Raw genomic sequence first — 55,065 nt, 5'->3', positions numbered from 1 at the left:
AGAACCCGACGCCGTACGATCTGTTCGAGTCCTACGCGTTGGCCGCGCAGACCCTCGACAATCTGCTGACGGAGCACCGCCGCCGCGAGGAATTGATCAACGAGTATCAGGCGCTGTGCCTGGACATGCAGGCCGAAGTCATCGCGCTGCTGAAGCAAATTGAGCTAGCGGCACCTCAATCCCGAACCTGAGATTTTGAAGGAGCCAGCCCGCCTCCAGAGGTGCATACTCAGCCCATCGCCGGACTGTAAAACAGCCTCTGGCGACTGGGAGATCATAATCGCTTTCGGCCCGAGTGGAGGAGATTGCGCTATGATTAGCCATCCGCAATCTGGGTACATGCTTCCTGACGGCTTCCGTGTTGTCTCTTCTGTATTTGTTGAGAAGATAGTGAACAGCCGACATATTTCTCGGCACAGTAAGGAAAGTGAGTGCCTGGCGCGATATGCGCTCAAGTTTTGCATGAACGGCACGGGGGATGCGTGGGAACTTGAACAGAAGCTCAAGAACGTTTGTGTGTTCGTCAATCGTCCGCCGCAACCTGCCCCTCGCGACGACGAGTTCTCGGCTTTTCTGCCTGAGCTACTGGCATGGGCGCGCAGCCTAACGACCTCACCGGTTGAGGCGGACGCTCTCGCCGAACAGACACTCGGTTACGCCATCGAGCATTTCGACGAGTTTCGCGAAAACCCCGATCTACGAGAGTGGCTCGTCGGGCTGATGATGGAGCGTCGCTTTGGCCGCGGGAGTAACCGGCGCCCACATTGACGTGAAGCAGAGCCGAAAGGCGCTCGCGCTATGGTGATTTGCATGCGACCGGAGGCAGTTGATATGTTGTATTCACGATGCGATAAGCTGGACCTGTAGGGTGAAGCGAAAGAGTTCTGGGCGCTTCACCCTTTTTTTGTCTCGTAGCCTTGTCAGCGAAAGACGCGGCAACGGCTTGAAACGCCCCCATGATCACGTCCGTGTGGCACTAAATTAACCCGCTCCCGCGCAATCTACGGTCGGTTGCCATTGTCCCTGCACGTTACAACTGGCACTCAGAACCGCAGCCACCGACCTCGGGGTTGCGGTTTTGCCGTTGGGCGCGGGGAAAAATCGGCAGGAGAGCTCGTCGCTTTAGCGAGGTCGCTCGCAATTGAAATTTCGATTTAACCCTTCCTTGGCTGCGCCATCTTAGATTGCCCTGAAATGGGGGAGAAAATGCAGAAACTCAGGGAACTAGGACGGCGCCGTTTATCGGTGAGACTACCGAAATTCCGACGGGCGCTCGAAGGTGATGTCTGTCCGGCGGAGCTGGATGACCTTTTCGAGGCGTATGCACTCGCAGCCGAACGGTTAGAAGAATTCCGAGAAGCAGAACAGCCAGATCAACGTCTTGTATTCGAGTACGAGGTGGCAAGCAGAGGGATACAAGAGGAGGTATCCCGCCTCCTGACTGCTATCCAGGGCAATGCCGCGAACACCACCATTCCTGTTGCATCGCTCCGAGACGCAAAAAGGCCCCAGAGTCCCACGAGGGTGATCCGGGGCCTTTCCGTCTGAGCGTTCGACTTCTACAGACACAACATTTTACGCCGCCAACCAGTTGGGACGCAATCGGTACGCCCGGTCAGTGTCAGGGGTTTGATCGCCCATAGACTGCAAGCTCAGGGTCAATCGTTAGATGCTCTTGCCGAGCGGCCTCAGGGGCCTGGTTCGTTCGGTATGCCTGAATGAGCAAATGCCGATCGTCGTTCAATTCAGGCGCCTGCTCTGTCGGACGCCAATAGAGCAAATCAAGAACGGCCTCGCCGAGATCTCGCATATGAATAGACATTTGATTCCTCACCGCTTGGTCGGGGGATAACGCGCGAGCACGAATGGGGTTTCACGACATTCCGGTTGCCCGACGAGGCATCGCGAACCCGCTAGCGGCGATGGCGCTCATCGGATTTACCTCTTTGTCAGGAAAACGCGCCACCATCCACGCACGGCATGATGCCGGCTGGGGGAACATGATAGGCTATGATTGGGATGGCGCTCGCGGGCGCCGCATGAAGATCGCGCGAATTGGAACGGCCGTCGCGCTAGCGGCCCTGCTGGTGTCCGTCGCGACCGAGGTGGTGACCCGATCGCTGTAACCGTTATGCGGGTTGGCCCACGCCGCCCGGCGCTATGAGAGCCTCGAGGGCTTCAATCCGAGCGACGAGATCCGTCGTCTGCGTAGCAAGAGTTTCGATCTGCGCTCAGCAACTCTATCGGATGCCACGCTGCTGTCATGGCCGAGGAGCAGGTCAAGACCATCGCGACTGGACCCGACTGGGCAAGCAGGCGCTGGACTTTCCCTTGTCCTGTTTTGTCGCAGTGCCGTCGTTTGGCACGGTTGTAATTAATGCCCGCTCTTCACATTTACCGCTTGCCCAAGCCGCACGGCGGTAAGTCGGCTGCGGACTCTTCGCCTTGATGAGAATCGAGCGAACTTTTGTGCCCACCGTTATTAAGCGAGTACGGTAATAAACAAAACTTCCGTTTCGTTTATTAAGAGACGGTGCGATTTAACTTCAGCGCAACAATCGACTCAGGAAGGCCATGGACAGCAACGATTCCAACACCAACGGGCGAGTGGACCGCTTTGTGGAAATCGCTGTCGGTGGTGAGCGAGTCGCGGCCGAGATAAACACCGTGCTTTTTCAAAGCTGCGCCCGTTGAGGCTGCAACTGCCAGATCCCCGGTTACGGCCGATTCACTAAACGAAGCCGGCCGACGCTGCATTTTGGTTGCATCAGAATGGTGTGCCCGTTCAGGAAAACGGATGTTGGAGACAGAGGGAAGAATTGGCAGTTGAACTCGCGTTCATCAGGCGTTTCAATGGTCGCGACTTCACCCCTTGATGCCTTTAGCACATCGGTGCCCACGGGTTCTGGCGATTACCATCCCAACGGCGCCACGCTGACTGTTTAAGAAGGGTACTCTTCGTGGTATTTTGCAATTCGAGCCTGCACCAGGGACCCGTGTGACCGGAAGAGATCGATGAGCGGTGACAATTCGCCAATCGTCTCCGAAGAGGAGATCGCTCTCTACGATGCCATCGAACGAGCGATCGCGAATGTTCGCGCGGCTCTTGTTGAAATCGATCGCGCTTGGGTTCGCATCACTGCGGAACGGCCCAATCCGACTGCCGCTGCTTTCGGCGCTCTGGATAGAGCAGACGAGATGCTGACCGTCGCCCGAGCAGATCTCGCCCGCGCCCGCGCTTCGCTGATGGCCTATCCACGGACGAGACCTCTGCAGTAATCGCTAAGAAATGCGGCGGTTTCGCCCGCCGCATGTCACGACCGTGAAGTCGATGTCAGCTCGCCTTCACCTCGATCTTCCTAACACGCGACAACGCTTCCTCCGTTTTTGGAAGCGTCACGGTCAGGACGCCGTTTTTGAACTGGGCGGCGACTTTGTCCTCGTCGACGCCCGACGGTAACGGGATCGAGCGGTAGAACGACCCGTAGGAGCGTTCCAACAAGTGATACCCCTTCTTGCTCTCTTCCTGCTCACTCTTCTTTTCTCCCTTGATCGTGAGCGCGCTGTTCGTCAGGGAGACATCGACGTCCTTCTGGTCGATTCCAGGAAGCTCCACCGAAACCTCAATCGCACTCTCGGTTTCGGTGACGTCCATTCGCGGCCCGCCGGTATCCCAGCGCCCGAAGGCTCCGAAGGGTTGATCGAGCCGCTTCCAGAAATCTTCGAAAATACGGTTCACGTCGCGCTGCAAGGAAAAGACGGGGTTTCCCTCGTCTGACTTCGCAATTTCGCTTCCCTTGTTACTGGCCCAGGGAATCAGATCTCTAATCTGCATGGTCAACCTCCTTTCTCCGCACGAATTACGCCATCTTCAGCTTGATCTTTCTCGCCTTTGCCGGCGCGACCTTCGGCAGGACCAACCGCAGGACGCCGTTCTTCTGCGATGCCTCGATACTGTCCCGATCGATATCTTCGGAGAGGGTGAAGACGCGCTCATAATTGCCCGCGCCGTATTCGGCATAGATTTGGCGATAGTTGTCGTGCTGTTCGTCCGTCGCGTAGCCCCGAATCGCCAGCGTCCGCTTCTCGAGCGTGATGTCGACACCCTCTGAAGCGACGCCCGGCATGTCCACGAGAACAACGACATTGTCCTCTGTCTCATAGATATCGGTGCGCGGGACAAACACCGGGCGCGAACGGGTCGGTTCGCCACCGTCAAGCTTGCTTGGAGCCCGGCGTTCAGTCGTTTTCAGTTCCTGAGCCATTTTGGCCTCCTATCCTTTGATCTGGATCTTCTTCGGTCGATCCGTCTCGGGCCGGTGTAGTTCGACTTCAAGAAGCCCGTTTGCGAAACGCGCCTCGACCTGTTCCGGATCGACGCGGAAAGGCAATTGCACCGTTCGAGAGAAGTTTCCGTACACTCGTTCGCGCCGGTGCCAGACGGATCTCTCGTCCTCCGTTGGGGATCCGCGTTCGCCCCTCAATGTCAACGTGTTCTCGCGAACCGTCAGATCGACCTCTTCAGCCGCGATCCCAGGCAATTCAGCAGTCACCGCTACGCTGCCCTCACCCATCCAGAGGTTGACGGGTGGAAACTCGTGGGCGGCTTTGGCAGTCATGTCGGACAAACGCTGATTCATTTCCTGCTGCATTCGCCGCATTTCCAGAAATGGGTCGAATCCCATGCGGCCAAAATCCGATATCAGCATGTGCATCCTCCTTCGTTTCATAATCAGCCGTTGTTGTTGCTTAAAACGCGCCAAGTACGTGCATGCCGGAGGCCGCAGGATCGGAGACGGACGGAACTGACGATCAGAAGACCGAGACGGTCGATCGCACAACAGCTACGCAAGGGGGTCGGGCAGACGCCGGACCATATCCTCCTTGCGAAGAGATATGAACCGAACCAGTCCAACGCATAAATGGACCATCGTTCCCGTGCCAGGATCCGAGAGGGCATCCGGCAAAAATGAGGTAGGTGAGAAAAGCGCGCGTTTCAAGGGCCGACGTTTGCTTGAGAGTAGGACACACTGGAGATGGTTGCGAACCACTAAGGCCGTTCCTTGCCGCAGGACGACGCGGCGCTTGCTGCCAGCATCTTGAACCAAGGGTGGAGGCGGCAAGTCTCCGCGATTTTTCCCGACAACTTGATAGGTGTAGCACCTAGTGCTATATGAAGCGATGCAGACGGACTTTCAGAACAGCATGATTTTTCAAGGCAGCGAAGAAAGCGCGGATCTCAGACAAGGCCCTCCGCAAGGCGATTGAGCAGGCCGCGTGAGGGTTGTTCGCCTATCTGTTCGCGAAGAAGGACCGCGCAAACATCGATGACGACAAGCTCCTGGCTTTTCGGAAGCTCGCCGAACTCTAGCGGCGCAAGACGCAGGCGGAGCTTGATGCCGAAATGGGACCGGCGCCTATTGGAGATTTGCAATGACGACTAAGCGCAAGTTCAAGAGCGATGCCTTTGAGGCGATCCATAGCGCCGTCGAAGACATGTATGCGGCAGGCACCATCGACAAGGAAACCATGAAGACCTTTGATGAGACTTGCTTGTCCATCCCGCAGCAGCTGTCGCCGGGTGAGATCAAGGCGCTGCGCGAGAACAACCATGTCAGCCAGCCAGTCTTCGCGCGCTATCTCAACACCAGCGGGTCCACCGTACAAAAGTGGGAAACCGGCGCCAAGCGGCCGAGCGGCCCCGCATTGAAGCTGCTCTCGATCGTCCGGAAACACGGTCTCGAAATGCTGTCTTAGGAGACGGCGCTGCGGACTGGTCGTGCGGCCTTCATGCAGCGCCTACGTCTCACCTGCCCGGCCGCGCCAGGGATCGGGCGGACCCTGCGTGCCCTCCTGAGAACCTTGTCAAAGTTCATCGTCCTTTCCCGGGCCTTGCGACTGGAACGTTACCCAGCTTTGTTGGGGGCCATCAGCCACAGCCTTTACGATGAGTGACGTTAATACGGACGTGGCGATTTGCTGGGATATCGCCCCGGCTTGTGCCTCGGAGGCAAGGGCCTCCGCTGCGCCCAGAAGACCGACGCACACGGGGCGCAAGCGCTCACCTTCTAGGCCGGAGAACGGCCGAAGCGCGTCACACATCAGCTCGACGTATACGTTGAGCATGAGCCGTTGCTGTGCGGCCATCTCCTCTGTCCCTTTTAGTGCGGCGGAGATTGCAGGATCGCGTCCTGCCGCGCCCACCACATCCTGATCGCCAAACGCCTGGTGTCGGAGGTCTTGAAAACCAATCTCAGCATTCCCAGATGATTTTCCATCTTCTTTCATCCGGTTAGATAGGAAGGAGGGAAACATGTATCTTCCGGAGATGCCATGGTCTGTACCGTTGCAGGTAACGTTCCAGAACGGCAGCAATCGCACCTTCTCATCGGTCTTCGACGCGCTCGTTTTTCTGGAGAACGAGTGGCCGCGACGTCGCGGACGACGCTACGAGCAAGCCGTCGAAGTCTGTCGGCGCACCCTTAACCGAAAGATGCCGGTTGCGATCGCGCGTGAAGCTTTCGTCGCTGCTTGTCTGGAGGCCGGTCTCCCAGCGAACCCGCTAGCCCACCTCACCAGCCCGAGACGGGATGACAGGCGCTCCGCCGCATAGGTGAGGATGGGAATGCTTCGATGTTTGACCCCGTGGAAGGTGCCTGGATAAGCCCGACCGAGTTGAACTTCCTGCAAAGGATCTTCGACCGGGTTTGCATGTGGTGCCAGATTGATCGGCCCAGCAAGCGTGCCGACCACCTCGCGACTTACCTGTTGCATGAATATCGGGCTGGCATCCGCGACGAGACAGCTCTTTTCGAAGCAGCAATGTGGCGGGAGGCGCGCCGTTCAAAGTCCAGCCCCATGCATGAGCATGACAAAGGGCTCGACGACACAATAATCAACTAGACATTTGGCGCGCCGTGCTCATGGCGCGCCAATCGTCTGAACCATTCGCCGTCGATGATGCTCCAGTTGGCGAGGGGCGCGATCGCCGACGATAGACTGCCGCGACAATCATTTCCGATCCCCGCGCTAGCTTACGGCCGACATTTACGCGGCTCGTTTTACTCCGAGATTTTCCAAGCTCACCCTGCATGGTGAGGTGCTCAAGCTTGGCGGAGATGGGAGAGCTGTCAACGATACGGCTGAAAGCGATAACCGAAACCAGCGCGCCAAGCCTCCAAGCGTCAATCCCGGACGTTCTGCAGACCTGAAACCGCGCGTCAGGGGCTGACCGTGACTTCGTTGATTTCCGGGAGCCGTGCGGCATCGTCCGGCGGTCGGATGCTGACGACCCCGATACCATCTGCGCCGTAAAGAAGGAGCAGCAAGGTCTTCTTCAACAACTTGTGCCGACCGTGCCTGTTCTTCGCGTAACCATCCTTCCGGGCCAAGGTGCTGGAAGAACGGGTGCAGGCCGACCTTCCATTCGTGTTCATGTTGCGTGAAAGGGAAGCAGCAGGCGATATTGTCTTTATTCCACGACCCACGTGCGGCGGATTCATCCGCGCTTCTCAGTGCCATTCAGCTATGCCTTCCCTGAGCGAAGGCGTTAGTGACGCACAGCACCCGATCTCGGTGGCGGTTCGAGAGTCTCGTGACCTCCGAAGATTTAAGATGGCGTTCAGCTATATTAGCTAAGAGACACGAATGTGAATCGGGGGCGACACATGAGCGAATTTCAAAACAAAGCCGTTCGTTTGACGGCAGCTTGCGATGGCAGGGCTGCCGCCGGCGATATCGTGGAACGTCGGAAAAGATTCTTGGGAGCCGCACTCGAGCTTACTCAGGCATTAGAAGCCCCGGCTCTTGGTGGCAAGAACCTGCCCGTTGGCGGAAACACCACTCGATCTCCAGACCTTATTATTGGCGACTTGATGAAAGAACTGGCCGTCATTGGCCACCTCTTGGATATCGACGTTATGCAAGCCGGTCATAATACCCTTGACCGTCGGATGAGAGAAATTAGGAAGGCTTTCAAGGCGGCGTCGGTGAGAACAAAACAATCCGCCTGAAGGCTACCGGGCAATGAACTTCGAAACGTGGTCGCCCGAAAGCGAAACGCCTTACAGCCGCTCGATACGCACACGCTCCCGACGTCTTTGCGTCGGTGTTGTCCGGGGGAATATCCAGTGGCGGGCGGAGAGAGCGGAATGGGTAGAGACTGCGCGTGCAGTAGCGCGCGCCTTCGAGGAGGCTTGCAACCTGAACCGATGCCAGAGGCAATTCGTCGCGCCCACGTTGTGCTGCTAACCAGAAATTAAGCATGGCCGAATATTCTCATACTCAATCGCTTCGAGCACAAAGCGGAGTTTACGATGACTATTCAGGCAAGAAATTCTGACCTGCAAGACCGCCTCGATTTTGTGGGTCTTGATGAACGCCAACGCCGCAGCTTGGCAAACGTGCAGCCCGTCATAGGCACGGCTATCGGTCATGCGCTCGACGCGTTTTACACGAAAGTGTCGAAACATCCGAAAACGGCAAGATTCTTCTCGGACGATGCTCATATTGCTCACGCCAAAGATCGCCAAGTCAAGCATTGGGAGATTATCGCCTCCGGCACATACCAGTCTGATTACGTCGAGGGGGTGACAACAGTCGGACGCGCTCACGCCCGTATCGGGCTCGAACCCCGCTGGTACATCGGCGGATACGCCATGATCCTGGACGGCATCATTCGCGCCGTTGTTAATCAAGAGCTTAAAGGTATCCTGCATGGCCGCAAAGCTCAAAAGGTCGGAGATGATCTAATGGCAGTAGTGAAAGCGGCCCTGGTCGACATGGACTATGCCATTTCGGTCTATCTCGATGCACTTGCCGATGAACGCGCCCGTCTGGAGGAGCAACGAGCGAGAGAAAAAGAGGAGCAGGATCAAGCGCTTTCCGCACTGGAAACCGTTCTGACAAGACTGGCGGGTGGCGATCTGACATCCGAGCTCAATGAGGCGCTTGCGCCGAGCTTCAGGGGACTAAAAGACAATTTCAACTCATCGGTCGCCGCGCTCGATCGCGCTATGCAGGAGATCGCTTCGTCAGTTGACCAGGTTCGCTGTGAAGCTGCCGGAATCGCTTCTGCCGCAAATGAGATTGCCAAGCGGACCGAGCACCAGGCCTCAGCGCTCGAGGAGAGCGCGGCGGCGCTCGAACAAATCACGACCATTGCCGGACAGTCAACTCAGAGAGCCCAGGAAGTCCAGACTGTGGTTCGGGAATCAACGGTCGAGACGAATCGGTCCGGAGAGGTGGTGAAACAAGCCGTCGCGGCCATGGGAGATATCGAAAGCTCTTCGCAGAAAATGACCCAGATCATCGGAGTCATCGATGAAATTGCGTTTCAGACAAATCTACTGGCATTAAACGCTGGTGTGGAAGCGGCTCGCGCCGGCGAGCAAGGCAAGGGGTTCGCTGTTGTCGCGCAGGAGGTGCGGGAACTCGCGCAACGTTCGGCTGGGGCCGCAAAAGAGATTAAAGAGTTGATCAACCGCTCGTCGTCAGACGTGCTTCGCGGCGTCCAGCTGGTCAACGAGACGGGTCATTCGTTATCACACATTGGAGATCGTGTGGCTTCGATCAACAGCAGCATCAGCTCGATGGCTCGGTCGGCCCAGGAACAGGCGTCCGGGATTGAGGAGATTAATTCTGCGGTCCGGAGTATGGATCAGATCACGCAACAAAACGCCACGATGATGGAGGAGACAAACGCATCTGCCCAAACGCTTTCACAGATCAGCGACCGGCTAGCGGTTTTGGTCGGCCGTTTCCGAACGAACGGTGCTGAGCACGGCCAAGAGGAACGAGCAAGGCATCTACCGGCTGCTTAGCGGCTTGCCCGACGGCCGGTGATCTCCCTCCAGTCCAACGATGGTTTTCTGAGCGACCGTCCCTGCAAGTTCGTCCGCTCTGAAACGGAAAGGTGGTGGCTTGCCGCCACCTTTCTTGCGGGTTCACGCGGTCAAGCGGTGCACCCGGCTGAGTGCGAACCACCGCAGTCTCGATTCGTGCGTTCATCCTGTTCCAGAAGAGGGCGACTGCTCAGCGGCGAACTGAGCGTTCGTTTGCCGCCCATCCGTCGCCGCCGGCTCACAAAATGCGTCGATCGGGTTCCGACTCTCCAGCAGTGAGAAGATCCGCTTCCAGTCGATACATCATGCGATTTGGAAACCCAAAACGTAAATTTACAGCAACAAGCCGTAGCCGGCTCGTGGGAGCCCGGTCTGTCCGCCCCCTAAGGCGACGTCCACGCTTAAGGCTGTGACAGGCTCTGACGCCGCCTTGCACTCGGCAATATGCTGTCCGGTATGGTCTCTAGGTTCGGGAAGGACTGGTGGCTCTGTACTGGATGAAGCGCGCGCCCGTATCTCCTCACGCTAACGGCGGGAGGAGATACGGGCCGTCTCATTGCCCTCAACGTCAGTAACATTCCTGGGTGAGGCAATAGGCGGGGTCAGATCCTCACTTCGTTTGACAGCCCGCTGAGTCTGCGAAATGCAAGAGCCCGAGGTCGCGCTGGAATCCATGCCGCAGGCGAGGTCGGGTCGTCGAGGACCTATTCCCGTACCGGCTGACGCTTAGGGCGCTCCGCTGTCGCTCCTCCGTGCAGACCTAACGCGAAGCGGACCGTTTCGCGCGCGGAGGCCAAGGGTGAACGCGACTGTCGGGGGGCAGCAGCTTGATTCTCCGTCAGCGGCGCGACAATCGCAAGGCCGCCGTGCGGATATCTACAAACAGGACTTGGACATAGATCCGTTCAAGGTGAGCTCCCGGAGCTTCCATTGAGTTTCGGCTGCTTCTCATGTGGTGAGCCACTGGGCGACGAGCCAAATGTGGTCTAAGGGCGTCCGTTCATTTTGCTGCTGCTCTGCGATTGACCGGCACCCGGTCCTCCTCGCGAAACACCACGCCCGTGGCTGCTTCCTCTATTTGTCGAACTCGGCCCGTTACCCCACCCATTGTTTCCTTTGCTGCCGCCACCGCCACCACCCGAAGAGGCAATCGCTTGCGACGTCAGGCTGGTTGACAGAAGCATTGTGACGACCGGTGGGGTTACGGCCGCAAATCGACCGCAGCTTTTCAGAAACTCGCGCCGATCGTGGTCACTTCGAGATTGGTTGAGTTCTTCGGCCATCTGCCCTCCCACCCGTCCAACGGATGTCAGATATATTAGCACTAACTACTTTTACATAAAAAGCTACGAGTTATCCATATATCTTTAGATTTAGCTGGGGTGCCCTCCGCATATGCGCCCGAGGTCAATGCTCGGTTGCAAACTCGACAGGCTTCCCCAATCGGCTACAGTTTTCCGGGAAGCTTGGCCCGGAAGTTCCGCCGCAATTCGCGAGCCTTTCGCACAAGCTCCCGGCGCTTAGAAGGATAAGGCTCGCCCCCAAAACGATCCCAGGAGCGATAGTGGGCAACTTCCGAGATGAGAGTCAGGAGCGTGAGCGGAGCCCGCAGGTAGTCACAGCCGAGCTGAAGTCGCCGCCGGGCAAACTGGATCCTGGCCGTCGATCCCACTCCCCTAATCGCCGTTCGGTCTAGGCCGAGAAGCGCGGCGGCTGTTACGATTTGGGTCTCGACCGCGTTCCTCTCATAGCCGCTCGCAAAAAGCGCTCTAAGTCCGTTCCAGTCGACCGAGGAGGCGCGGGCGAGCGTTGCTATGTCCAGCAGATGGCGCAGGTCGAGTAGCCCGCGCCAATAGTCACCATCTTGAAACTGATCGTGAAGAATGAAAAGAATGATCTGCGCAAACGCCGTTGGAACGCGTACACGGCCTCCGCCAATATCGACCACGCAACTATCGCCATAAAGCCATTCCGCGTCTCCGAAGGAGGCCGGCCCTTTCGGTCGACACTGAAGATCAATGCTTCCGACATCCGTTGGACGGATCAGGACGACTGGGAGATGGTATTCCGCATTCCCTGGCCAGGAACCTTCACCGGAAGATAGCGCAACCTCATATCCCTGACGGCACAGTGCTTTTGATGCCTCTCGCATATCCTGGGGGCGGACAAGAATGTCCAAATCGGTCAGAAGCCGTGCACCAAGCGCTTCAGGGGCAGCACTCGCAAGGATGGCTGTCCCCTTCAGCACGATGGGCTCTATACCGATCTCGTTCAGCGATGCGGCCGCCTCCCCCAGCTGAGCTTTCAGTCTGCAATTTCGGTCAGTGTTCCGCCGATATATCATCGACAGATAGTTGGAGAGATCCTCCGGCAAGTGCGGGTTGGCTTCCTTCACCGCACCTGCAAGTGAGGTGATCGTCAGGCTTCTGTTCGCAAGGGCTACGATCCCGTCCCAGTTCGCCTCTTTCGGTATGTGCCCGTTGAGGCAGGAGGCGAGCGTAACCAGATCGCGCCAACTATTGCCTGTCATAAAGTCGCCTCAATGTCTCTACGGCTCTGTCGAGGGAAGAGTAGGTCAGCTCGACGGTGCGCGCCTGTGAAACCATATCGAGGAGCCGCTGAAACTGCGGCAAGGCGAGGCGACGCTCTGGCGTGTGCGCACCGGCCAGTAGTTCCGAAAGGGCACGCATGGGCTCAACGTCGCAAACCTCGACTGGCCCGGTGCGACGACGGCGGATCAGCACGACAGCTGCAGGCTGAACCCGCACGCGTGCAGCATAGGGCAGCCCTGTCGGATAGCGCACACGCTTATTGTCGAGCCGCCTATGGATTGGCGCTGCCAGAATTGCATCTGACATGTGGCCGAGCAGCCCCCAAGACCCCTGCTTCAATGCGGGCGAGAAGGGCACTCCCACAAACAGTCCATCCTCATCCATCAGCGCGATATCATCTCCGCCGTAGGTGAAGCCTGCCCCGAGCAATGCCACGGCGAGTGTCGTCTTGCCGGCCCCCGCCGCGCCACAGATCAGGAGGCCTTTTCCGTTCTTAACGAGCAATGCCGCGTGAAGTGCGACATTCAGGCCAAGGTTGGCAAGAATGTCGTCTGTCACAAGCGCCTTGATCGCTGGGGCAACCTCCAAGTCAGCGACAATCATACCCGCGGAACGATGTCGGCTGATGCATACGCGCTCGCCAAAACGCGCCACGTCGTACGCAGCCGTGTGTGACGTAGCGGCAGCAGCCCCATTGTGGGCGAAAATCGGGACAACGAGGTCGCGAAGCTCTCGATCATAAAAGGCGAGCGATACGGCGGTACCTTCGAAATCAAATGTCTGGGTGTCTAACGCAGTGCCCTCGTTCTCATCAAACATGATCTCCAGCAGATTCCATCGTGACAAATGGGCCAGATAGTCTCGCACCGACGCGTGCGCACGCGCTCGGCTTACGCCCCGGGCCACCAGGGCGCCTTCCAACTGATGCGCCGGCGCGGCCTCGGCGAGGAGGCAGGTAAGAAAGGCGCTCAACTCATCCAGTTGGAAAATCTGCTGGGACGCTTCGTCAAAGATAGTCTTCCGTTCCCCAAGCAAGAAGAAACTTGCACCGGCGGAGAGGCGGAACTTCATCGGCGCTTCTCGTTCGCTAAAGACAATTGAATCCACATTCTAGTCGACAATAGGGTTGCAAGAGCCGAGCGCCCTCGATTTCATGAAAATAGTCGCTCATCTGTGAGCGTGAGGAGGACGACGACCTCTGCCTGCAAGTCCGAGCACACCTGTCTGTATTCGCTGATCAGTTCTACGCGCGCCGGGTACTCCTGCATCAGGTCGTCGAGAGTCGTCGCGGCGAGCGCGTACGCCTCGAAAAGATCTAGGAGGCAAGGTTCTCTGGCTTGGCGCAGCTGAGGGCGATACCGAGGTAAAGCCATCCCCAGACGGGCTCGACCTAAATGCATCAATCTCATGGTTGCTCCCTCGCTAAAGCTCAAGGCTATTTTGACGTTGGGGCGGGTGGGGGAAGGATGGCACTGGTTTGGTGAGGATCGTTCGAGAGCGCGCTGCTTACGAAGAGATAGGCTCCGATGACAACTATCGCCAAGAGCGTGATGCCGATGGGCAACCCTCTAGACAATTTGCGCGGTGGCTCGCCGTAGCAGTATGGTTCGTACATTCTCGATCCTCCTGTCGGCAACGACACCAGAAGGAACCGAAGGGCGGGTAGGCTGCCCCGGCGTCGTTGTCGGACTATGGAGCACTGGATGGATTGTCCACAGGCTAAAGCTAAAATAACGCGACGATATGGGACCGCTACGGATTAGGACCTTTGCGGCCAGATTGTGGGACTAAAGTCCAATCGCCGTTCTTCCTCGCGTAGCTCGCGAAGACGTCCCTTCCCCGAAAGGAAGGGACGTGTCTTCAGTCATTCGATAACGCGAACGATCTTGCGAGTGCCTGGATCTACCAGCACGGTGCGATTATCGATGACCACATAGCGGTATTTGATGTCCGGCGCATCAATGGTGTGCAATTCCACCGTCTCGGGGAGTGCGGAGCCCACATTCAGCTCAACGCCCGGAAGATTGATGGAAGCGAGGGGTTTCTTCTTCACGTATTCGCGAACGACCGTTTCCTGCTCTGGCGTGACTAGGACCGTTTGAGCAAAACCAAAGCCGGAAGCCCCGAGCAGAAACAAACCTGCAAGGGCAGAACTGACAAAAACCTTCTTCATGTACGTCTCCATCTGTTTTGAATTCCCTGCTCTCAAAGCGGGAACACTTTGCAAACGCTCTTGAGGAATTACCGTTCCAGGGTCAGACTTCAGTCGCACGTACTTCGACTTAGGTCTTGCCGGCCGCCCAGACCATAGTCTGGCTCGGATCGGCTAAAGGAGGTCCAGGCAGTTCCCTCCTCCGCCTCCTTTGACCCTGCAACGCCGCGGTGCAACCGGCCGCCGCGAGGTCCTGAATGGCCTTCGAGGTGGCACGGCTATCGCCTCATCATGCTGAAGCGGGCAACGTGAGGGCAATCCCCCGTGGCGGTCACGACGACGAGAAGTTCGGGTCGCCGAGCCTCGCGAGTACGGCCATGTGGCGAGGCGGTTGTTCTCGACGACCAGGGTCCGACTTCGGCCTGCTTCAGCGCAGCGGTTGGCAGGCATCCGAGCCTGCACGATGCCGCCGAAATCATCTTCTTTGCCTTCGTTGTTCCGCATCTATCTCGGGATGATGCCACTTGCCGCACAACAGCAACTGCTCATAACCGATCGTCTCTGGCAGGACTGGCGCGATCCGCTTCTGCGAGGAAATGCACGCTTACGGCGCCGAGTTCTTCCGCGTCGCGTGCGAACACGGGCACGAAGGGATCAAGCCAAGCAGGGGGACCCGCCCTATCGATCGGAGCGCTGGCCGGAGCGTCAGAAGATTAAATGCGTGCCTCGCGACACCTTTGTGATCGGAGGTTATGGGGGCGCGACAGTAACTGGCGCAATTGACCGACTGCTGCTGGCGGCGAAGAAGGGCGCGGAATTTGTACGGTGCCGGATGGAACAAGGAATCCGTGCAGCTTCGCGAGCCTCTCGACATCATGCCGGCGATCCGCCCGCCAGTTGTGCTGAAACGAAGGGGCGCGCCATTTCTGCTACCTATCGTTGTCGCTGAAGCATGGCCCCATGGCCGCAACCTGCGTCATCCGTCATTTAAGAGGGTCGGCGAGCGAAACGATACGTTTACCAGCTCAATCGATCTCTACCGCGGTCGACGCCCCAGGCGGAGCTCCACCATCAGACGCACCAACCATCTTCTGACATCCGAGGTCGCAATAAATTCTTCTACATGTTCGATCGCGTAATCGAGCGTTTGTTCAGTCAGGGCAGTCGCCTCACTCGGCGAGGCAGTCAGGCTCCGCGCCCATGCTGACAAATCAGGCAACAAATCTACTACGCGGGAGTTCCCGTCGCCGCTCGTGGGGAGGCTGAACTCCTCCAAACGCGTTTCGAGTTCCCGCGCATCACGCGTGCCGCTCATGAACAATTCAAGGGTGTATCGGGCCAGCCACTCTCCCTCGTCGCTTTGGCGGTTTATCGCGCGAGCACTCACGATCTTCTCATAGACCGTGGCAATTACAGTGAAATCTTCAGGAAGTATGTATCCGGATTGTTGCGGAACAAACATGGCGCAATCTCCTCCAGTTGGGGCGAAAGCGCTTTTTGATCTTCCAGCCGCCGGAGCCCTTCTTAAAGTCCAGCGATGATCACATTGTGCGCCTCTGAAGGCTCAATTGAAAGTAACTTTGACATATTGAGCGGAATTCTGGTTTTCTGCTTTCGGATTTCAAGTTTCCGGCAATCGTACTGCCTTTGACAATGCCTGTTTGTTCGCGGCCGGCCAGAAACCTGTGTAGATCCTCAATCGCTGCCAGTCCTTGCCCAACCACCCGTCCAAGTTCTCGGGCGCCCAGGCGTTGGTTTGACCCTTGTGGCGCGAGGCCCAGGCACGCACTCCGCTGCGCTGTGAAGGTGAAACACCGAGAGTAACCAGCACGTTGGACCTTCGCAATCTGAGCTACAAGTCTCGGGCGGTAAGGGGCGTCGCCTTCAGGATCGCGCGCGGCGTGGCCTGGAGCAGGAAGGCCGGTCCGCGCAGGCTCAACCTTGCCAGCGCGATGGATGCGCGCAGGGTAACAGCGATGACAATGAGGTACGACCGGATCAATAAGGCAGTTCTAAACGCCGCCGCCAGCGGCCTCTTGCTTCGGCGCTGGGTAAGGTCCTGCAGCAAAACACAGAGCACTCAGAGCTGTTTGGCTGCTTCCCTTGCCGATCCCTTGGCGGGCTTTCTGATGGATGAGTTTCGTGGCGGCGTCAGCGACGAGGCGGAGTTATTTGAAGAAGCGATGGCGCATGAGGGTGTCCGCCACGGCCGGCATCCGTTCCTTGTCAAATCGCCCGCAGTCGCTTGAGCTTGATCAACTAGAAGCAATGGCGCGCCACCCAAGCTGGGGTGGCGTCTAACAAGAGGACGTGACGATCGGCAACGTGCCAAAGCCATTCATAACCTATCGCGTTGGTCTAACTTAGACCCCTGAGGACACTCTCGATCTCCACGGCGAGTTGTTGCTGACTGTAGGGCTTTGCGAGCCTCGCCACGTCGAAATCGATGCCGGGTGGCAGCTCGGCATATCCTGATGCAATGAGGATTGGAAGATCGGGAAATAGGTCCCGCGCGGCATTTGCGAGGTCTCCCCCCGTCATTTCCGGCATAGAATAATCCGTGATGAGCAGGTCGAAGCGGCCATCGTCCTTAAGATGAGCGAGTGCCTCCTTTCCAGAATGCGCCTCGACCACCTCGTGGCCCAGATCGATGAGCATGTCGACCGAACTCATGGCGATCAGGAAATCATCGTCCACCAGAAGAACGCGTAGCGGTTTTACCCTTTGGTCCGGTTCCGCCACCTCCGTGTCCTTTGACACAACTGGGCTTTCGTCCGAAACCGGAATCCAGAGCTCGGCTCTGGTGCCTTTCCCTGGCGTGCTGGTGAGCCGCAGCGCTCCTTGCAGCTGAAGGGCGAGGCCATGAATCATCGACAAGCCCAAACCCGTCCCCTTGCCAAGTTCCTTGGTCGAGAAGAACGGCTCTATCGCCTTTTGCAGCGTGTCGCCATCCATGCCGTGGCCCTCGTCGGAAACGGAGAGCACGCCGTACCGACCCGCCGCGAGTTCGCCCTCCGGCTTCGCCACATTCTCCACCTGAAGCGATATGCAGATCGTCCCGCCGTTCGGCATAGCATCTCGGGCATTCACCACGAGGTTGAGAAGGGCGAGCTCCAATTGGTTGGAGTCAGCAAGTACCGGATCCATTCGATCGGGAATGCGAATTTCGATCACAATGCCCGTGCCGACTGATCGATTAAGGAGATCCGTCATCTCCCTCACCAACTGGCCCAGATCTACTGGATCTACACTGAGGTCCTGCCGGCGCGCGAATGCCAAAAGCCGCTGTGTCAGCGACGCACCGCGCTTTGCGCCCTGAAGCGCACCATCGATCAAACGCTCGGCTTTCGCGTCACCACCAGTGTGTTTGCGCAGGAGCTCCAGGTTTCCTAGCACCGCCATCAAAAGATTGTTGAAATCGTGAGCGACTCCACCCGTCAGCTGACCGATAGCTTCCATCTTCTGGGCCTGCCGAAGCTGCGCCTCGGCACGCTCGCGCTGGGCCACTTCCGCCATGACGGTTCCGTGAGCCTTGTGCAGTTCAGCCGTCCGCTCGGCGACACGCTCTTCAAGGATTTCGTTCAATCGCTTTTGCTGCTCTTCGGACGATACCCTGGCGGTTATATCAGAAGAGACGCCAACCAACTTGACCGCGTTCCCACTCCGGTCGCGATAAAGCTGCGCGCGCATTTCCGCCCAATGAATGGACCTGTCGGGCCAGACGGTACGATATTCGATTGCATAGTCGGCCCCGCTCTCGATGGTGGCCTGCATCGCCGTTTTCATCCTCTCCACATCGTCAGGATGAGTAGCGGCAAGGAGGTCGCCATAGGTAAACGCCCCGCCAGCGCTTCTGCCAAACACCCCCCGACAGGTGATCGATGTGATCAAAGCATAGGTGGTGAGGTCAAGTTCCCACGCACCCAGATGGCCTGCCTCAAGCGCCGTCTTTAGCCGCCGTTCCCCCTCGTCCAGCGCCTCGATCCGGAGTCGAGCTTCGTACTGGCGTCGGCGGCCCCGCAGCGCCGACCTCGCAACGCTGATGAACGTCGTGGCATGAAATGGTCGTTCTACAAAGCTGACGTTCCCCAGCACCTCCAACAGGCGGCTAGCGGAAGGGTTACGCTCAGGCCCACCTCCTCGATGGGTCAAGATGATGAAGGGAAGGTCGGACCAGCTCGGTTGCGATTTGATCCACGCCGAAAGTGGGCGAAGGTCGGCCGAGCGCAAGGCCTCCTCCGTCACGACAGCAAAAGCAATGTCCTCATCCAGAGCCGAGACGAAAGCGGCAACGTCCTTGCCGATTTTCGGCCGAATGCCGGCTTCCGACAAAAGCGCGGCCGCGATCTGCGCGTCCCTTCCCAAAGGGGCATGGATCAGAGCAATGGCGTCTCTATTTGGAATCGTCCTCGCCCTCACTTGGCTTCAGCAGCGGTTGGTTTTCCCCGACAAAGGTCGGGACGCCGCGTAACACGCCTTGGAAATCCGAAAGCGGATCTCCAAGCGAAAGGCCGCCCTGGCCGATCGTAAACTCCCTTATCGTGTCCTCGTGTTTGCCGGTCCGCTTTTTCACGACGGAGATCGCCCTCCTGACCTTGCCGACCGCCTCGAAGTACCGCAGCAGAACGACGGTGTCGGCGAGGTAGGTCACGTCTACCGGCGACTTCATGTCACCGACCAGCCCATGCTGCGCCACCGTTACGAAGGTGTTCGCGCCCTGGCGGTTCAGATATTGCAGCAGCTCGTGAATGTGGAGGACGAGCGCGCTTTCCTCCGGCATGGAGGCCTGATAGCCGTTGATGCTGTCTATGACGACCGTCTTTGCGTCAAATCTGGTAACGTGCTCGCGCACACGCTGGGCGAACTCGCCAGGTGAAACCTCAGCTGCATCCAACTGCTCGATGTGAATCGAGCCGTCCCGCTGGTAGTCTTCCAAGTCAAAGCCAAGGTCTTTCATGCGCCGGAACAGCAGCCCCAGTTCTTCATCGAAGATGAAGAGGGCGGCCTTTTCGCCACGCTTGACGGCCGCTTCGACGAATTGAAGCGCAAAGAGACTTTTACCCATGCCCGCAGGACCGATCAGCAGCGTGCTCGATCCCCGCTCGATGCCGCCACCCAGCAACGCGTCAAGTTCAGCGATCCCGCTCTTTAACGTAGAGCGCTCGAACTCCGTGCGGTGCTCGATCGCTCGCAATCGCGGAAAGACGGAAACACCTCCAGTCTTGATGATGAAGTCGTGATAACCCCCGCGGAATGCCTGGCCGCGGTACTTGGTAATCCTCAGGCGGCGTCTTTCCGAACCATAGCTCGGCGCCAGTTGTTCAAGGTGAATAACCCCGTGCACTACGCTGTGAACCGTCTTGTCGAGACTGTCGGAGGTCATGTCGTCGAGAAGCAAGACCGTGGCGCCTGTCGAGGAAAAGAAGTGCTTCAAAGCCAGGATTTGCCGGCGATAGCGAAGGGAGCTTTGGGCAAGCAGCCTGATTTCCGACAGGCTGTCGAGCACAACGCGGTTCGGCTGAACCCTTTCGAAAACCTCAAATATCATTTTGGTGGTCTCGCCGAGTTCCAGATCCGACGAGTAGAGCAAGCTCTGCTGTTGTTCGGCGTTCAACAGGCTCTCAGGCGGAACGAGCTCGAATATTTCGATATTTCTATGGATTTCCATCCCGTGCGACAGGGCACTGTCGCGTAGCTCATCCTCGGTCTCGGACAACGTGATATAGAGACATTTCTCTCCGAGGGCGGCGCCCTGCTGAACGAACTGCATGGCGATCGTGGTCTTCCCCGTGCCCGGCGCCCCCTCGAGAAGGAATACGTGGCGACGTGACAAACCGCCCGAAAGGATGTCGTCCAGCCCCTCGACACCTGTTTTGGCCTTCGACATAACGCTTGTGTCCATTTTTGCCCTCCGTTGATCACAGGTAACTAGCGTCGAGCGGTGCGAAGGCAACAGGCGACTCGTCACCCTGCGCATGACACCTGCGGCTTAACCGACGATTGACCGTTTTCCATTTGCTATATCGCTCCGGCAGGTCTCGCCAGGGCGCACCCAAAGCAGAACCCATAAACGTCCGTTCACAAACAAATGTCAGTTTGCCGGCCAACGCATCCGTGTGCACCTTGTTCAACTGATATCATTTCAACGCCATCACGCGGTTCCGTGCTCAACACGGCAGCCCCTGAATCAGCGATTAGCAACCTTGAATGTCGATCCGTCCGCCTCGCACTAACAGCACGATCAGATTCCGACCCGTTCCCGCAGCTCCGGATTTAGCTCAGCGCGAAGCGTGGTAATGATCCGCCCTGCCTCTTCCTGCGTGAGGCCACACAGCAGAAGCGATTGGTCGGCGAGCGCTAAACCGGCCGCAAGATTTTCAGGAAAGACGACTTTCGCGCCGGCTTTGACAAGAGTCTTGATATCGTAGTCATCAGCCGTACTGACAACACAGGGAATTGCCACTTGCTGCTCGCTCGCAAACTTCAGGATTCGTTCGACGGCGGCGTGCCTGTCAAAAGTTATGACGACCAACCTGGCCCTTGCGAGGCCCGCGGCGGACAAAATCCGGCGATGCGCGGCATCGCCGTGCACGATAGTGTGGCCGTGTCGTTGGGCTTCTTTGAACCGCGCGAGATCGGACTCAACGGCGATGTGCGGTATCTTCGCCTCCTCAAACGCGGTCGCAACGAGGCGGCCGACACGTCCGCATCCACACAGCACAACATGTCGATCGAGCGCCTCGCATGTTGTGCGAAGCGCAGTCTCGGTTGCGGCCACGCGGGAGCGCCGATTACCCACGAGATGTTCGATAAACGCGCTGCGCTGAATCAGCAGTGGGGCTAGACCCATCGTGAGCGCAAGGGCAATTAGGACCGGTTGACCGATCTCGGATGGCAGCAGGCCGCTGTTCATGGCCAGGGTCAACAATAGCAGGCCGAATTCTCCGCCGTGGGCAAGGATGACTGCGACGCGGAGGGCGATCGCTGCGGACCTGCGCAGCATGAGCCCAACAACGAAGGTAGTGAGCGCTTTGCCGAACAGAAAGACCGCACACCAAGCGAGGATGGCGTAAGGAAACACCACGATCAGCCGGAGATCTATCTGCATGCCCACGGTGACGAAGAACAGACCGACAAGCACATCACGGAACGGGCGCAAATCGTCCTCGACTCGGTGTTGAAAATCGCTCCCGCCAATCACCATACCAGCTATGAAGGCGCCAATCGGCAAAGCCAGCCCAGCAAGATGAGCGAGATAGGCGGCCCCGAGCGCAACGAAAAGCGCCGCTAGGAGAAACAAGTCGTTCGAGCGGGACTTGGAAGCACCGGCAAGGACAGTGCGGACGAGCGGGCGGGCGACGATGGAAACTGCGATGAGTGCGATCGCCGCTAGCCCGAGACGCCCCACGAGATCGAACGGATCAACAGATGTTCGCCTCGACCAACTGTCTATGGCGACAAGCAGGGGGATCGTCGCTATATCCTGGAATAACAGGATGCCAAGGGCAAAGCGTCCATGCTGACTCGAAATCTCGCCTTGCTCGGCGAGCTGCTTCATGGCAACGGCCGTCGATGACATCGCCACAGCACCACCAAGCAGAATGGCGATGCGGGGATCAAGCCCGAGCCACCAGAGCGCGCCGGCAATCGTTGCCAGGGTCCCTCCCACCTGCAGGCTGCCTGCCAAGAGGACGTCGGTGCGCGCTGCCAGCAGGGTGGTCAGCGAGAACTCCAGCCCGACCATGAACATCAGGAAGATCAGGCCGAGTTCGGCGAGGAAGAGCGTATCGTCACCGAGTGCCACGAGGTTCAGACCATAGGGACCAATCGCAAGACCCGCCAGGAGGTAGCCCATGGCGGCAGGCATTCGCAGTGCGGCGAAGAACGCCACGGCAACGGCCGAGACCACGATCATCGACAGACTTTGAGTGAGCAGGTGGTCGGTCATCGTTATGCCTCGGCAGAGCGGGCGGGCGGTGACAATACCACATCAAAGCCGCGCTGACGGGCATTGCTGAGTAAAACCGAGCGAATGTCGGTTCTCGCTGCCGCCGGGCTACACAAGGACGAAGACGGCGGGTAAGCCGTCGAGCGTTGCCGTCTTCATCAATGACATTCAGACAGACGCGTGGGAGGACTGGTGAAGCAGCAGCACACGGCCAAGCGGACATTTGAGCGGCTGTGCTAAGACCGTAGGTTTTCCGACGGCTACACACAAAGCAACTACTGCATGGCGCGACAAATGCGTGGGAGGTAGCCCGCGGTCCCGTCCATTAGGCGGGAAAAAACCGTACATCAGAGGCGCCGACGGGTCGGCCGAAAAAGAATCCCTGGCCATAGTGACAGCCGAGTTCTCGTAGTGCGTGGAATTCTGTCACCGTTTCAACGCCTTCGGCGACGACCTTCTTTCCCAGCGCCATTGCCATATCTATGATGGCCTTCACAATGGCATAATCGGCGTTCGCGGCGGTCATCGCACGCACGAACGAACCGTCGATTTTAATTTGGTCATAGGCAAACTCCTTCAGATGCACGAGGGAAGCAAAGCCAGTGCCGAAATCGTCAAACGCGACGATAAAGCCGGCTGCACGCAGCGCCTCAAGCTGCACGCCGATGTCGCCGCCCTGTTCCGACAGCATCACACCCTCCGTGACCTCGATCTGGATATGCCGAGGCGATAGTCCTGCCGACCGGGTCGCGGCCAGGATTTCATCGACAAGGCAGGGGCTGCCCGGAAACGCGATAAACTGCGACGACGAAACGTTGACCGCGATGTGCCCGAAATCGACTCCGGCCGTCTCCCACGCCTGGGCTTGTGCGACGGCGCTCTTCAGCACATGGCTGCCGATGCGCCTTGAGAGTATTGGGTCGTGCAGAGCCGCGGCAAAGGTCGCGGGGCCGAGAACCGATCCATCGGGTTTCTTGAGCCTTAGAAGTGCCTCAAAGCCGACGCGCCGTCCAGTATCGAGCGCAATCTTCGGCTGGTAATGGAGCACGAAGAGACCCTGTGCGAGCGCCTCTTCCGCGATGGCCAGCGCCGCCTTGTCGGCTTTCGCACGATCGAGCCGGCCCGGGTCGATCCGGGACAACAGATACCGGTCTTCGGATTGCAGGAGACGCTCCACTGCGCAACGCGCCAGCCGATCCAGCAAACCGCGCACGTCCGCCCCGAGGCGTCGCGGCACCTGATCGAGAACGCAGAGCGAGCCGAGCCGAAGCCCTGGCTCGATCTCCAGCGGCACGCCGGCATAGAAACGGATCCTGTTGCTTCCGGTGACGAAAGGGTTTTCGGCAAAGCGGACATCGCGAGCGGCATCCGGCACGACGAAGGGCCTCGACGACCGGATTGTGTAGTCGCAGAAAGCGTCCGCTCTGCGGGACCTGTCCCCTTCGATGCCCCGCTTCGACTTGAACCATTGGCGTTCGCCGTCAAGCAATGTGATGAGACCGATCGGCGTATCGGCCGCAAGGCAGGCGGCATGGACGAGCGCATCCAGCACCGGATCCGGGCCGGTTGAGACGATGGACAATTCTCTCAGACGCTTGAGGCGAGCCGACTCATCCGGTGGATATCCTTTGGCACCGACCGCTTTCGCGGAAATCACATCACGGTTTTCACACTGAAGCATAAGGCTTTTCCATTATCCCTGCTGTTGGATATCGCTCAGGCGATAGCCCACGCCGCGGATCGTCTTAATGGCAGCGCCGCTGGCGGCATCCAGTTCCGCAAGTTTGCCGCGCAACCGGTTGATGTAGACGTCGATGGTCTTGTCGCGCGGATCGTACTCGCGAAAGAGCGCCTGCCTTGCAATGCAAGACTTCGGGCAATCTTCACCAACACTGTCGTGAAGGACCTGCAGTATCCGTCCTTCGAGTGCGGTCAGCGGCCGACTGGCGCCGCCGAAATCCATGGACAGGCGTCCGATGTCGCAATCGATATTGCCGATCTTGAAAGCAACGCTCTGCCGCAAAGCGTTGCGGCCTATCCGCGCCTCGTGCAGGCGATGGACGCGGGCACGCAGTTCCTTCACGCTGAACGGTTTCATCACATAGTCGTCTGCACCGACACTGATGGCGTCCGCCCGGCTATCGGCGTCTCCAACGCCCGAGATCATGATGATTGGGACGTCGGAACGTGAGCGCGCCTCGCGCAACAGATCCAACCCGCTCCCGTCTGGCAGGTTGACGTCGATGAGGATGCAGTCATAGGCAGCGAGCTCGTTTGAATGAATGAAGCGGTTCGCCTGCCTCACGGATGCAAGGCAATCCAGCCGATCCCGAGAATCCGACCAGTTCAGCCGCAACATATCAACGACGTCTCGCTGATCTTCGATGATCATTATGTTCATAATCTCTTCGAATGTTTGGTGGGGTGACCCAAGCCTTTTTCCTTTGCGCCATAGAGCGGGGATGGCATTGGGCGCAGCAATGGCTGCACGTTTTCGCTAACTGATATGGTTCTCGGGCTGAGGCTTTCCAAGGTGGAAAACGGTGAACTCATGCGTGCCAGCCGATTGACGAAGTCTGGCCTCAATTGCTTGACGAAGCAAAGATGCAGGATCCCCGGATCGCGGTGAACGACGATGCTGCCGACCACGACGTCAAACTTGCCAAAAACAACGTAAACGTGATCTCGAATCAGCGACTTTCCTATGCGCACGGTCGCCCCACCCTCGCTGATCTCCACAACGAGACAGCGCACGATCTGCATCTTGCGCATCCATTTTCCCGTGAAGAGCAGGTTACAGAAGAGCGTGACGCTTCGGCGGCACCATTGACGGCTGAAGTAGTCGGATTCGACGCGGCTCAGATAGGTCGTTCTCTTTGTTGCTTTCACAGGGTGACCTCGATGCTTGCCGAGGTCCCCCTCCGCCATCGGGAGGCAGGAACGCGGCAGTTGGATGCATCGATTAGACCGGCACACCGTTAAGCGACCGCGGCGTCAAATTTAAATAAAGTAAAATTTAGCGATCTCTCATGGATTGCGGCGTTGCTTAAGACTATCGAGAGGTTGAAATCAACGACGGATGGGGACGATGCGACGAGAAAACGCAATTGCTGGCAAGGGCTTTCGCATCCTGGTGAACGGTTTCAGGCAGTGTGCAAGGGATCGGTTTTCCGCTGGGGTGCTTGCTGGCGGCATCTCCGCTTTCGTCCTCGCCTGGCTCCCGACAACTGCATGGCTCTCGGTCGTCGGCGCGACGCTAGTCATCGTTTGGCGGCTCCATGAGGATTGGGTCCTGCCTCGCAACGCTCGCCGACAATCGCAAGACCTCTATGGAGACCAAGCTCTTCTCGAGATCGCCGGCAAGGCCGCGAGACTCGGCGGATGGGTGGTGCATCTGCCGGACCGGAGAATCGAATTGTCGGATGAAACCTGGGCGATCCACGAGAGAGCAAGGGGCAAGACTGTCACCTTCGAGGAGGGGATGGGCTATTTTGCGCCTGAGTGGCGAGATGCGATCACTCGGCATTTCGAAGCCTGCGTTGCGACCGGTCTGCCCTACGATATCGAGGTGAAGATCATTGATGGCACCGGCCGGCGGAAATGGGTTCGCGCAATCGGCGTGGCGATCCGCGACGACATGGGCCATATCTCCAAAATACAGGGCGCCCTCCAGGATATCGATGAGCGCAAGCGGCTGGAGAATACCGCCAGGGATCTTGAGCGGCGCTTGGCCGAGTCGATGGAGAACATCAGCGATGCGTTTTTCCAGCTTGATACCGATTGGCGCTTCACCTACCTCAACCGTCAGGCCGAACGTCTGCTGGAGCGCCCGCGATCGGCGCTTATGGGCCGCCCTATCTGGCAGGAATTCCCGGAGGCCTCCTCGGGGAGCATCCGGCAGCACTACGAGCGCGCCGTCCGCGAAAGCAAGACGGCCGATTTCGAAGTATTTTATGAATCCCTTGGCACTTGGTTCTCGGTCACCGCCTACCCCGGCGCGGGAGGGTTGACCGTCTATTTCCGAGACGTGACGAAACGGCATGCGTCCGATCAGCACTTGCACCTACTGGAAATGGCGATCTCGAGAATCGACGACTTCGTCATGATAACGAAGGCCGCATCGCAGCCCGGGGGCGGGCAAACGATCGTTTACGTCAATGACGCCTTCGTCAAGATCACCGGCTATTCACCGCACGACGCGCTCGGCCGATCTCCCGGCTTTCTCCAGGGGCAGCGGACTGACGCCGCCACGCTTGAAGAGATCAATCGCGATATCGCATTGTCGAAGGCAGTCCGGGCCGACCTTCTCAACTACGCCAAGGACGGCCACGAATACTGGGTGGACATGAGCATTTCCCCCATTTTCGGCTCCGACGGACGGGCGAGCCATTTCGTAGCAACCGGTCGGGACATCACCGACAGAAAGCGAGCGGAGGAACAACTGGCCGAAAGCGAGGAACGCTTCTCGATCGTTGCCATGATGACGACGGACGCAGTCTGGGACTGGGACATTGCGACCGGTCGTGTACAGTGGAACAGCAACATCAAATCCGTCTTCGGGCACGAGGACGTACCGGTCGAGGATGGTTTTCGGGAATGGGAGGCAAAGATCCACCCGGACGACCGCGCACGCGTGGTGTCCAGCGTGCTTGCCGCGATTGAAGGGAAGGTCGACACATGGCTGGAAGAATACCGCTTCCGCCGTGGAACGGGAACCTATGCCGAGGTTCTCGATCAAGGCCATATCATCCGCAATGCCGCAGGCGAGGCAACCCGGATGGTCGGTGGCGTCCGCGATATCACCGAGACACGGCTGAATGAGGCAAAACGGCTGCAGACACAGCGGCTTGAAGCGATAGGCCAATTGACGGGCGGCGTTGCCCACGATTTCAACAACCTGTTGACGGTTATCATCGGGACGGCGGAGACCTTGGCCGATGAAATTGCCGATCCGCGACTATCTGCGGTCGCGCAGCTAAACCACAAGGCATCACGGCAAGGCGCCGCCATCACACGTCAGCTTCTGACTTTCGCGGGACGTCAGCCTCTCGAACCAGCGGCTTTAAAAATCAACACTCCCATACTGGCAATGGAGGAATTGCTGTCGACTGCACTCGGCGAACTGATCACTCTCTGCCTCAAACTTGATCCGGCCGCAGGTCACATACGGGCAGATGTGGCGCAACTGGAATCGTCTATCATGAACCTTTGCATCAACGCCCGCGACGCTATGCCGGATGGCGGTAGGGTGACAATCTCGACGGCGCAAAGCGGTGACGACGCGGTGATCCGGATCTCCGACAACGGCTTCGGAATGGATGCGGAGACGCGCGCAAAGGCCTTTGAGCCTTTCTTCACCACGAAGCCCTTCGGCAAGGGCAGCGGGTTAGGTCTTAGCACGGTGTATGGCTTCGTGCGGCAGTCAGGGGGCCGGATCGAAATTGAATCGGAGCCGGGCAAGGGAACAACCATGTTCCTGTCCTTTCCTCGACTGGCGTCTACGGAAATAGCTGCGGAGCCTTTCTCGAACGGGGTGCTGGAGGGTGGCAGTGAGCGCGTTCTCGTCGTAGAGGACGATCTAATGGTCCGTGAATTCGCCGCCGCAACACTCATTTCTCTCGGCTACTCCGTTACATCTGCGGCCGACGCGTCGGAAGCGTTGCAGATACTGGAAACAGACGGGCCGTTCGATTTGGTTTTTTCAGATGTGGTCATGCCCGGCCCAATAGATGGCGACGCTTTGGCGACCAAGATCATGGCGCTGTATCCGAACCTCCCGGTTGTCCTGGCGACCGGCTACGCGGATGTCGAACGCATTGGCGCCACGTCACGTTTCCGGCCGCTTGCAAAGCCCTATGCGCGACGGCAGCTCGCTGAGGCTTTGCGGCAAGCGATTGGCGCTTCGCACGACAATCGATGAACTTCTGGGTACAATGTGGCGCATGCCCGCGATATTTGTAGTTGCTCAAGGCTTGGTCTCGTCGGCCCAACGAGATCTGACCGGCAACGGCCGTGAAGGTTGAAACCCTGCAGGCTTGCGGTTTCTGCGAAACCACCAATATTTAAGCGATATCGAATGCTCTGCGCATCGCACGTGGCCGCTTCGGGAGAGCGGCGCGCAAACGACTCGTCCCGCTCGGACGAAAGCGCCGTTCTCATCAACGTCTGGGAACCGCACGCCTCGTTTCGGCGCTCCATCATCCTCGGCGAGAATCTCCGCCACCCGACGCAAGGCCGCGCTCCCGCGCTGCAGTCAACGCTGCCTGGGGCTCATCATACGGCTCTGGTACCTCTTCAACCGGAAACCCAACGTGACGAGACTTTTCTTCTTCTTCCACGACTAAAATCGTCTGCGCTCCGGCCAACGAATCCACGAGACGGAAACTGACCTGTGGCCGGCCTTCCGGGGCCAGCTTCATCGACAGCGCAATGTCGGACGTGGCGTTCTGGTGCTCAGAAGTTTGCGAAGTTCGTAAATACCCACCAGCATTCCGGCCGTGCACACTGGAATCCCGCCGCCGAAGACTGTCGTGCAATCCTCTCCTCTACAGATACTCGTTAGAGATCATTGACGACGACCTTCTGTGAAGGGGATGACGCAGGTCGTCATGCGGCCTGAATAAGTAACGGCGCGCCACGTCGAGATAGCCGTCATAGATGAGCCCGCCATTGATCAACACAAGCGTCTGCTTGTGCCGTTGGTAAAGCGCCGGGATCCGGTACCAGGGAACACCCGGCCGCTGGTGGTGGAGGACATGCAGGTTGTTGTAGAGAAACAACAAACCAAAGAGCGTGCTGTTTTCGACGATCGCTGTGCGCTCGTCGTGATAATCGGCGTAACGGTGCTCCGCATAAGAGCGCAACCGGGTCAGGGCCGCGCCGACATAGACAAAGCCGAAGAGGTAGAGCCATAGAGGCATGCCGCAGACGGCGATGACCCAGACCAGAACGGCGGCTACGCCGATCGCGTGACGGATCCAGAAGTTGCTGCGGGCTCGATCCCCTTCGAGGAGGAGTGCTGCCTCCTGCGCCAAGAAACTGACGATCATCACCAGCGGACCCAGGGTCAAGCGCCCGAACAGGGTGCTGTTCCACCTGGCTAGAGACCGCCCGACGAGACCCAGCCGATCCCAGGCTGCCTGGGTGAGATAGGATGACTCCGGGTCCTCTATGGGATCCGTCAGATGTTCGTCGCGGTGATGGGTCAAGTGGCCCTCGCGGTAAATCGCGTAGGGCAGCCAAAGCGACAGCGGCGGCCAGCCGATGGCGTCGTTGATGCTCCGATTTCGGGTTGGATGGCCATGGATGACCTCGTGTTGCAGCGATCCATGCCAGGCGATCAGCCATCCGCCGAGCGCGATGACAACTGCAAGGGGGAGCGATTGCCAAAACCAGGTAAGCCCAAGAAAACCGCCATAAATGACAAGCGCGAGAACGACGGTCTGCCACTCAATACGGGTGATGCTGGAGAGGGATGATTGTGACGGAAGGTCTTCTGAAGACCGAGAATTGGACATGTCGTGTTACCCGGAAAGCGAAAAAAGCAATAGAATTCAACCGCCAATATAATCTGGCTGCACCGGAACCCGCGCCGCACGTCTTTGCAAGACGGCGCGGAAAAACGGAAAACTGGTTACGTCAGAAGACCGAAACGTAAAATATTTATTCTATGTAATTGATGTATTATTAGCTCTAATGCGTCCATCGAATTGACCCGCTGCCCTGCCCTGGGGAGCGCCAATCCTGGAGGACATGCCATGACATTCAACCCCACGCGCCGGCAGGTACTTGTCGGCGGCGCTTCCCCCGCGACGATCGTTGCGCTTGGTGGCGTCCATCCGGCCTTTGCCGGCGCCGATCGCACCAAGATCACCGTGCGCGTCGAAAAGGATCTCTCGAACCTCGATCCGGCCAATCGATCCGGTCCGATCGACCTCAACGTCATCTGGTCGGTGCAGCAGGGGCTGATCTCCTTCAAGCCAGGCTCGACCGAATGGGAACTGGATGCGGCCGAAGAACTGGAACAGGTGAGTGATACCGAAATCCGCTTCAAGCTGCGCAGTGGCCTCGCCTTCACCGGCGGCTACGGCGACCTGACAGCGGAAGACGTGAAGTTCTCTTTCGAACGCTTCATCACGCCAGACGCGGAAGGCAAGCCCGTCACCTACGCGAAGGACTGGTCAGCGCTCGATCGCGTGGAGGTAACCGCGCCGCTCGAGGGTCGGATCATCCTCAAGAATCCGGCGCCGGCGCTCTATACGATCGCGCTCGCCGACGGTTCCGGCCGCATCGTCTCGAAGAAGGCTTTCGAGGCGCTCGGCAAGGATATCGCCACCAAGCTCGTCGGAAGTGGACCCTACGTGCTCAAGGAATGGACGCCGCGTGAACAGTTCGTGCTTGAGATCAACCCGGAATACAAGGGACCGATCAAGGCGCATTTCCATCAGATCGTCGGCAAGCCGATCGGCGAGCAGAAGACCGCCGAAATCGCCTTTAAGTCCGGCGAGATCGACTTCACCGCGATCGATCCCGAAAATGGAAAGTCGATGGCGGCGCTGCCGGATGCAAGCATCACCGAGATCCCGGCGATCGACTATGTCTGGTTCGGCCCGAACATCGAGAAGGCGCCGTTCGACGATATCCGCGTGCGTCAGGCCATCCGCTATGCCGTCGATATCGATGCCATCCTGCAAGGCGCCTATTCCGGCCTTTATCCGCGCGCTAACGCTCTGCTTGCCCCGAGCCTGCTGGGCTACTGGAAGGACGCGCCGGTCCATGCCCGTGACCTCGATAAGGCGCAGGCGCTGCTTAGAGAGGCGGGTCACGCCGACGGTTTCAAGACGAAGCTCACCATCGAGGCCAATGCCCGCTATGAGGCGATCGCCCAGATCATCCAGTCAAACCTTGCCGAAGTGGGTATCGAGGTCGAGATCGAGGCATTGGAATCGGCCGCCTACTGGGCGCTCGGCGAAAACGACGCCAGCAAGGACCTCGAACTTTCGCTCATCAAATTCAACGGCAAGTTCGACCCCGGCTTCCAGACACAATGGTTCACCTCGGCGCAAGTCGGTCAGTGGAACTGGCAACGCTGGAAGAATGCCGATTTCGATGCCTTGCACGAGAAAGGCGGCGTGACGGTAAATCCGGCCGAGCGCGAGAAGATCTACATCGAAGCACAGAAGCTGCTCGACGAATCGGCTGCCTTTATCTGGATCACCCACAACCTCAACGCGTTCGCTTCGCGAAAGTGGCTGAAGCCCGGCGTCCTGCCGAACGGCAACAACTGGCTTTACACCGCTTTTACACAAGCGACGGCTTGACCCGATGGCAGCCTGCGTTGCGACAGAAGAGGATGCGCTGCAATGAGGAGCGCGTCCCTTCAAATCCATCTTGGCTTCAAGCTGGCGACGGCGGCACTTGCCGTGGCCGGTTCAGTCGTGCTCCTGATGGCCCTGACGCGGCTAATCCCCGGGGATCCCGCGACCGTGATCCTTGGGTCGCGCGCAACGCCTGAAGCGGTCGCGACACTCAATGCCCGCATCGGCCTCGACAAGCCGCTGATCGAACAGGTTTTCACCTTCTTCGGCAGGCTCGCCTCCGGCGATCTCGGAGAGGACGTCTTCAACGGGCGGCCGGTCCTCAGCCTGGTTCTGAATGCGCTGCCGAACACGGCCGCGCTTGCGGTCGCATCAATGCTGTGCGCCGTAGCCCTCGGCGTGCCGTTGGCGCTTTTCAGCGCCCGCTGGCCGGGCGGCAAGACAGATCGAATGGTCGCGTTCCTGAGTGTCGGATTCATTTCGACGCCGAGTTTCGTCGTATCGGTCTTCCTGCTGATGGTGTTTTCCGTGCATCTGCGCTGGTTTCCGGTGCTGGGCGCCGGCGAAAGCGGCAACCTCGGCGACCAGCTTTGGCACCTCGTATTGCCGACGGCGGCGCTCGCGGCCGGCTGGGTCGGCTACATCGCCCGGCTCCTGCGCTCATCGCTGCTCGAGGTCCTCGGGGAAAACCACGTTCGCACGTTGCGTGCCTATGGTGTCAGCCAAACCAAGATCATGATGAAATACGCACTCAAGCCGGCAATCCTGCCGACCCTGGCGGTGCTTGGCATGGGTTTCGGCGAACTCCTCGGCGGCGCCGTCTTTGCCGAAGTGATCTTCAACCGCCCGGGCCTCGGCTCGCTGATCTACGACGCCATTCGCACACGCAACTATCCGGTCGTCCAGGGCGGCGTCTTCGTCATCGTCATGCTCTATGTGCTGACCAATCTGATCGCCGACCTCTCCCAGAGCCTGATCGATCCACGCGAGCGCGCCCGCCTTACATCTGGTCAGGGACACTGAGATGCAAGCCTTCATCGCTCTTTCCCGTCGCCCGGGTGGCACGTTTGCAATGCTTGCGGTGACGCTTCTCTGTCTGGGGGCGATCGCCGCACCGGTGATTGCGCCCTATAGCCCGAACGCAATAGCGCCGGCGAACCGGCTGATGGAGCCGTCGTGGCAGCACCTGCTTGGAACGGACCATCTCGGTCGCGACATCCTCAGCCGGCTGATCTATGGAGCACGGGTGGCGCTCGGCATTTCACTCTCGGTCATTGCCATTTCCTTGAGCGCCGGCGTCACTTTCGGGATTGCGGCCGCCCTTTCGCCGCGTGCAATCGATCTCGCCGTGGTCGGCGTCTTCGACATCGTCACTTCGTTTCCCAGCATTATACTGGCCTTGGCATTGGTGGCCGTGTTCGGCCCTGGCCTCGGTAATGTCGTGCTGCTTGTCAGCATTGTTTTCATTCCCCATTTCGGCCGAGTTGCCCGCGCCCAGACGATCGCCATTCGCAACAGTCCCTTCATCGAGGCCGAAAAAGTGCTTGGGGCAGAGACCTGGCGGGTCGTGCTGCATCACGTAACCCCGAACATCATTGGTCCGATCTTCGTGCTGGCCTGCATGGATATCCCTGTTGTCATCACCATCGAGGCGGGCCTGAGTTTTCTCGGGCTTGGCGTGCGTCCGCCGCTGGCAAGCTGGGGCAACCTCTTGAATGACGGCTATACCTATCTCGACCAGTCGGTTTGGCTCGCGACCTTTTCCGGACTGGCGCTCGTCCTTGCTACCCTCGGCTTCGCGCTTCTCGGCGAGGCCTTGCGCGACACGCTCGACCCGAAGCTGAGGAAAGCCCTTTGACTGACGCCCTTCTCACCATCGAAGACCTGCACGTGTCCTACCGGGGTCACGAAAGCACGGCCCACATCCTCGACGGCGTCGATATAACCATTGGTCGCGGACAGTCCGTCGGTCTCGTTGGCGAAAGCGGCAGCGGCAAGTCAACGGTCGCCTTCGCCCTGCTCGGGCTGCTTGACGGCAACGCGCAGGTTTCCACGCGTCGGGCCGCCTTCGATGGGCGCGAAATGCGCTTTGGCGTAGACGAAACCAGGGCGTTGCGAGGGACCGACATCGCAATGATCTTCCAGGATCCCATGACCGCGCTCAATCCGATGTTTACCATCGGAACGCAGCTCGTCGATATCCAGCGGCGGCGCTTCCCCCGGGAGAGCCGCAACAGGCTCTGGGGCCGCGCGCAAGCAATGCTTGCCGATGTCGGCGTGCCGGATGCGGCAGCGCGCATGCACCGCTACCCGCACGAGTTCTCCGGCGGCATGCGCCAGCGCGTGGTGATCGCCATGGCACTCCTGGTTGAACCGAAGCTGTTGATTGCCGACGAGCCGACAACCGCGCTCGACGCGACGATCGAAGCGCAAGTGGTCGAGGTGCTGGACCGGCTACGACAGCGCACGTCCGCCTCCATGCTGGTGATCAGCCATAGCATGGGCCTGATCGCCGAACTCTGCGACAGCGTAATCGTCATGTATGCAGGCACGGTGGTGGAACACGGACCCGTGCGCGTCGTCTTCAGCCGCCCGCGCCATCCTTACACCCGCGCGCTGCTCGCCTGCGAGATCGATCCCTATGCGGCCTTCGATCCCTCGCAGGATCTGGCAACCATTCCCGGCACCGTGCCCGATCCTGCACGCCGTCCCCAAGGCTGCATTTTTGCCAGCCGTTGTCCTGCCCGCCACGACCGCTGCAATGAAAGGCCGCCCCGGCGGCAGACGCGAGAGGGGCGAACCTATTCCTGCTGGCAGGAGGCTGCGTAATGGCCCGCCCCATTCTAACCCTCGATAACGCGATGGTACGCTACGATCGGCTCACCGCGGTCGACAACGTCTCGCTTGAACTGCGGCGTGGCGAAACCCTGGGGCTCATTGGTGAAAGCGGTTGCGGCAAGTCCTCGATCGCCCGCGCGATCGTCGGGCTGCAGCCGCTTTCCGAAGGCACGCTTGCCGTGGAGGGCGAGACACTAAAGGATGCCTCCAGGCAACGCCGCCTCATCCTGCAGCGCCGGATCCAGCTCCTGTTTCAAGATCCCGTCGCGTCCCTTTCGCCTCGTCTGACGGTCCGAGCCTTGCTTAGCGAGCCCCTGAAGATCCGCGCCGCCTTCACGGCCGAGAACTGGGGGCGGATCATGGGGCTGGCCGAAAGGATCGGGCTTGGCGAGCAGCTTCTCTCTCGCTATCCCCATCAGCTCAGTGGCGGGCAGGCGCGGCGCGTGGCTCTGATCCGCGTACTTGCAGCCGAACCGTCGATCATCGTCGCCGACGAACCGACCGCCGGCCTCGACATCTCGGTACAAGGCGATCTTTTGAACCTTCTGCGAGGGCTCAAGGATCACCTGGGCCTCAGCTATCTGCTGATCTCCCACAATCTCAATGTCGTCGGGCGGGTCGCGGACCGGGTTGCCGTCATGTATCTCGGACGCATCGTCGAGAGCGGGCCGACCGCCGCTTTGTTTCGCGGCCCCGCGCATCCCTATACCCAAGCGCTTCTTTCGGCCAATCTGACGCTCGATCCCAGCCGCCGACACGAACGAATCGTTCTTTCCGGAGAATTGCCGAGTCCCGCCCATCCACCGGCCGGATGCCGGTTCCATAGCCGCTGTCCCTTGGTGCAGCCGATTTGCGCAGCAGAAGCCCCTGCCCTTCGGGCGGGCGAAGACGGACGCGCTGTCGCCTGTCACTTTCCGCTGGCCGCAAGGCCGGCCGTCATCCCTCAGACGATAGCAGGGTAACCATGGCGTGCAGCGTCCCGATCAAGCTCGGCCAGTGCCTCGTAGTCGGAATCGCCCAGGAGGCTGATGCCTTTGAGCGAGAGCGTGTCGCAGACGCCGCCGAGTTCAGGATCGCCGATCGTCTCCGCCAGTGTACGCCGCAGGATCATGAGGTCTTTGGCCGAGGTCAAGGCGGATGTGATGAAGGGCAGTCCGGGTCCCTTCGTCGTCTCCGCAAGAACACGGACCGCGGCCACGCGATCGGGATCGAAGCGCAGTGTGTTGCCGAACGTAACGCAGTCGATTGCCGCGACGTCGGCCGCGCCACTCGCTACGGCATCGATGCTTGCTCGGTGCCCGCCCGTCTCGATGACCGACGAGAAAAAGCGGCCGTCGACCGCATGTGGCGCTACCGCAGCTCGAAACAGGTTGTAGCCGGAATTGCTGCCCGGTTCATTGATCGCCGCACGCATCCCGCGCAGATCGCCGAGCGAGCTGGCCGACGACCGGGCATTGACGATGATGAAACTGCATTTGTGCGGGCCGTCGCAGCCAGGCAAGTCGTAAACGGGCGTCGCCACCAGTTGAACCCTCCCGCGAAGGTGCTGGACATAGGGATATCCGCAGGTCTGGCCGAACAGCAGGTCCGGACGGAACCACGCCTCGTTGTAGGCGACGGTCTCGTCAAGCGCCCCGGGCGCATCAAGGCCATACCCACGCAATCGGTCCCCCAATGCTTTCCAGAAAAGCCGCGTCGCCTCCTCGATCGGCGGCGGACTGACATACATGGCGAGGCTGGCGAGAGGCATGGGCGGGCTCCGGCAAAAACGACTCAAAAATCTATGCATTGCATAGATTTAAATCGCAACGATATTTCTTCGTCGAAAGGATCCCTGTCATGAGTGTGCCATTGCAACAGTCAGGTGAGGCAAGCGTCGCCGCCGTCGAAATCGGTTGCGACGTGCTCGTGATTGGCGGTGGACCCGCCGGGTGCTGGGCCGCCATCGAAGCTGCATCCAGCAACGCTAAGGTCGTGCTGGTCGACAAGGGATATTGCGGCAGCTCCGGTGCCACGGCTTCGGCCGGCACCCAGATCTGGTATGTGCCGCCGGACCCGGCGGAACGGGAGGCAGCCATGGCCAGCCGCGAGGCGATGGGCGGTTATCTGTCCGAACGTTCCTGGATGGTGCCCGTCCTCGACAAGACGTTCGAGAGTGTTAATCGGTTGGCGGACTGGGGCTACCCCTTCCCCCGTAACGACGACGGCGAAGAGCAGCGTATCTCGGTCCAGGGGCCGGAATACATGCGGCTGATGCGGCGCCGGGTAAGGAATGCCGGGATCACCATTCTCGATCATCATCCGGCGACGCAACTGCTGACACTGGAAGGACGCGTCGTCGGCGCAAGCGGCCTGCGGCGCCAGGCCGGCGGTCATTGGGTGGTGAACGCCGGCGCCGTCGTTCTTGCCGCTGGCGGCTGTGCCTTCATGAGCAAGGCACTCGGCTGCGACGTCTTGACCGGAGACGGCTATCTGATGGGCGCGGAGGTTGGCGCCGAACTCTCGGGCATGGAATTTTCCTCCGCCTACGCGATTTCGCCCGCCTTCGCCTCGATCACCAAGACGGCGCTTTACCGCTTTGCGCAGTTCTACCGGAAGGACCACAGCCTGATCGAGGGAGCGGGTTCGGCCCGTGGGCGCTCGATTATCGCCCGCACCTTGCTTTCGGAGCCGGTGTTTGCGCGGCTGGACCTTGCCGGGACTGACGAGGTCAAGGCGATCCTCAGGCGCGCGCAGCCGAACTTCTTCGTTCCGTTCGATAGGCGCGGCCTAAATCCCTTTACCGATTTCTTCGAAGTCAAGCTGAGGCTTGAAGGTACGGTCCGTGGTACAGGTGGATTGAGGCTGACCGGCCTCGACTGTTCAACGACTGTTCCGGGGCTTTACGCCGCTGGCGACAACGCCACCCGCGAGCCGATCTGCGGCGGGTTCACCGGCGGTGGCAGCCACAACGCGGCCTGGGCGATCGCCACAGGTGCCTTTGCTGGCGCGGCTGCCGCGTCCTATTCATTGCAGCGGGTAAGCGCTACCGATTTCGGCCTGGCATGCATCGCGCTCTCTGAAACGAAGGGCATCGACCCGGCAGAGATCATCAAGGCTGTCCAGAACGAGGTATTCCCGCTCGACATCAATTACTTCCGCACGCATTCGGCCCTTTCGGCATCTCTGAAGCGGCTGGACGCGCTTTGGGAAAACGTCGGACGGGCAACCGCTCTCAACGAGGATCATTCCCTCAAGCTGCGGGAGGCGCAGGCCATGCTGGCAACGGCGCGTTTCATGTATCGCGCGGCGCTTTCTCGTACCGAAACGCGCGGTATGCACAGACGGGAGGATTATCCGACGCAGAACCCCGCCCAACACCACAGGCTCATCCTCAGCGGCCTCGACCACATCTCCGTTCGGCACGAAGCGGTCGATCCCGGCGTATACAAGCAAGCAGCAGAATAATGATCGAAGTTCTAGACACCAACACATTCACCGACTGCAATCTTTGCGTCCAGGTCTGCCCCACCAACGTGTTCCAAGCACAGCGCGAAGGACCGCCGCTCATCAAGCGTCAGGATGCATGTCAGACCTGCTTCATGTGCGAACTCTACTGCCCCGTCGATGCGCTGTATGTTGAACCGGATGCTGAGGCCGTCCACGGCCTGACCGTCGAAGGCGTGCATGAAAGGCAGCTTTTCGGCAGCTACCGAAAGGCAATCGGCTGGCACAAGGACACTCGCCACCGCCGTCTCATCGACGACCATTTCCGATTACCGCAATAGACACGAGCCACGTCGTGACGTCACGCGCCGCCGGATCAGGCGTCAAGACTGGCGACGCGCGCCGATGGCTCGGAGTGGGATAGCTGGTAAGGTTTCGGGGGCGATGCATTTCTCTTGGCCATTTCCGTCTTACGCGGGTGAGCAACACGCGCGCTCTTGGAGCGCAATTTCCAAGATCTTCGTCCGCTGAAATAATTACCCATCGCCTTGATCCTGTCAGGCCGATTTACGACTGACCGAGCCCCGGACGACCAAAGTGCATCCGAGCTTTTTTAGGCTGTGATGGCCTGAGCGCGGCTTCTTTGCAAGGTGCTCAATCGCCCAGGCCCCCATCGGCCGGTGCGGAAGCTCCAGGGTAGTCAGTTGCGGTCGCAGATGGCGCGACAGTTCGTCGTCATCGTAGCCGACGACAGAGATGTCCCGCGGAACGCGCAGACCTGCTTCGCCAATCGCCATTAGGCAGCCCATCGCCATCTTGTCGTTCTGGCAGAAGATCGCCGTCGGCGGCTCTCGAAGCGACAGGAGTTTTTGGGTAGCCTCGAAGCCGGATGTCGGCGTCCAGTTTCCTTCGGCCACCAGGCCGTCATCATAGGGTAAGCCCGCCTCCGCCAGCGCCTCACGATAGCCCGCGAGGCGATCCTGCGCCGCCTCCATGAAGCTCTCGCCGACGATCGTTGCGATGCGTGTATGCCCCTTCCTGATAAGGGTCGCCGTCGCCATGCGCCCGCCGGTCACCTCATCAGGAACCACTGCGGGAAAACGGTTATCGCTGGTATAGCAGTTGAGCAGCACGAGCGGAACGGGAAGGTCCTCGAAGACCGGATCGAGCGATATGCGGCGGGTGAACACGGACATGTAGACGATCCCCTGCGCACCGGCCTGCAAAAGGCTGGCCACCGCCTTGCGCTCGTGCGTGGCCCGTCCCTGCGTCTGCGCCACGAGAATTGTAACATCGTTCTCCCAGGAAGCGTGCCGCGCGCCCTCGATGGCGTTGACGGCTTCCGGGGTCGTCGCGAGCTGATCGACGATGAAGCCAATACAGCCGCCGCGAAGATCCTCAAGGCCCGCGCGACGGATGGGGCTTGCAAGCCCGTAGCCGAGCCTATGCGCGACATCCAGCACGCGCGCCCGAAGCTCAGGCGATATCTTGATGTCCGTGACATTGTTGAGAACCACCGAGACCGTCGCCTGCGAACAGCCGGCCGCCTTGGCCACATCCATCATGGTTACGCGCGTCTTCGTTTTTCCACCGCTCATGTCGCCCCCGTTTTGCCCTCTCTACACCAACTAATAAAAATCGGCCATTGACTAATATTTATTAGTCGCAGTAGCCTTGTTGAAAATTGGGAGGAGAACCGGATGAAAACGAAGCCAGCACCCGACTACGATATTGCTGCGCAGATGGCGCAGCTGGCGGCAGACGGCATCATCGGGCTGAAGGGTGCTTTTAGTCTGGCATGGGCCGACGATATGCACGAGGACATGATGACGGCCTTCTGGTCGGCCATTCAAAGGCCCGGCGGCGCGGTCAGCCGGGGACCGCGCCGCTGGTATGTCGAAATCCATCCCCAGGCCTTCCGCGGCTTCGTGGATCTCATCACCCATCCATGGGTGGTGGATGTCTGCGCCAACGTGCTAGGATCGGACTACCAGATCGTGGAGATAGGCCTCGACGTGCCGTTCCAGGGCGCGAAATACCAGCCGTGGCACCGCGACTTCCCCTCGCCTGTGGATACCTATCGAGACCACCAGATTACCTCGCTTGCCTTCAACCTCACCGGCGTTGACGTCACCGAGGATATGGGGCCGTTCGAGGTGGCGCCGGGAACGCAATATGACGATGGCCGGGAATGGAAGCACGAAATGTTCCCGGACAAGGCGCTCTGGGGCCGGTTTCAAGAGCGTGCGACACGCAAGTATCCGCAGCGCGGCGACATTTCCTGCCGCTCGGCGCTGACGGTGCACCGAGGCACGGAGCATAAGTCCCCTATTGCACGACCCGTCATGGTGCTGGGTGTGGACAGGCCGGGCGCTGGGCATGCAGAGTTGCACGACATGATGGTCACGCGGGATTGGTATGATGCCCTGCCGGAAATCGGCAAGAAGCACCTCGTCTGCCGCGTGGTGGACGAGCTCGTGCCGATTACGCAAAAGCACGACATCGAGGGACTAGTCATGGGCGCCGATCCAAGTTGATCATTGGCCCAGCCGATTGCTCCGAAGAGGCCCTGACGCACGCCCGGATCGGGCACGAAGAAGGCGGCCCGCTGAAAGCCGCCTTCTGATCGTGGGGATGCTTCACGGTTTGCGATACAGCACCATGCCCGCATGATAGAGCACGCCATCGACAAAATCGCCATCCGCCGCGAACCCGGTATCATCCCAGTATTCGATATGGTCGCCGGTCACTTCATAGCGCCCCTGATAGGCGCTTTCGCGCCGCCCGCGCGCCTCGTCGTAGCGGCCGTTCGGCAGAAGCGCGTGGCGGATGTTGCCATCGGCCGTGACCCACATGCCGGCATAGGGGTGTGGTGAGGTTTTCCCGGTCATTGTGCCTTCCCCAGGAATTTTTCGATTGTTTTGGGCTCGACCGTCCAGGCGTAGTTCAGCTCATGGCGGATCTTCCATGCCCCCTTCACGCATTGCCAACCCAACTGCGAACGACCGTCGAAAGCAATCACTTTTCCGTCGAGGCGTTCGATCCGGCCGACAAAGCCCAGAGTGGTCGAGGCAACGCTGTCTCCGATGATCTCATCGTGCCCGTCGGTCAGGCCGTGGGCAACGGACCGTGCCGCATTCTGCAGGTCTTCCCAGTTTGCACCGTAGCGGGCCGCATTGCGGAAGAGCTGTTTCTCACCGGGCGCAAAATTATCGTAGAAAACGCCGGTGGTGTTCTCCAGGTCGTAATATGCGCGCATTTTCTCGGCGAATACGAAGCGGGGATCACCCTCATGCCGTTCCCATCCCGTCATGATCCAGCTCTTGTGGAGCGACAAGGGAGCTTTGTCGCCCTGCTGGGGGCAAGCGGCGTCCCGGGCGGCGGCCGGAGCTGTGAATGCGCCAGCAATGGCGGCTGCAGTCAGCAAAAGCTTCAAAGAGGTCATCGTTCTTCCTTTCATCCTGGGTGGGTTTCGATCTCCACTCGCCTTGTGCGTTGTGGGATGAAAGAAGGATAGACGGCGTTGATTGTCGTCGGTATCCCATTATACATAACCATATTGGTTAGCAGGACGCGACAATGACAATCGACTTAAACCTGTTACCCCTCTTCCTCGCGGTGGCCGAGGAGGCGAACTTCGTGGCCGCCGCTGCTCGCCTCGGTGTTACGCGCTCGGCCGTCAGTCAGGGCATCCGGCGGTTGGAAGATGGCTGCGGGATCGCGCTCGTCACGCGCACGACGCGCAGCGTCAGGCTCACTGAAGCGGGCGAGCGCCTTCGCGACACGCTTTCTCGCCCCCTGGCCGAGGTCCTGTCCGCGCTTGAAGACGTCGGCGGCAACGTCAACCCCCACGGCGTGCTTCGCATCGCGGCGACCTCGATTGCCGAAGAATTTCTCTCTGGCCCGCTCATTGCGTCGTTTGCCGAGGCTTACCCCAATATTGTCTTGGATGTGACGGTGACGGACGACACGTTTGACATCGTCTCCGCCGGTTTCGATGCGGGGGTACGTCTGGGGGACATCATTGAACAGGATATGGTGGCCATTCCGCTATCGGGCGAACAAAGGGAAGTCGTCGTGGCGAGCCCGGCCTATTTCGAAGCCAATGGATTGCCGACCCACCCAAGGGATTTGATTCATCATCGTTGCATCGGGTGGCGCCCAGCGCCGGACACTGCACCATATCGGTGGGAATTCGTGCAGGAGGGAGAAGCCTTCGATGTTTCCGTCGAACCCCAGATAACGACCAATGACCTGCGCCTGATGATGCGGACGGCGCTCTCCGGCGGCGGTATCACATTTGCGCTGGAGGAGACGTTTCGCCCCTATCTCGAACGGGGCGAATTGATTTCAGTGCTGAAGGATTTTCTGCCGCCCTTTCCGGGGCTCTTTCTCTATTTCCCCAGCCGGCGCAACATGGCGCCCAAGCTGCGGGCGCTTATCGCGCATGTTCAGCGCTTTCGACGGGAACACCGAACCAGAGCGGACACCACGTCTGTGGCGTGAGGCATAAGGTTTCCGGGGCCATCGGCAAATAGCTGCCGAAGGCCCCGAAATTGACGGACCACTACCAATTTTCGGGCAATGGCCCCTTCCTTACTTGATCTGGACGCTATAGCCGCCATCGGCCATCACGACGGAGCCAACGATGAAGCTTGCGCGGTCGGACGCGAGGAACGCCACAATTTCCGCGATCTCCGACGGCTGGGCGGCACGGCCGATCGGCGCACCCTTGCCATGCTCCGTGAGGAAGCCGGGACCGTCTTCCATGAAGCTGTTCAGCAAGTTGGTGACGACATCACCCGAGCCGATCGCATTGACGCGGATGCCATGCTCGGCAAGCTCCAGCGCCAACGTCCGGGTCAACTGTGCCAACGCGCCTTTGGACGACGTGTAGGCGGCAATTGTCGGAAAGGCGAAGTAGGAGGCATAGGACGCGATATTCACGATCGCTCCGCTCTTCTGCTTGATCATCACCTTCGCCGCTTCGCGGGAGTGAAGGAAAGCACCGGTAACGTTCGTCTCCATCACATAATCCCAATCATCGCGAGTCATCTCCACGACGGGCTTGTAGACGATGCGGGCCGCATTATTGACCAGCAAGTCGAGCTTTCCGAAATGCTCCAGAGCAAGCGCGACAGCCTCCTCGGCGCTGCCATCCCTGGAAATATCGGCCACCAAAGGCACGATTCCGTCCGCTTTTAGCGATCTCACGTCGGGATCGACATCTTCGGCGATGACTTTCGCGCCGCGCGCACGCAGCAGTTCGACAGTTGCCTTGCCGATTCCGCTCGCGGCACCCGTTACGATAGCCACCTTGCCTTCGACTTCATTTACTTGATTCACAGTCATTTTCGCTCTCCTGGTTGGAATGTCCTTTCATCGGACACAGCCAGACTAGGCGCCTCGAACAAATGCTGCTCTCGCACGCTTGCTACCATCATCGGGCTCTTGCGCTTTTATGAGCGCGGTTCGCTTTAGGGGCACAAACGACTGGCTGACCGCTGAAATCCAAGCACGAATTGTTTTCTCCCGTCGTGGTAGCTCGAAGCAAATGTTCGGGAAGCACGAAGGACGACAGTTTTTCGCCCGCTGGGCGGATTGAGCAGGGATAGCTCGGCCCTTGTTGTGCTCCATTACCAGCCGCCCTTTCAAGGGTGGCACGGCGCGGCTGGCGCATTGGGTGCGCTCGCAGATGCGCCAGGAAATAGCGGTCGAATTTGAAACCGTGGAAACTGTCTGCGCAGGAAACCTCACAGCTGAGTGCCAGCACATAGTGTTGGCGACCGCCGCGCGAAACATGCGTGGAAAGGCAGAGTAACGCACCCCGTCCGGCGTTTCGGCGAGCTGGCCGAAAATTCGGCCGGGATTTTCGAAGGCCTGGTGCCCGTTCCAACAGCGGACAGGCGCCAAAGCGGACGAATTGAAACGCGTGCCGCTGTGGTGATTGGTGCTGTTGTCGGCCTGGTCGACTTCGATCTCCCTACCCATCGCGGCTATGACTCGGATCATTCCCGCGTCGTCGGCCGGTGTCCGAAAAAGGCCTCATCCCTGATGCTCGGTACATATTGCCAGAAATCCGGCGGTTCGTTGGTCCCGGCACAAATGTCATCGATGCCGGCCGCGCCGTGCTCGACCTCGAGGGCCGTCTGAGGAATCGACGGGGGAAGCCCCTGCCGGAGCACTCAACCACATTGTTACCGTCCTTCCCGACATTGCCGCCGCCGCAACCCCTGTGCATGTCTGCAGGCGATGATTAATGACCTCGTGATCGGGATTCGAGATCAGAGCCTGCCGGCGCGCCGCGTGCCGCTGAGTGCCATGTGCACGACATCATGTGCCAACTCGCGGAATGTGACGGCCGACGGGTTCGGTTCGTCGTCCTTCCAGGCGAGCAGCAGTTCATAGGGCGTGGAAAAATCCGCAAGATCGCGAAACACGACGCCTGGCTGGGGAAGCTTCGCCACCCATTTCGGCACCAGCGTCACGCCAAGTCCGGCGCTGACGAGCGAGAGCAGCGTGTGCAATTGTCCGCCCTCTTGCGTCACGCGCGGGGCAAAACCCGCACCCGCACAGGCCGTCTTCAGCAGATCGAGAATGCGGCTGTTCATTTGCAGGGGAAAGGTCACGAAGGGTTCCGCTGCCAGCTCCGCCATCTCGACCTTGGGCCTCAATGCCAGCACGTTCGCGGATGGTAGCGCGACCATGAGCGGCGCGGATATCAGCACCTCCGTCTTGACGGCCGCAGCAAGATGGGAGGGGGCGGGAATGATGCCGATATCGACCGTACCGGCGGCGATTGCCTCCACTTGCACGTCCCGGTCCATTGGGATGAGCTTCAGATCGACATGCGGCCAGCGCTCACGAAAATCCCGGATGATCGGCGACAGCAGCGTCCATAGGACGTTATCGACAAAGCCGATGGACAGGCGTCCGACAATGCCGCTCGCTGATGCCTTCAGCCGCCGCACCGCCTCCTCCGTTCGTTGCAGGATTTCGCGCGCCGCGGGTAGAAAAACCTCGCCCAGCAAAGTCAGGCTAACATCCTGGCGCGAACGCCGGATGAGGGTGAAACCGAGTTCGTCCTCCAAAAGCTTTAGCTGTTGGCTGATGGCCGATTGAACGACATGCGCCCGCTCGGCGGCCCTACCGAAATGAAGTTCCTCAGCCACGGCAACAAAGTAGCGAAGTCTGCGCAAATCCATGACCGCCTCCCTCGATCGCACCGCTTCTTGCGTCGTCGAGAAGGCTACACCTCTAAAAAATCGGCAACAGCGGCAAAGATTCGAGGGTTATGGTCGATTTAATAGAACGTCCGAACAAATGCAGCCATCGCTATATCGTTCGATTTTTTCGACCGTAACCAATCATTTTATTCGACTATTCCCCCAAGCGGTTCGATGCGAGTTTGGTCCCAAGCCGCAAGGGCGACTGCCTCAAATCAAAGGAGAACAAAAATGGCGAAGGTACTGGTCCTTTATTATTCGACCTACGGACATATCGAGGCGATGGCCTATGCCATCGCGGAAGGCGCCCGCAAGGCTGGCGCTCAGGTCGATGTCAAGCGGGTCCCCGAGACTGTTCCGGAGGAGATTGCCCGCCACAACCATTTCAAGCTCGACCAGAAAGCACCGATCGCCACAGTCGCGGAACTTGCGGATTACGACGCCATCGTCGTCGGCACCGGCACCCGTTTCGGCCGCATCTCCTCGCAGATGGCGGCCTTCCTCGACCAGGCCGGCGGCCTCTGGGCGCGCGGCGCCCTGAACGGCAAGATCGGCGGCGCCTTTTCGTCCAGCGCCACGCAGCACGGCGGGCAGGAAACCACGCTGTTCTCGATCATCACCAACCTCCTGCATTTCGGCATGATGATCGTCGGTCTTCCCTATAGCCACCAGGGCCAGATGAGCGCCGACGAAATCGTCGGCGGTGCCCCGTATGGTGCAACCACGGTGGCCGGCGGCGACGGATCGCGCCGGCCGACCGAGATCGACCTCGCCGGCGCCCGTCACCAGGGCGAACTGGTGGCGGCCGCTGCTATCAAGGTCTTCGGCTAAGCCGATCTGCCGGAGGTTCACGTCTCCGGCCCCACTCCACACCAACAATCAACCGGAAACATCGTCCCGCACGGGCGGGCGAGGAGCGAAGCCATGTCTGCGGATTTCGACGGCAAAGTGGTACTGGTCACCGGCGCAGGCTCGGGGATAGGCCGGGAGGCGGCACGGCTGTTTGCCGAGCGCGGCGCCCATGTTTTCGCAGCCGATCTCAACATGAACGGTCTTGAGGAAACCAGGGACATCACGGCGGCAGGGAAGATCGACATCTTCACCGTCGACGTTTCAAGCGAGGCGCAGGTGAAGGCCTTCCTTGCGCGCATCGAAAAGGATGCGGGACGGCTGGATGCAGCATTCAACAATGCCGGCATCACCGGCGGCACCTACCGCATCGAGGACTACCCGATCGAGGATTTCGACCGGGTGCTGACCGTCAATCTGCGCAGTGTCTTCCTCGGCATGAAATATGAGCTTCCGCTGATCGCCAAGACCGGCGCCGGCGCGATCACCAACACCGCCTCCGTTGCCGCGCTGACCGGACCTGGCGGCATGAGCGCCTATGCCGCCTCCAAACACGGCATCCACGGCCTCACCCGCGTCGTGGCGATGGAAAACGCCAGCCGCAATATCCGCGTCAATGCACTCGCGCCCGGCTGGACCGAAACGCCGATGGTCGTGTCCAACAGCGCCCAGAACCCGGCTTTCGCCGATCTTGCACGGAAAGCCATCCCCGCCAAGCGGGGCGGACAGCCGCGCGAGCTCGCCGAAGTGGCCGTGTGGCTGAGCTCCCCGGCCGCAAGCTACGTCTTCGGCCAGATGATCGTCGTCGATGGCGGCATGACCATCGGCGGCTTCGAACTTTGACCCCTGACATCGAAGGATAAGACCATGACCAGAAGTGCAGAAAGCGAAGCGGCGATCGCAGTGGTCCGCCGGAACACCGAAGAGGTGCAAGGAAAGGGCAATTTCGCCATCTTCGACGAAGTCTTTTCCGCGGATTTTCTCGATCACACGCCGCAGCCAAACATGGTGCCGGACAAGGAAGGCGTGCGCGGCCTCTATGCCGGCCTGCGCAAGGCTTTTCCGGATTTCCATGCGGTCATCCACTGGCAAACGGCCGACGGCAATCTCGTGACAACCTTCAAGACCTACTACGGCACCCACAAGGGAACCTTCCTCGGCATTGAACCAACCGGCAAGACGATCCAGTTCGAGACGGTGGATGCCATGCGCGTCGTCGACGGCAAGATCACCGAACACTGGGGCGTCGCCAATCTCTATTCGCTCGTCGGCCAGCTCGGCCTCCAGCTTCAGCCGAAGGGCTGAGCCAGCCCATTTTTCTGAAGGAACAGTGCCATGAGTGACATTCTGAAGAACAAGGTGGTCATCGTGACCGGCGCGTCAAGCGGCATCGGCCGCGCCATCGCCATCCGCGCCGCCGAACACGGGGCGAAGGCCGTGATCGTCGCCGACATCACCGAGGCCCCGCGCGAAGGCGGCCGGCCTACGGTCGAGGAGATCGAGGCGATCGGCTCGGCCGCCCGCTTCGTCAAGACCGACGTCAGCAAACGCGCCGACAACGATGCACTCGTCGAAGCCTCGGCCGAGTTCGGAGGCGTCGACGTCATGGTCGCCAATGCGGGCATTACGCTCCGCACCGATGGCGCCGACGTGCCGGAAGACGACTACCACCGCCTGCTGTCGATCAATCTCGACGGCCCGCTGTTCGGCGCGCAGGCCGCTGCCAGGCAAATGAAGGCGAACGGCAAGGGCGGCAGCATTGTGCTGATGGCCAGCATGGGCGGCATATCCGGCGCCGGAATCACCGTGGCCTATTCCACCAGCAAGGGCGGCGTCGTGCTGATGGCAAAATCGCTCGCCGACGCGCTCGGCCCGGACGGTATCCGCGTCAACGCGGTCGCACCTGGCACGATCGACACCGAGCTTTTGCGCACTAGCCCCGGCATTGCCGAGGCTTCAGAAGGCTTTCGCAAGCGCACCCCGCTGCGCCGCCTCGGCCAGCCCTCCGAAGTGGGCGACGCTGTGGCCTATCTCGGCTCGGACCTCTCCAGCTACGTCTCGGGCATCGCCCTCCTCGTAGATGGCGGCCTGCTGGCGGTCCTCTGACCCATAAGGGAATCGGCGATAAAACGCCGAACGTGCTGGTTCATCAGGACATTGCCGTCCGGTGCCAGGCTTGGGCCAGCTCGGCATTCGAGGGCTAGAACCCCGAGGCCGGCCGTCTCAGGCGACGGCAAACCCTCATCATTTGAATCCGCTTGGCGGCAGGCCATGCCTGCCTAATGGAGAAGACCATGTCCTACGTCGTCCAATACAGCCAGTGGGGCGGCCCGTCCGTCCTGCGCATCGAGCAGGAAAATGCCCGCGCCCCGGGCGTCGGCGAGGTTCTGATCAAACAGGAAGCCATCGGCGTGAACTTCGTCGATACCATGTTCCGGGATGGAACGTTCAAGGTCGCCCTGCCTGCCGTCGCCGGCGTGGAGGGTGCCGGCACTGTGGAAGCGGTCGGACCGGGCGTGACCCGCTTCGCCGTTGGCGACCGGGTCGCCTACTTCTTCGCCCCCGGCAGCTATGCCACCCAGCGCATTGTCAGCGAAGACGTCCTCGTGAAGGTGCCCGACGACATCTCCGCAGAGAAGGCAGCGACAATCCTTACGAAGGGCCTCACCGCGTGGATGGCGATCAATGCCATGGCGAAGCCCGACAAAGACGCCCGCGTGCTCGTTCAGGGCGCGACGGGCGGCGTCGGCAATCTGCTTGCCCGCTGGCTGAGGGCGCGCGGCATAGCGGTCATCGGAACCGGTTCGAGCCGCAAGCTCGCCGATCTGGAGCAGGCGGTCGACCATGCGTTTGCATATGAAACACTCGCGCTTAACGACCACATCCGCAGCCTCGCTCCCAATGGCGTCGATGTCGTTTATGAATTGGTGGGAGCAACGACTTTCGCATCGACGCTCGGCTCCATCCGTGACGGCGGGACGATCGCCGTGATCGGCGCCGCATCCGGTGGCGCCGCCATCGACGAGGCGGAACTCAGCCGTCGCGGCATCCGCCTCGTGCGCGGCAGCACCGGGCAGCATGTGACGAAGGCCAACCTGCAATCCGCTGCCGACGAGGTGTTCGATGCCTGGCGCACCGGTGTGTTCGGTAAGATCAGCGCGCGGAAATATCCGCTCTCCGAAGCGCAGCGCGCCCATGCCGACATTCTCGAACGCCGCAGCAGCGGTCCGATGGTGCTTATCCCTTGATGCTCGGAGGAAACCATCATGTCCGATTGTGACAAACTTCATCCCGCCTTTCGGAATCTCGAGACGATCGAGGAGGCCCACCGCCGGCGCCTCAGCCCGTCGCTGGTGGAAGCTGTGGCGATGGCTGTCGTCCTGCTGCTGTTGCTAGCGACCAACTTCGATCGGTGGACCGGCAGTGCCAATGCCCCCTCAAAGGTCGCCGTTATCCACGAGAATGCGCTTGAACTCGATGATTGCCGGGCCGCTTTCCTGCCCGGCGACTGCTAAAGACAGCGATGGCGTCGCCTCGGAACGTGACGCCATTTTACCATGCGCCCTCTAGACCGAGCACCTGCCTTCGGCCGCAAAGGCACGGTTGCCGCGGTGATGCAAGCTACGCCTTGCGCTCAGTCTCGATCCATAACCGCTCAGTATCCAGAATGAAGAGGTTATGGGCTTCACGGCATCGACTGCGCATTCCATGCTGGCAAGGCACTCCTCGATCAGCGGCACGGCCGGGCTTCGGCGTCAGGCCGAAACATTTGAACTTGTCGACTGCACAGCCCGTTCAATTGCCAACCAGGCATCTCTTCTGCTCATTGAGGACGTCGTTCCCCATATCGAGAATGACAGTACGCTCGCGCCCACGCCAAGCGGTCGAAGCCGGAAGAGGGGTCAACGCGTCTGCTAAGCAGCGGCGATGGGCTCATCCACATCCTGACTTCGGAAATGGTCAACCAGGAAACTGGCCGCAGGGCCAGGGGGCGCATCAGTGCGATACACTGCCTGAAGGCGATAGGGGCCGCCTTTGCAATCGGGAAGGTCAAGCTGCACCAAACGACCCGCCACGATGTCATCACGTACCATCGGCTCGGGCATGTTGCCCCAACCAATGCCCTCTTTGAGGAGCATATGCTTTGCGCCCAGGTCGGCCAGACGCCACGTGTGATTTCCGACAACAGCAAACTCATGTCCTTGAGTGAGCGGAGACCTGTCGGTCAGGACCAACTGAATGTGTCTTCGTGCGGCTCCGGGCGGATGTGAACCGCCCGCCAGAGGATGGTCAGGCGAGGCCACCGGTATCAGTTTGACGAACCCCACGCCGATGCGTTCAAGCCCGGCGATTTCGACATCGAGCGGGCCGCTAATGCCGATCCCGGCGTTTCGGTTCAGCACCATCTGGGTGACCGCTCCGAGCGCCTCGACATATAAGCGAAGCGATACGCTCGGGAACTCCTTCCGAAACGCCTTCAGCGCATCCATGACGCGCGCGGCGGGCAGCATGACATCAAGTGCGAGGTGAACCTCCGGCTCCACGCCACGAAGCATGCTCTTCACCTTGGCACGGAGGTTATCGATGCCATGAGCAACGCTCTTCGCCTCAGCAAGGACTGTCCTGCCCTCCAAGGTTAGCTGCGGCTTCTTCGTCGATAGCCGATCGAACAGCATCACGCCCAGTTGCGCTTCAAGATTGGCGATCGTGTAGCTGATGACCGAGGTGGCTCGGTTAAGCTTGCGGGATGCGGCCGCGAAACTCCCGGTTTCAACCACGGTGATGAACACTTTTAGCTGATCCAGCGTCGGCTGGCCGGGATCTGACATTTCGAATTCCTCGATCGTTTCCGCCGAAATTATCTGAGTTTTCCGAAACGTCTAGTGGACTTATTTTCAGCTCATCGAAATTCAACCGTCGGAGCTGACGATGTCCTATTTGTCGAACGCTGATATCGAACAGGTGATCTTGCCTTCGAGCCGAGACCTTGGAGGTTTCTCTGTCCGCCGCGCGCTTCCTTCGGCCATGCGCCAGATGGTTGGTCCGTTCATATTTCTCGACAGTTTCGGACCGGTTCGTTTTGGGGCCGGCGAGGGGATCGATACCCGCCCCCATCCGCACATTGGACTATCGACCCTCACCTATCTTCTCGAAGGCGAACTGCTGCATCGTGACAGTGAAAGCTACGTACAATCGATCAGCCCGGGCGAAGTCAATCTGATGGTGGCCGGCTCCGGCATTGTTCACTCTGAACGCACGCCGGAGCACATTCGCAAGGACGGAGGGAAGCTCGCAGGCCTGCAGAGCTGGATTGCTCTTCCGAAACAGTCCGAAGAGACGACACCACGTTTCCAGCACCTAAGCGTCAACGAATTGCCGACGGTCAGTGGCGAGGGCATCAACATGAAGCTTCTCGCCGGCACCCTGCACGGCCGGCGCGCACCCACCACCACCTTCTCTGATCTGTTTTCCGCCGACATTCAGCTTCAGGCCGGCGCCCGCTACAGGATCGATGGCGAGCATATCGAGCGAGCGATCTTCGTTGTCGACGGTGCAATCGAGATCACCGGTCAGGACGGGACCCACGGGCCTGACCGTCTGATCGTGTTCAAGCCCGGCGCAGAAATCGTAGTGAAGGCGAGGCAACCATCCCGGTTCCTTGCGTTTGGAGGAGAACCGCTTCCGGAAAAGCGTTTCATCCGCTGGAATTTCGTAGCCACCGATCAAGATCGCATCCGCCATGCCGCCAATCTATGGCGCGAACGGCAATTCCCCGGCGTGCCGGGAGACGACGAGTTCATTCCCCTCCCCGACAACTTCAACTGACAATCTCAGCATATCAAGGAGAACGACCATGACGACATATGCAATCATTGGTTCTGGCGCGATCGGCTCTGCACTGGCAGAACGTTTCCACGCCGCAGGCATCGATGCCGTTATCGCCAACACACGCGGTGCGGCTTCGCTTCAGATGATCACCGACAAGTTTGGCAGCACGGTGAAGGCTGCGGAACTGGAGCAAGCTCTTCATTCCGACGTCATTATTTTGGCAGTGCCGTATGATGCTGTACCGCAAGTCGCTAAGAGAAAATCGGACTGGGAAGGCCGCATCATTGTAGATGCGACGAACGCTATCGATTTTCCTGCGTTCAAGCCGCGCGATCTCGGCGGCCGCCTGTCTTCGGAAATTGTCGCCGAACTGTTCCCCGGTGCTGAGCTCGTGAAGGCGTTCAACACGCTCCCGGCCGCTGTTCTGGCTGCGGATCCGGTCAAGGAAAGCGGTAGACGCGTGTTGTTCCTTTCCGGAAACTTTCAGGAAGCGCGCACGACGGTCGCTGACCTGATCGCTCGCCTTGGTTTTGCGCCTTCCGATCTCGGCAGCTTCAAAACTTCTGGCTCTCTGCAGCATTTCGGACAGCCGCTCGTCGCTCTAAACCTGCTGAAGGATTGACAAATGGAGCCGCCCGCTTGACGGGCGGCATCCCTATTAGGTCACACGACTTCGCCATGCCATTCGAACGAGTACGGTCGTCGAAAACCGCGGCTAGGATTGAGCCAGCGACCGAGTTCAAAATGGGTCGACGGGGCAACCCATCGGCGAGCGCGTATAAAGTGTGGGCCTTTCAGACAATCACTCTCAGCGTGTTATCTTTTGGCGCGACGAGGCGTCTCTGTTGTAGACGTGGGGAAGCTTATTCCGTGCAACTCGCCGCAGCTCCCAGAGACTGCGCAAAAACACAGGAAGACCTTGCCTGCGAAGACTATCATGTGGCGGCTTTGTGCCGACCGCGGGAGACAACCCTGTTCCCGACGTACGGTTGCTCTCACGTCACTAAGAAGCGTTGCGCGAAGACTAAGAATAGGAACGTCCATAGGACCATTGCCGAAGCCGTGCCATAACTGGGATGCGGGCGTTCCGCCAGCGATCGCCATCATCGTTGCAACCGCAAATCAACGGGGCGGAGATGCCGCATACTCGTCATTGTTCGAAATTATCGACGATAATGCGCGAGAATATCCGGCTTTTTAGTCCGATCTCTTGATGGCAGTTTCTCCTCATGACGCAGCCACGGCGGCTGCGGCCCAACCCAGGAGAAACGTCGATGTCTTATCCCGATGCAATCGCTGAGCGCGCTGAAATTCTTTCCCGGTCGATCCTCGTCAACGGCGTGACCCCGCTGGCCGGCCGTGTTCTTCTTGCCGCCATCTTCCTGCTTTCCGGCATCAGCAAGATCTCGGACCCGGCCGGAACGATAAGCTATATCCATATGGTCGGCCTACCCTTCCCCTCGCTGTCCTATGGCGCGGCAGTCGTGACGGAGATCGTCGGCGGCGGCGCACTGATCCTCGGCTTTCAGACCCGCATCGTTGCCCTGGTCCTGGGCCTGTTCAGCGTTGCCACGGCACTGACGTTCCACAACAACCTCAGCGATCTGAACCAGTTCATCCACTTCTTCAAGAACATCGCGATGGCCGGCGGTCTGCTCCAGATAGTGGGGTTCGGGGCGGGCCGATACAGCCTCGACGCCCGCCGCTAATCGAAGCACGCGATCAAAGGGAAAAGCCCGGACAGTCGTCCGGGCTTTTCGTGCTTTCATTTGCCCCATTCCGGACCGCCATCTGTGCAAGTCTGGCCACCATCGACCGGCAGGACGATCCCGGTGATCCAGGTAGCTTCATCACTGGCAAGAAAAGCGACCGCCGAGGCAATCTCTTGAGGTTGGCCTGCCCGTCTCAACGGTATCCGGTCCCAGGCTTTTTCGAGAAGCGCGTCATCATCCATGATCGCTTCCACCATTCCCGTGACGGTAAGTCCGGGCGCCACAGTATTGGCTCTGACCCCGAACTTGCCGAGGTCACAGGCCGCTGATCGGGTTAAATTTGCAACCCCACCCTTTGCAGCATTGTAGGCTGCATGGCTCCAGCCGCCACCTAGGGACGAGACGGAGCCGATGTTGACGATCGAACCCTTGGTCTTCTTGAGATGCGGAACCGCGGCACGGCTCATGTAAAAAACCCCGGAAAGGTCCGAGGCTATGCATTCATCCCAATCGTGATCGCTGGTCTCTTCGATAGTGCCGACGAGATTCATACCTGCAGCATTGACGAGAGTGTCGATGCGGCCGAATCGTTCGACGGTCGCTGCGACAAGGGCGTCGCAGTCCGACCGTGAGGAAACATTTGCGACGAAGATGCCACTGCGGTCGGCCGGCATCTTAGAGGCAACGTCCGACAAACGTTTCTCGGTTCTGCCGGAGATCATCACGGACGCTCCTTCCTCAAGAAGCCGATTGGCAATGGCGGCGCCGATACCTGAACCACCGCCCGTTACGATTACTACTTTTCCATCAAATCGCTTTGACATGACACACTCCTTCATTCTCCGTGGCGAAGGCCGCGGCAGTGTTGGTTCGCATTGGGTTTGGCTGGATTGGTTCAGTTGGCCGGGAAGTCGGCGGAACGAGACAAAGCTTCCCACGCAATGACGTTTGCCTTGAGGTCCTCCGCCTTCTTCAGGGCTGCGTCCGCGGCGTCATTGCCGAGCGGAAGATGGTGGGGCGGCTGTTGCGCCAGCACGGCCTCCCGGATGGCCTTCGCCGCACGCGCGGGATCGCCGGCCTGCTTTCCGACCGATGCGTGGTAAGCACGACGTGCCTCGCCCGCTGTCGCCTCGTAATCCTCAATGGACGCGGAGACCTCGTTCGACGAGCCTGCCCATTCCGTCCGGAAGGCGCTGGGCTCGACGGTCATGACATTGATCCCGAGAGGGGCGACTTCTTTCCGAAGCGTATCCGACAGGCCTTCCACCGCAAATTTGGTGGCGCAGTAGTAGCCCACGCCAGTGTAGCCGACCAGGCCGCCGATTGATGTCAGATTGACGATCGTACCACTGCGGCGGGCTCGCATATGCGGAA

Annotated in this window: 56 protein-coding genes and 3 pseudogenes (2 of these 59 running past the window's edge); 30 read left to right on the top strand and 29 right to left on the bottom strand. The window is 59.6% G+C overall.

Features of this window, described 5'->3' with window-relative positions:
* The 4 genes from AC3WVQ_RS29720 to AC3WVQ_RS29705 all read left to right on the top strand — a co-directional run.
* On the top strand, positions 1-191 hold the 3' portion of the coding sequence (locus tag AC3WVQ_RS29720) for a hypothetical protein (protein WP_192358587.1). Its footprint begins 76 nt before the window's first position; 191 of the gene's 267 nt are visible here — the last part of the coding sequence; the start codon falls outside the window, past its left edge; its stop codon occupies positions 189-191.
* Between the two features lie 121 nt (positions 192-312).
* The gene (locus AC3WVQ_RS29715) at positions 313-768 is read left to right on the top strand and encodes a hypothetical protein (RefSeq protein WP_192445571.1); all 456 of its coding nucleotides are present in this window, start codon (positions 313-315) and stop codon (positions 766-768) included.
* 1,097 nt (positions 769-1,865) lie between these two features.
* Positions 1,866-2,126, top strand: a complete 261-nt coding sequence (locus AC3WVQ_RS29710; protein WP_192358635.1) for a hypothetical protein — start codon at positions 1,866-1,868, stop codon at positions 2,124-2,126.
* Positions 2,127-3,015: 889 nt separating this feature from the next.
* Entirely contained in the window at positions 3,016-3,279 is a 264-nt protein-coding gene (locus AC3WVQ_RS29705; RefSeq protein ID WP_034803523.1) for a hypothetical protein, read from the top strand.
* Between the two features lie 55 nt (positions 3,280-3,334).
* On the opposite strand, the gene AC3WVQ_RS29700 is transcribed toward AC3WVQ_RS29705, so the two are convergent.
* The 3 genes from AC3WVQ_RS29700 to AC3WVQ_RS29690 are packed head-to-tail and all read right to left on the bottom strand — an operon-like array spanning position 3,335 to position 4,709.
* Positions 3,335-3,835 carry an Hsp20/alpha crystallin family protein gene (locus AC3WVQ_RS29700; RefSeq protein ID WP_192358579.1) on the bottom strand — a complete coding sequence of 167 codons (501 nt, stop codon included), beginning with the start codon at positions 3,833-3,835 and terminating at the stop codon, positions 3,335-3,337.
* A gap of 25 nt (positions 3,836-3,860) precedes the next feature.
* Entirely contained in the window at positions 3,861-4,265 is a 405-nt protein-coding gene (locus AC3WVQ_RS29695; RefSeq protein ID WP_110819539.1) for an Hsp20/alpha crystallin family protein, read from the bottom strand.
* A gap of 9 nt (positions 4,266-4,274) precedes the next feature.
* Entirely contained in the window at positions 4,275-4,709 is a 435-nt protein-coding gene (locus tag AC3WVQ_RS29690) for an Hsp20/alpha crystallin family protein (protein ID WP_192358577.1), read from the bottom strand.
* 527 nt (positions 4,710-5,236) lie between these two features.
* Here AC3WVQ_RS29690 and AC3WVQ_RS29685 point away from each other — a divergent pair.
* Positions 5,237-5,444: pseudogene (locus tag AC3WVQ_RS29685) on the top strand (type II toxin-antitoxin system RelE/ParE family toxin).
* Positions 5,434-5,757 carry a helix-turn-helix domain-containing protein gene (locus tag AC3WVQ_RS29680; protein WP_110819541.1) on the top strand — a complete coding sequence of 108 codons (324 nt, stop codon included), beginning with the start codon at positions 5,434-5,436 and terminating at the stop codon, positions 5,755-5,757. The pseudogene AC3WVQ_RS29685 and the gene AC3WVQ_RS29680 overlap by 11 nt, the downstream one beginning before the upstream one ends.
* 108 nt (positions 5,758-5,865) lie before the next feature.
* On the opposite strand, the gene AC3WVQ_RS29675 is transcribed toward AC3WVQ_RS29680, so the two are convergent.
* Positions 5,866-6,375 carry a hypothetical protein gene (locus AC3WVQ_RS29675; protein WP_192358633.1) on the bottom strand — a complete coding sequence of 170 codons (510 nt, stop codon included), beginning with the start codon at positions 6,373-6,375 and terminating at the stop codon, positions 5,866-5,868.
* Between AC3WVQ_RS29675 and AC3WVQ_RS29670 the strand changes: the two genes are divergently transcribed.
* A complete protein-coding gene (locus tag AC3WVQ_RS29670) occupies positions 6,314-6,613 on the top strand; it encodes a DUF982 domain-containing protein (protein WP_192358575.1) in 300 nt (99 codons plus the stop codon). The two genes, AC3WVQ_RS29675 and AC3WVQ_RS29670, sit on opposite strands and share 62 nt — an antisense overlap.
* A gap of 20 nt (positions 6,614-6,633) precedes the next feature.
* Positions 6,634-6,903: a hypothetical protein gene (locus AC3WVQ_RS29665; protein WP_192358573.1), complete on the top strand. Its 270-nt coding sequence runs from the start codon at positions 6,634-6,636 to the stop codon at positions 6,901-6,903.
* A 144-nt stretch (positions 6,904-7,047) separates the two neighbouring features.
* On the opposite strand, the gene AC3WVQ_RS29660 is transcribed toward AC3WVQ_RS29665, so the two are convergent.
* Entirely contained in the window at positions 7,048-7,521 is a 474-nt protein-coding gene (locus AC3WVQ_RS29660) for a HipA N-terminal domain-containing protein (RefSeq protein ID WP_246810461.1), read from the bottom strand.
* Positions 7,522-7,667: 146 nt separating this feature from the next.
* Between AC3WVQ_RS29660 and AC3WVQ_RS29655 the strand changes: the two genes are divergently transcribed.
* The gene (locus AC3WVQ_RS29655) at positions 7,668-8,012 is read left to right on the top strand and encodes a hypothetical protein (protein ID WP_192358571.1); all 345 of its coding nucleotides are present in this window, start codon (positions 7,668-7,670) and stop codon (positions 8,010-8,012) included.
* Between the two features lie 303 nt (positions 8,013-8,315).
* On the top strand, positions 8,316-9,821 hold the full coding sequence (locus AC3WVQ_RS29650; RefSeq protein WP_492383383.1) for a globin-coupled sensor protein: 1,506 nt from the start codon (positions 8,316-8,318) through the stop codon (positions 9,819-9,821).
* A gap of 1,007 nt (positions 9,822-10,828) precedes the next feature.
* Here the strand turns inward: AC3WVQ_RS29650 and AC3WVQ_RS29645 are convergent.
* From AC3WVQ_RS29645 to AC3WVQ_RS29625, 5 genes are all read right to left on the bottom strand, one after another.
* Positions 10,829-11,125 carry a hypothetical protein gene (locus AC3WVQ_RS29645; protein WP_127890790.1) on the bottom strand — a complete coding sequence of 99 codons (297 nt, stop codon included), beginning with the start codon at positions 11,123-11,125 and terminating at the stop codon, positions 10,829-10,831.
* 164 nt (positions 11,126-11,289) lie between these two features.
* Positions 11,290-12,372 (bottom strand): nucleotidyltransferase family protein, encoded by a 1,083-nt coding sequence (locus tag AC3WVQ_RS29640; RefSeq protein WP_192358303.1) that lies wholly within the window; start codon positions 12,370-12,372, stop codon positions 11,290-11,292.
* Positions 12,359-13,465 carry a phosphoenolpyruvate carboxykinase (ATP) gene (locus AC3WVQ_RS29635; protein ID WP_192358305.1) on the bottom strand — a complete coding sequence of 369 codons (1,107 nt, stop codon included), beginning with the start codon at positions 13,463-13,465 and terminating at the stop codon, positions 12,359-12,361. The genes AC3WVQ_RS29640 and AC3WVQ_RS29635 overlap by 14 nt, the downstream gene beginning before the upstream one ends.
* A gap of 793 nt (positions 13,466-14,258) precedes the next feature.
* A complete protein-coding gene (locus AC3WVQ_RS29630) occupies positions 14,259-14,567 on the bottom strand; it encodes a DUF1236 domain-containing protein (RefSeq protein WP_060608662.1) in 309 nt (102 codons plus the stop codon).
* Between the two features lie 1,015 nt (positions 14,568-15,582).
* On the bottom strand, positions 15,583-16,008 hold the full coding sequence (locus AC3WVQ_RS29625; protein ID WP_192358307.1) for a hypothetical protein: 426 nt from the start codon (positions 16,006-16,008) through the stop codon (positions 15,583-15,585).
* 370 nt (positions 16,009-16,378) lie between these two features.
* On the opposite strand from AC3WVQ_RS29625, the gene AC3WVQ_RS29620 reads away from it, so the two are divergent.
* A complete protein-coding gene (locus AC3WVQ_RS29620) occupies positions 16,379-16,795 on the top strand; it encodes a hypothetical protein (RefSeq protein ID WP_192358309.1) in 417 nt (138 codons plus the stop codon).
* A 109-nt stretch (positions 16,796-16,904) separates the two neighbouring features.
* Here AC3WVQ_RS29620 and AC3WVQ_RS29615 read toward each other — a convergent pair whose 3' ends face one another.
* The 8 genes and pseudogenes from AC3WVQ_RS29615 to AC3WVQ_RS29580 form a co-directional block, all read right to left on the bottom strand.
* Positions 16,905-18,911: an ATP-binding protein gene (locus AC3WVQ_RS29615; RefSeq protein WP_492383382.1), complete on the bottom strand. Its 2,007-nt coding sequence runs from the start codon at positions 18,909-18,911 to the stop codon at positions 16,905-16,907.
* Between the two features lie 28 nt (positions 18,912-18,939).
* Positions 18,940-20,448, bottom strand: a complete 1,509-nt coding sequence (locus tag AC3WVQ_RS29610; RefSeq protein ID WP_060608672.1) for an ATPase domain-containing protein — start codon at positions 20,446-20,448, stop codon at positions 18,940-18,942.
* An 82-nt stretch (positions 20,449-20,530) separates the two neighbouring features.
* Positions 20,531-20,625, bottom strand: a pseudogene (locus tag AC3WVQ_RS29605) (transposase); the annotation flags it as partial.
* 162 nt (positions 20,626-20,787) lie between these two features.
* Positions 20,788-22,494, bottom strand: coding sequence for a cation:proton antiporter (locus AC3WVQ_RS29600; protein WP_060608675.1), 1,707 nt, complete (start codon positions 22,492-22,494; stop codon positions 20,788-20,790).
* Between the two features lie 325 nt (positions 22,495-22,819).
* Complete coding sequence (locus tag AC3WVQ_RS29595) at positions 22,820-23,635, bottom strand: EAL domain-containing protein (RefSeq protein WP_192445573.1); 816 nt, start codon at positions 23,633-23,635, stop codon at positions 22,820-22,822.
* Between the two features lie 105 nt (positions 23,636-23,740).
* Positions 23,741-24,175 (bottom strand): annotated as a pseudogene (locus AC3WVQ_RS29590) (GAF domain-containing protein); the annotation flags it as partial.
* Positions 24,176-24,187: 12 nt separating this feature from the next.
* Entirely contained in the window at positions 24,188-24,886 is a 699-nt protein-coding gene (locus AC3WVQ_RS29585) for a response regulator transcription factor (protein WP_192358314.1), read from the bottom strand.
* A gap of 5 nt (positions 24,887-24,891) precedes the next feature.
* Complete coding sequence (locus AC3WVQ_RS29580) at positions 24,892-25,383, bottom strand: hypothetical protein (RefSeq protein ID WP_192358316.1); 492 nt, start codon at positions 25,381-25,383, stop codon at positions 24,892-24,894.
* A 199-nt stretch (positions 25,384-25,582) separates the two neighbouring features.
* Here AC3WVQ_RS29580 and AC3WVQ_RS29575 point away from each other — a divergent pair, with 199 nt between their 5' ends.
* The gene (locus AC3WVQ_RS29575) at positions 25,583-28,414 is read left to right on the top strand and encodes a hybrid sensor histidine kinase/response regulator (protein WP_192445576.1); all 2,832 of its coding nucleotides are present in this window, start codon (positions 25,583-25,585) and stop codon (positions 28,412-28,414) included.
* Between the two features lie 625 nt (positions 28,415-29,039).
* Here AC3WVQ_RS29575 and AC3WVQ_RS29570 read toward each other — a convergent pair.
* The gene (locus tag AC3WVQ_RS29570) at positions 29,040-30,011 is read right to left on the bottom strand and encodes a fatty acid desaturase (protein WP_192358322.1); all 972 of its coding nucleotides are present in this window, start codon (positions 30,009-30,011) and stop codon (positions 29,040-29,042) included.
* A gap of 240 nt (positions 30,012-30,251) precedes the next feature.
* Here AC3WVQ_RS29570 and AC3WVQ_RS29565 point away from each other — a divergent pair, with 240 nt between their 5' ends.
* From AC3WVQ_RS29565 to AC3WVQ_RS29545, 5 genes are read left to right on the top strand one after another with little or no spacing between them, the layout of a single operon-like run.
* Positions 30,252-31,814 (top strand): ABC transporter substrate-binding protein, encoded by a 1,563-nt coding sequence (locus tag AC3WVQ_RS29565; RefSeq protein WP_492383381.1) that lies wholly within the window; start codon positions 30,252-30,254, stop codon positions 31,812-31,814.
* A 42-nt stretch (positions 31,815-31,856) separates the two neighbouring features.
* The gene (locus AC3WVQ_RS29560; RefSeq protein ID WP_192445578.1) at positions 31,857-32,834 is read left to right on the top strand and encodes an ABC transporter permease; all 978 of its coding nucleotides are present in this window, start codon (positions 31,857-31,859) and stop codon (positions 32,832-32,834) included.
* Position 32,835: 1 nt separating this feature from the next.
* The gene (locus AC3WVQ_RS29555) at positions 32,836-33,669 is read left to right on the top strand and encodes an ABC transporter permease (RefSeq protein WP_192358325.1); all 834 of its coding nucleotides are present in this window, start codon (positions 32,836-32,838) and stop codon (positions 33,667-33,669) included.
* Complete coding sequence (locus tag AC3WVQ_RS29550; protein ID WP_192358327.1) at positions 33,666-34,640, top strand: ABC transporter ATP-binding protein; 975 nt, start codon at positions 33,666-33,668, stop codon at positions 34,638-34,640. Before AC3WVQ_RS29555 ends, AC3WVQ_RS29550 begins: the two co-directional genes overlap by 4 nt.
* Positions 34,640-35,611 carry an oligopeptide/dipeptide ABC transporter ATP-binding protein gene (locus AC3WVQ_RS29545; protein ID WP_090428554.1) on the top strand — a complete coding sequence of 324 codons (972 nt, stop codon included), beginning with the start codon at positions 34,640-34,642 and terminating at the stop codon, positions 35,609-35,611. The genes AC3WVQ_RS29550 and AC3WVQ_RS29545 overlap by 1 nt, the downstream gene beginning before the upstream one ends.
* Here AC3WVQ_RS29545 and AC3WVQ_RS29540 read toward each other — a convergent pair.
* Positions 35,593-36,399 carry a phosphate/phosphite/phosphonate ABC transporter substrate-binding protein gene (locus AC3WVQ_RS29540; RefSeq protein WP_060520485.1) on the bottom strand — a complete coding sequence of 269 codons (807 nt, stop codon included), beginning with the start codon at positions 36,397-36,399 and terminating at the stop codon, positions 35,593-35,595. The genes AC3WVQ_RS29545 and AC3WVQ_RS29540 overlap by 19 nt on opposite strands.
* A gap of 89 nt (positions 36,400-36,488) precedes the next feature.
* Here AC3WVQ_RS29540 and AC3WVQ_RS29535 point away from each other — a divergent pair, with 89 nt between their 5' ends.
* Together AC3WVQ_RS29535 and AC3WVQ_RS29530 are read left to right on the top strand one after the other, a co-directional pair.
* Positions 36,489-38,096, top strand: a complete 1,608-nt coding sequence (locus AC3WVQ_RS29535) for an FAD-dependent oxidoreductase (RefSeq protein WP_192358329.1) — start codon at positions 36,489-36,491, stop codon at positions 38,094-38,096.
* On the top strand, positions 38,096-38,416 hold the full coding sequence (locus AC3WVQ_RS29530; protein ID WP_192445579.1) for a 4Fe-4S dicluster domain-containing protein: 321 nt from the start codon (positions 38,096-38,098) through the stop codon (positions 38,414-38,416). The genes AC3WVQ_RS29535 and AC3WVQ_RS29530 overlap by 1 nt, the downstream gene beginning before the upstream one ends.
* Positions 38,417-38,632: 216 nt before the next feature.
* On the opposite strand, the gene AC3WVQ_RS29525 is transcribed toward AC3WVQ_RS29530, so the two are convergent.
* Positions 38,633-39,673 (bottom strand): LacI family DNA-binding transcriptional regulator, encoded by a 1,041-nt coding sequence (locus AC3WVQ_RS29525; protein ID WP_060608704.1) that lies wholly within the window; start codon positions 39,671-39,673, stop codon positions 38,633-38,635.
* 102 nt (positions 39,674-39,775) lie between these two features.
* Here AC3WVQ_RS29525 and AC3WVQ_RS29520 point away from each other — a divergent pair, with 102 nt between their 5' ends.
* Positions 39,776-40,612 carry a phytanoyl-CoA dioxygenase family protein gene (locus AC3WVQ_RS29520; protein WP_192445580.1) on the top strand — a complete coding sequence of 279 codons (837 nt, stop codon included), beginning with the start codon at positions 39,776-39,778 and terminating at the stop codon, positions 40,610-40,612.
* A 102-nt stretch (positions 40,613-40,714) separates the two neighbouring features.
* Here the strand turns inward: AC3WVQ_RS29520 and AC3WVQ_RS29515 are convergent, their stop codons facing one another.
* Together AC3WVQ_RS29515 and AC3WVQ_RS29510 are read right to left on the bottom strand one after the other, a co-directional pair.
* Positions 40,715-40,966: an Atu4866 domain-containing protein gene (locus AC3WVQ_RS29515; RefSeq protein ID WP_192445581.1), complete on the bottom strand. Its 252-nt coding sequence runs from the start codon at positions 40,964-40,966 to the stop codon at positions 40,715-40,717.
* On the bottom strand, positions 40,963-41,520 hold the full coding sequence (locus AC3WVQ_RS29510; protein ID WP_060528826.1) for a hypothetical protein: 558 nt from the start codon (positions 41,518-41,520) through the stop codon (positions 40,963-40,965). The genes AC3WVQ_RS29515 and AC3WVQ_RS29510 overlap by 4 nt, the downstream gene beginning before the upstream one ends.
* 134 nt (positions 41,521-41,654) lie before the next feature.
* Here AC3WVQ_RS29510 and AC3WVQ_RS29505 point away from each other — a divergent pair, with 134 nt between their 5' ends.
* Entirely contained in the window at positions 41,655-42,581 is a 927-nt protein-coding gene (locus AC3WVQ_RS29505; protein WP_034799874.1) for a LysR family transcriptional regulator, read from the top strand.
* 90 nt (positions 42,582-42,671) lie between these two features.
* Here the strand turns inward: AC3WVQ_RS29505 and AC3WVQ_RS29500 are convergent, their stop codons facing one another.
* The 3 genes from AC3WVQ_RS29500 to AC3WVQ_RS29490 all read right to left on the bottom strand — a co-directional run bounded on the left by AC3WVQ_RS29500 (position 42,672) and on the right by AC3WVQ_RS29490 (position 45,280).
* Positions 42,672-43,427 carry an SDR family NAD(P)-dependent oxidoreductase gene (locus AC3WVQ_RS29500; protein WP_090428571.1) on the bottom strand — a complete coding sequence of 252 codons (756 nt, stop codon included), beginning with the start codon at positions 43,425-43,427 and terminating at the stop codon, positions 42,672-42,674.
* A gap of 45 nt (positions 43,428-43,472) precedes the next feature.
* Positions 43,473-44,066, bottom strand: a complete 594-nt coding sequence (locus tag AC3WVQ_RS29495; protein ID WP_246810469.1) for a short-chain fatty acyl-CoA regulator family protein — start codon at positions 44,064-44,066, stop codon at positions 43,473-43,475.
* A 293-nt stretch (positions 44,067-44,359) separates the two neighbouring features.
* Complete coding sequence (locus AC3WVQ_RS29490; protein WP_192445582.1) at positions 44,360-45,280, bottom strand: LysR family transcriptional regulator; 921 nt, start codon at positions 45,278-45,280, stop codon at positions 44,360-44,362.
* A gap of 252 nt (positions 45,281-45,532) precedes the next feature.
* Here AC3WVQ_RS29490 and wrbA point away from each other — a divergent pair, with 252 nt between their 5' ends.
* The 6 genes from wrbA to AC3WVQ_RS29460 all read left to right on the top strand — a co-directional run bounded on the left by wrbA (position 45,533) and on the right by AC3WVQ_RS29460 (position 49,665).
* Positions 45,533-46,132: an NAD(P)H:quinone oxidoreductase gene (wrbA, locus tag AC3WVQ_RS29485; RefSeq protein WP_192445583.1), complete on the top strand. Its 600-nt coding sequence runs from the start codon at positions 45,533-45,535 to the stop codon at positions 46,130-46,132.
* A gap of 93 nt (positions 46,133-46,225) precedes the next feature.
* Positions 46,226-46,993, top strand: coding sequence for an SDR family NAD(P)-dependent oxidoreductase (locus AC3WVQ_RS29480; RefSeq protein WP_060608718.1), 768 nt, complete (start codon positions 46,226-46,228; stop codon positions 46,991-46,993).
* Between the two features lie 24 nt (positions 46,994-47,017).
* Positions 47,018-47,455 (top strand): ester cyclase, encoded by a 438-nt coding sequence (locus AC3WVQ_RS29475; RefSeq protein WP_192445584.1) that lies wholly within the window; start codon positions 47,018-47,020, stop codon positions 47,453-47,455.
* 30 nt (positions 47,456-47,485) lie between these two features.
* Positions 47,486-48,256 (top strand): SDR family oxidoreductase, encoded by a 771-nt coding sequence (locus AC3WVQ_RS29470; RefSeq protein ID WP_034799866.1) that lies wholly within the window; start codon positions 47,486-47,488, stop codon positions 48,254-48,256.
* A gap of 188 nt (positions 48,257-48,444) precedes the next feature.
* A complete protein-coding gene (locus AC3WVQ_RS29465) occupies positions 48,445-49,398 on the top strand; it encodes an alcohol dehydrogenase catalytic domain-containing protein (RefSeq protein ID WP_492383380.1) in 954 nt (317 codons plus the stop codon).
* Positions 49,399-49,416: 18 nt separating this feature from the next.
* Positions 49,417-49,665 (top strand): hypothetical protein, encoded by a 249-nt coding sequence (locus tag AC3WVQ_RS29460; protein WP_034799861.1) that lies wholly within the window; start codon positions 49,417-49,419, stop codon positions 49,663-49,665.
* A gap of 399 nt (positions 49,666-50,064) precedes the next feature.
* Here the strand turns inward: AC3WVQ_RS29460 and AC3WVQ_RS29455 are convergent, their stop codons facing one another.
* The gene (locus tag AC3WVQ_RS29455) at positions 50,065-50,979 is read right to left on the bottom strand and encodes a LysR family transcriptional regulator (RefSeq protein WP_192445586.1); all 915 of its coding nucleotides are present in this window, start codon (positions 50,977-50,979) and stop codon (positions 50,065-50,067) included.
* Positions 50,980-51,079: 100 nt separating this feature from the next.
* Between AC3WVQ_RS29455 and AC3WVQ_RS29450 the strand changes: the two genes are divergently transcribed.
* The 3 genes from AC3WVQ_RS29450 (at position 51,080) to AC3WVQ_RS29440 (ending at position 53,688) form a co-directional block, all read left to right on the top strand.
* The gene (locus AC3WVQ_RS29450) at positions 51,080-51,976 is read left to right on the top strand and encodes a pirin family protein (protein WP_034799854.1); all 897 of its coding nucleotides are present in this window, start codon (positions 51,080-51,082) and stop codon (positions 51,974-51,976) included.
* On the top strand, positions 51,891-52,601 hold the full coding sequence (locus AC3WVQ_RS29445) for an NADPH-dependent F420 reductase (protein WP_192445587.1): 711 nt from the start codon (positions 51,891-51,893) through the stop codon (positions 52,599-52,601). The genes AC3WVQ_RS29450 and AC3WVQ_RS29445 overlap by 86 nt, the downstream gene beginning before the upstream one ends.
* A 652-nt stretch (positions 52,602-53,253) precedes the next feature.
* Complete coding sequence (locus AC3WVQ_RS29440; RefSeq protein ID WP_060608871.1) at positions 53,254-53,688, top strand: DoxX family protein; 435 nt, start codon at positions 53,254-53,256, stop codon at positions 53,686-53,688.
* Positions 53,689-53,744: 56 nt separating this feature from the next.
* On the opposite strand, the gene budC is transcribed toward AC3WVQ_RS29440, so the two are convergent.
* Both budC and AC3WVQ_RS29430 read right to left on the bottom strand, forming a co-directional pair.
* Positions 53,745-54,515, bottom strand: coding sequence for a meso-2,3-butanediol dehydrogenase (budC, locus tag AC3WVQ_RS29435; RefSeq protein WP_113080637.1), 771 nt, complete (start codon positions 54,513-54,515; stop codon positions 53,745-53,747).
* 71 nt (positions 54,516-54,586) lie between these two features.
* Positions 54,587-55,065, bottom strand: the 3' portion of a protein-coding gene (locus AC3WVQ_RS29430) for an oxidoreductase (RefSeq protein WP_090428598.1). It continues 361 nt past the right edge of the window; the window shows 479 of its 840 coding nt (coding positions 362-840); its start codon lies beyond the right edge, outside the window — the gene reads right to left on this strand; it ends in the stop codon at positions 54,587-54,589.

It is taken from the genome of Ensifer sp. EB106-05-01-XG146, from assembly GCF_058791875.1.
This window is presented reverse-complemented; position numbering and strand designations above follow the sequence as displayed.

Excerpts from the sequence above, each read along its gene's own strand:
- AC3WVQ_RS29715 (WP_192445571.1), top strand. The coding sequence starts at position 313 with ATGATTAGCCATCCGCAATCTGGGTACATGCTTCCTGACGGCTTCCGT.
- AC3WVQ_RS29710 (WP_192358635.1), top strand. The coding sequence starts at position 1,866 with ATGGGGTTTCACGACATTCCGGTTGCCCGACGAGGCATCGCGAACCCG.
- AC3WVQ_RS29705 (WP_034803523.1), top strand. The coding sequence starts at position 3,016 with ATGAGCGGTGACAATTCGCCAATCGTCTCCGAAGAGGAGATCGCTCTC.
- AC3WVQ_RS29700 (WP_192358579.1), bottom strand. The coding sequence starts at position 3,835 with ATGCAGATTAGAGATCTGATTCCCTGGGCCAGTAACAAGGGAAGCGAA.
- AC3WVQ_RS29695 (WP_110819539.1), bottom strand. The coding sequence starts at position 4,265 with ATGGCTCAGGAACTGAAAACGACTGAACGCCGGGCTCCAAGCAAGCTT.
- AC3WVQ_RS29690 (WP_192358577.1), bottom strand. The coding sequence starts at position 4,709 with ATGCTGATATCGGATTTTGGCCGCATGGGATTCGACCCATTTCTGGAA.
- AC3WVQ_RS29680 (WP_110819541.1), top strand. The coding sequence starts at position 5,434 with ATGACGACTAAGCGCAAGTTCAAGAGCGATGCCTTTGAGGCGATCCAT.
- AC3WVQ_RS29670 (WP_192358575.1), top strand. The coding sequence starts at position 6,314 with ATGTATCTTCCGGAGATGCCATGGTCTGTACCGTTGCAGGTAACGTTC.
- AC3WVQ_RS29665 (WP_192358573.1), top strand. The coding sequence starts at position 6,634 with ATGTTTGACCCCGTGGAAGGTGCCTGGATAAGCCCGACCGAGTTGAAC.
- AC3WVQ_RS29660 (WP_246810461.1), bottom strand. The coding sequence starts at position 7,521 with ATGGCACTGAGAAGCGCGGATGAATCCGCCGCACGTGGGTCGTGGAAT.
- AC3WVQ_RS29655 (WP_192358571.1), top strand. The coding sequence starts at position 7,668 with ATGAGCGAATTTCAAAACAAAGCCGTTCGTTTGACGGCAGCTTGCGAT.
- AC3WVQ_RS29650 (WP_492383383.1), top strand. The coding sequence starts at position 8,316 with ATGACTATTCAGGCAAGAAATTCTGACCTGCAAGACCGCCTCGATTTT.
- AC3WVQ_RS29645 (WP_127890790.1), bottom strand. The coding sequence starts at position 11,125 with ATGGCCGAAGAACTCAACCAATCTCGAAGTGACCACGATCGGCGCGAG.
- AC3WVQ_RS29640 (WP_192358303.1), bottom strand. The coding sequence starts at position 12,372 with ATGACAGGCAATAGTTGGCGCGATCTGGTTACGCTCGCCTCCTGCCTC.
- AC3WVQ_RS29635 (WP_192358305.1), bottom strand. The coding sequence starts at position 13,465 with ATGAAGTTCCGCCTCTCCGCCGGTGCAAGTTTCTTCTTGCTTGGGGAA.
- AC3WVQ_RS29630 (WP_060608662.1), bottom strand. The coding sequence starts at position 14,567 with ATGAAGAAGGTTTTTGTCAGTTCTGCCCTTGCAGGTTTGTTTCTGCTC.
- AC3WVQ_RS29625 (WP_192358307.1), bottom strand. The coding sequence starts at position 16,008 with ATGTTTGTTCCGCAACAATCCGGATACATACTTCCTGAAGATTTCACT.
- AC3WVQ_RS29610 (WP_060608672.1), bottom strand. The coding sequence starts at position 20,448 with ATGGACACAAGCGTTATGTCGAAGGCCAAAACAGGTGTCGAGGGGCTG.
- AC3WVQ_RS29600 (WP_060608675.1), bottom strand. The coding sequence starts at position 22,494 with ATGACCGACCACCTGCTCACTCAAAGTCTGTCGATGATCGTGGTCTCG.
- AC3WVQ_RS29585 (WP_192358314.1), bottom strand. The coding sequence starts at position 24,886 with ATGATCATCGAAGATCAGCGAGACGTCGTTGATATGTTGCGGCTGAAC.
- AC3WVQ_RS29575 (WP_192445576.1), top strand. The coding sequence starts at position 25,583 with ATGCGACGAGAAAACGCAATTGCTGGCAAGGGCTTTCGCATCCTGGTG.
- AC3WVQ_RS29570 (WP_192358322.1), bottom strand. The coding sequence starts at position 30,011 with ATGTCCAATTCTCGGTCTTCAGAAGACCTTCCGTCACAATCATCCCTC.
- AC3WVQ_RS29565 (WP_492383381.1), top strand. The coding sequence starts at position 30,252 with ATGACATTCAACCCCACGCGCCGGCAGGTACTTGTCGGCGGCGCTTCC.
- AC3WVQ_RS29560 (WP_192445578.1), top strand. The coding sequence starts at position 31,857 with ATGAGGAGCGCGTCCCTTCAAATCCATCTTGGCTTCAAGCTGGCGACG.
- AC3WVQ_RS29555 (WP_192358325.1), top strand. The coding sequence starts at position 32,836 with ATGCAAGCCTTCATCGCTCTTTCCCGTCGCCCGGGTGGCACGTTTGCA.
- AC3WVQ_RS29545 (WP_090428554.1), top strand. The coding sequence starts at position 34,640 with ATGGCCCGCCCCATTCTAACCCTCGATAACGCGATGGTACGCTACGAT.
- AC3WVQ_RS29540 (WP_060520485.1), bottom strand. The coding sequence starts at position 36,399 with ATGCCTCTCGCCAGCCTCGCCATGTATGTCAGTCCGCCGCCGATCGAG.
- AC3WVQ_RS29535 (WP_192358329.1), top strand. The coding sequence starts at position 36,489 with ATGAGTGTGCCATTGCAACAGTCAGGTGAGGCAAGCGTCGCCGCCGTC.
- AC3WVQ_RS29530 (WP_192445579.1), top strand. The coding sequence starts at position 38,096 with ATGATCGAAGTTCTAGACACCAACACATTCACCGACTGCAATCTTTGC.
- AC3WVQ_RS29525 (WP_060608704.1), bottom strand. The coding sequence starts at position 39,673 with ATGAGCGGTGGAAAAACGAAGACGCGCGTAACCATGATGGATGTGGCC.
- AC3WVQ_RS29520 (WP_192445580.1), top strand. The coding sequence starts at position 39,776 with ATGAAAACGAAGCCAGCACCCGACTACGATATTGCTGCGCAGATGGCG.
- AC3WVQ_RS29515 (WP_192445581.1), bottom strand. The coding sequence starts at position 40,966 with ATGACCGGGAAAACCTCACCACACCCCTATGCCGGCATGTGGGTCACG.
- AC3WVQ_RS29510 (WP_060528826.1), bottom strand. The coding sequence starts at position 41,520 with ATGACCTCTTTGAAGCTTTTGCTGACTGCAGCCGCCATTGCTGGCGCA.
- AC3WVQ_RS29505 (WP_034799874.1), top strand. The coding sequence starts at position 41,655 with ATGACAATCGACTTAAACCTGTTACCCCTCTTCCTCGCGGTGGCCGAG.
- AC3WVQ_RS29500 (WP_090428571.1), bottom strand. The coding sequence starts at position 43,427 with ATGACTGTGAATCAAGTAAATGAAGTCGAAGGCAAGGTGGCTATCGTA.
- AC3WVQ_RS29495 (WP_246810469.1), bottom strand. The coding sequence starts at position 44,066 with ATGGGTAGGGAGATCGAAGTCGACCAGGCCGACAACAGCACCAATCAC.
- AC3WVQ_RS29490 (WP_192445582.1), bottom strand. The coding sequence starts at position 45,280 with ATGGATTTGCGCAGACTTCGCTACTTTGTTGCCGTGGCTGAGGAACTT.
- wrbA (WP_192445583.1), top strand. The coding sequence starts at position 45,533 with ATGGCGAAGGTACTGGTCCTTTATTATTCGACCTACGGACATATCGAG.
- AC3WVQ_RS29480 (WP_060608718.1), top strand. The coding sequence starts at position 46,226 with ATGTCTGCGGATTTCGACGGCAAAGTGGTACTGGTCACCGGCGCAGGC.
- AC3WVQ_RS29475 (WP_192445584.1), top strand. The coding sequence starts at position 47,018 with ATGACCAGAAGTGCAGAAAGCGAAGCGGCGATCGCAGTGGTCCGCCGG.
- AC3WVQ_RS29470 (WP_034799866.1), top strand. The coding sequence starts at position 47,486 with ATGAGTGACATTCTGAAGAACAAGGTGGTCATCGTGACCGGCGCGTCA.
- AC3WVQ_RS29465 (WP_492383380.1), top strand. The coding sequence starts at position 48,445 with ATGTCCTACGTCGTCCAATACAGCCAGTGGGGCGGCCCGTCCGTCCTG.
- AC3WVQ_RS29460 (WP_034799861.1), top strand. The coding sequence starts at position 49,417 with ATGTCCGATTGTGACAAACTTCATCCCGCCTTTCGGAATCTCGAGACG.
- AC3WVQ_RS29455 (WP_192445586.1), bottom strand. The coding sequence starts at position 50,979 with ATGTCAGATCCCGGCCAGCCGACGCTGGATCAGCTAAAAGTGTTCATC.
- AC3WVQ_RS29450 (WP_034799854.1), top strand. The coding sequence starts at position 51,080 with ATGTCCTATTTGTCGAACGCTGATATCGAACAGGTGATCTTGCCTTCG.
- AC3WVQ_RS29445 (WP_192445587.1), top strand. The coding sequence starts at position 51,891 with ATGCCGCCAATCTATGGCGCGAACGGCAATTCCCCGGCGTGCCGGGAG.
- AC3WVQ_RS29440 (WP_060608871.1), top strand. The coding sequence starts at position 53,254 with ATGTCTTATCCCGATGCAATCGCTGAGCGCGCTGAAATTCTTTCCCGG.
- budC (WP_113080637.1), bottom strand. The coding sequence starts at position 54,515 with ATGTCAAAGCGATTTGATGGAAAAGTAGTAATCGTAACGGGCGGTGGT.